This is a genomic window from Moraxella macacae 0408225, from assembly GCF_000320365.1.
Lineage (GTDB): Bacteria > Pseudomonadota > Gammaproteobacteria > Pseudomonadales > Moraxellaceae > Faucicola > Faucicola macacae.
In genome coordinates, this window is the sequence record NZ_ANIN01000002.1 from 403,700 (window position 1) to 461,370 (window position 57,671).

Sequence of the window (57,671 nt, forward strand, 5' to 3'; positions counted from 1 at the left end):
CTGGAATAAATACGGCGAACCGTAAATTGGAGTTGTCCTTGCACCAGTTTTGCTTCATCGGCCGTTGGACAAACCACGGATAAACCGCCAACACGCTCACCATATAATGACAAGTTTTTTGAAAATGAATTACTCACAAAAAACGCCAAATCCAAATCCACTGCCTTGCAAATTGCATAGACATCAGAGTCCATATCCTGTCCAAAACCTTGATATGCAATATCCATAAACGCAATTAAAGCTTTGGATTTAACCACATCTAACACTTTATCCCACTGTTCACAAGTTAAATCCACACCTGTCGGATTATGACAACAAGGGTGAAGAAGCACCACGTCATTTTTGTTTAAGCCGTTCAAAAACGCCAACATTTCGTCAAATTTTATGCCATTGGTCGCCGGATCATAATAAGGATATTCCTCAACTTCAAAACCTGCCCCTGCAAAAATACCAATATGATTGCCCCATGTTGGCTTACTCACATAGCATTTGGCCGTAGGAAACCAAGCGTGAATAAAGTCTGCACCCACTTTTAACGCTCCCGATCCACCAATCGTTGCGATCGTTGCAACACGGTTGTCGGTTAGGATTTTTGCATCTTTACCAAACAACAAATGTTGGCAAGCCGTGCGATAACCAACCAAGCCGTCCATCGGCAAATAAGGACGCGGTTTTGGCGGATTGGCAATTTGACTCTCGGCTTTTTTGACTGATTCAAGCACAGGCAATTTGCCCTCGTCATCATAATATACGCCAACACCAAGGTTAACTTTGTTTGGACGATCGTCTTTGGCAAATTTTTCCATCAAACTCAAAATCGGATCGCCTGCATAGTATTCAACATGATTAAACATAATAATTCCTTGCTTTTTTAGATAACATTTTTAGTTTAGATAACATTTTTAGCTGAATTAGCATAAACCACGACAGTAAAAAATACAATATTTTTTAAAATTATTTTTTTAAAATTTTTGCAAAAACTGCTGTACTTTCTTACTTTGTCTTTTTGCTTTAACCTTCTTAATCTAAATTCGACGCCACATCGTGCCTGCACGGCTATCTTCTAATTCAATGCCTTGGGCGTTTAACTCATCGCGAATTTGATCTGCCAGGGTAAAGTTTTTGTCAATTTTGGCTTGTGTGCGAGCATCAATTTTTGCCAAAATTTCAGTTTCTGACAAACCATCAGCATTTAAACTTTTTTGCAAAAATTCATTAGGCCCAGCTTGAGCAATATTTAGTGGCTCTGCCAAAGTTTTTAAAATTTTTGCCAAATGTTTGGATTTATCAAGTTCATTATTTTTAAACGCTTTATTAATTTCACCCACAAGCTGAAATAAAACGCTTAACGCTTTTGGTGTGTTAAAGTCATCATGCATTGCACGGCTAAATGCTTGTCCATAGTCGCTTTGCCAAACACACTCATCGATGATAATTTCATCATCATGAAACAATTTTAACGCATGATATAAACGGCTTAAACTGGCATGGGCTTCTTTTAAGGCCGTATCAGAAAAGTTAATCGGACTTCTGTAATGACTTGACAACATAAAAAAGCGAATAACCTCGGCATGAAAATCCTTTAACACATCACGAATGGTAAAAAAATTGTTTAAGGATTTACTCATTTTTTCACCATCAACATTGACAAAACCAACATGCAACCAATTATTGGCATAAGGTTTTTGAGTTGCCCCCTCACTTTGGGCAATTTCATTTTCGTGGTGCGGAAATTGTAAATCATGCCCTCCGCCATGAATGTCAAAATTATCCCCTAAGCAACAAGTACTCATAGCCGAACATTCAATATGCCACCCTGGCCTGCCTTGACCAAATGGGCTTTGCCATTTTGTTTCATCAGGTTCGGACTCTTTGGCAGATTTCCACAACACAAAATCAAATGGATTTTGTTTGTCATCAGCCGTATCAACCCGTATCCCAGCTTGCATATCCGCCAAACGGCGTTTGGATAATTTGCCATAATCAGCAAAATTTTCCACTTTATAATACACATCACCGCTATCGCCTTGATAAGCAAGTTGTTTGTTTTGTAACGTTGTTATCATGTTTAGCATTTGAGGAATGTAATCGGTAGCTTTTGGCTCGTGCGTTGGCCTCAAACAGCCCAAATTATCGGCATCTTCGTGCATAGCCTTGGTAAATCGCTCGGTTAAAGTAAAGATACTTTCACCATTTTCGCCAGCACGCTTGATAATTTTGTCGTCAATATCGGTAATGTTACGCACATAATTCACCTGATAAAAACGCGAAAGCCAACGATAAATCACATCAAAACTTACCATCACGCGAGCATGTCCAATATGACAATAATCATACACTGTCATACCACAAACATACAACCCAACTTTACCATCTTCAATCGGAGTAAATGGGCGTTTTTTGGCGGTTAACGTATCATAAAGATGTAAATCACTCATAAGGCAAATAACTCATAAACTTAAAAGAACAAAAATTAAATGCATTATAATAACCAATTTTTAATAAAAATGCCAATTTTTATACACTTTGTTTGATTAATTTTTGATGAATTGTTGTTCATTTGCATAATTTTACTTGCTTTTTTTGGCAAATTTTTAGATCATAGCATCTTTTTGATCATGCTTACTTTTGACAACACGCACAATTTAACAACACGCACAAAAAACCATGCTAAAACTTACGCCACGCATAGATAATGACAAATTTTTGCAACAATTATCGACAACATTATACCAATTAGCCCCACTCGCCAAACAATCCACAACCTTAGCCAGGGTTTTGGCAGGGCGAGGGGTAATTGCACCAACTGAACTGGACATGGATTTGGGTGCGTTATTGCCTGCCAATCAATTGTTGGGTATTGATCGTGCCGTCGCTTTACTGGATTTTGCTATTGACAATCAACAAAAAATTTTAATCATTGGTGATTTTGACTGTGATGGGGCAACCAGTACCGCCTTAATGGTGCGTGTATTACAAGCAATGGAGGCAAAGGTTGATTTTTTAGTGCCTGACCGTTTTAAATATGGCTATGGCTTAACTCCAAAAATCGTGGATTTAGGTGTTGCAAGCTATCAGCCTGATTTGATTGTTACGGTGGATAATGGCATTTCCAGTCATGCCGGCGTAGAACGTGCCAAACAACACGGCTTAACCGTGATTATCACCGATCACCATTTAACCACAAAAGCCATACCAAATGCCGATGCCGTGGTTAACCCCAATCAGCCTGGCTGTGGTTTTGCTAGTAAATCGTTAGTGGGTGTTGGTGTGGCGTTTTATGTGCTAGGAAGTTTGGCAAAAATCCGCCGTCAACAACAAAAAACCAGCGTCCAAGTGAGTAAATATTTGGATTTGGTGGCATTAGGCACGATTGCCGATGTGGGGTTTTTGGATCAAAACAACCGGATTTTGGTACATCATGGACTCATTGCTATCCGAAAAAAGCGGTGTTGCGTGGGTATTTTGGCACTACTAGAACAAGCAAGCAGACAGCCTTGTGAAATGACCGCACAAGATTTTGGTTTTATCCTAGGCCCACGGATTAATGCCGCAGGGCGTATGGACAATATGCGAGTTGGCATTGAATGTTTGTTAAGCGATGATTGGCAACAGGCAAATGAATTGGCTGTTAAGTTAAATAAATTAAACCTTGAGCGCCGTCAAGTAGAACAAAACATACAAGAACAGGCTGGCGTTATTTTGCAAAATCAATCGTTAACCACAGATAACAAAACAACAGACAGCAAAACCGCGGACAGCAAAAATCCAACAACCAAACGCAGCATTATTTTATACCAAGATGACTGGCATCAAGGTGTCATTGGTATCGTCGCAGGGAGACTGAAAGAAAGTCATCATTTGCCTGCAATTGTGTTTGCCCCTGCAAGCCTTGATGCTGTAGGTGAAAATGATTTAATCAAAGGTTCAGCAAGATCCATCGCCGGTATCCATATCCGCGATGCGATCGAAAGTGTTGCAGAAACTTACCCTGAATTAATCACTCATTTTGGTGGCCATGCAATGGCTGCAGGACTTAGCATTGAAAAACGTCATTTTGGTGCGTTTTGTGATGCGTTTGAGGCAGTGTTAAGCGAACTGGATCCTGGTGTTTTTGAAGAAAGTTTGCTAACCGATGGCAATTTATTACCAGAAGATTTTAACACACAATTTGTAGATTTTATTAATAATTTAACGATTTGGGGGCATGGTTTTATGCCACCGATTTTTGATAACGTGTTTATCATACAAGATTTTCGGATCTTAAAAGAAAAACATCTAAAACTTTGGCTAAGTCTTACAGATGTGGTTTTTAACATTGAGGCAATTTGGTTTAATGCCGATTTTGCACAATTTAATCCGCACGACATTAAAGTTGGCATAAGCCAAGTGCATTTATTATTTAGCCTTAACAACAATGAATTTAACAAACAAATCAAATTGCAATTATTGATTAAAAAAGCAGTACTGGTTTAACCCAATATCATTCATTTAGTATCATTCATTTAGTATCATTAATCCAGTACTATTAATTTAGTATCACCAATAAATTACATAACCACTACTTAATTTAATGCCAAAATTTTAACGCCACAGTCATGCCAACAAACACTTTAAATATCAACAAAATCCCACTATCGTTATACATTCACATTCCTTGGTGCATCAAAAAATGCCCATATTGTGATTTTAATTCGCACCAACCTAAAAGCGTGATTGATTTTAACGGCTACGTGCGTTGCTTGCTAAACGATTTAGACGGCCAACTTGCATGGGTACAACAGCGTGAAATTACGTCAATTTTTATCGGCGGTGGCACGCCTTCATTGTTACCGATCAAACAATATCGCCAGTTATTTTATGGCATAAAATCACGCTTAACATTGGCAAATGACTGTGAAATTACCATGGAAGCCAACCCTGCCACAGTAGAACACGCCCCTTTTGTTGACTATTTAGCCACAGGAATTAACCGTTTATCGCTTGGGGTACAAAGTTTTGACAGTGAAAAATTACAGGCACTTGGGCGGATACACAACCGACAACAAGCAATCACTGCAATTAAAAACGCCAAACAAGCAGGGTTTACTCACCTAAATATTGACTTAATGCACGGTTTGCCTAATCAAAATTTAAACCAAGCATTGGACGATTTACACCAAGCGGTGGATTTGGGTATTGCACATTTGTCTTGGTATCAGCTTACCATCGAACCCAATACGATTTTTTATCGCAACACGCCAATTTTACCAGAAGATGATGTTTTAATTGATATTTTTGAGCAAGGATCTAAATTTTTACTTAACAATTATTTTAGTCAATACGAAGTATCTGCTTGGACATCTGAAAATAATCCACAGCCTTGTCGACACAATATGAATTATTGGCAATTTGGAGATTATTTGGCAATTGGAGCAGGCGCACATGGCAAAATCAGCACGCCTGATGGGATTTTTCGCTTTAACAAATCTCGCCTGCCAAAAGATTATGCAAGCAATCAAGCAACAATTGGTTGGCAAAAAATCCACAACGATGACATGGCATTTGAGTTTATGATGAATGGACTGCGCCTAAAAAAAGGCATAGCAAAACATTATTGGCAAGAACGCACAGGACAAGACTGGCAAGCAATTGCACCAACTTTGTCAAAATTACAGCAACAAGGCTTAATGCACATTGATGATGCTATTTATGGCAATATTCAATGCAGTGATAAGGGTTTTTTATTTTTAAATCAAGTCTTAACAGAATTTTTATAAACGATTTTATAACAACCTTGTCAATTCAATATTGAATACAAGTTTTTTTATCGTCATAGTTTTGCTATAATAATGTTTTGCTTGTGATTATACATTGACAAATAATTATACATTGACAAACCAAATACTATTAATACTATTTTTACCGAACCTTATTTTTGAGAAAAAGCCATGTTTTCAGTACCAAAACTCAAAACCGCCCTTAGCAACTTTCGTCGCGAAATTAAAGAAGATGTCCAAGCTGTATTTGAACGCGATCCGGCCGCACGCAATACGGCTGAAGTGCTGTTGACTTATCCTGGGGTGCATGCCATTATTTTGCACCGCATCGCCCATATGGTTTGGCATGCCGATCAAAAAGGTTTGGCACGTTTTATTTCCTTTGGCAATCGCTTTTTAACAGGCATTGAAATTCACCCTGCAGCAAAAATTGGACGCAGATTTTTTATTGATCACGGTATGGGCGTGGTCATTGGTGAAACCGCTGAAATTGGTGATGATGTAACCTTGTATCACGGTGTAACCTTAGGCGGCGTTTCACTCAACGCAGGCAAACGCCACCCAACGTTAGAAGATGGTGTGGTGGTTGGAGCAGGTGCAAAAGTACTGGGCGGTTTTAATGTCGGTAAATATGCCAAAATTGGCTCCAACGCCGTGGTTGTCAAAGAAGTACCCGCTGGAGCTACCATGGTTGGCAATGCCGCCAGACTTATTCAAGAAAAAAATTTGGCAGAAAAAGTCGGACTTGACAGCTTGGTTAGCAACAATCCTGTAAGCCCCAAACATCACGAAAAACCAAACGATAAACCTTGTCAAAACGCTACAAACGCAAACGATGCCAAACAGCCAAGCAATAACCCTGATTTTAGCCAATTTACCAAAGCGTTTCATCAATATGGCATTGATCCAAACACACAAGATCCTGTGGCATTGAGTTTTATCAAAATGCTAGAACACATTCGTCAATCCGAAGCACGGCTTGATGAATTACAAAATGCAATTTGTCGCCTTGATCCAACTTTTTGCAAAAAAGACTACCCAAAACTACAAGCAACAGATTTAGACGCGGTTGATCCACAGCTACTAACAACCACCAAGAACAAATACTAAGCTAGCAACCACGCCTTAGTTTTGTGGCATTTGCTTGTGTCAAAATTCCTGTACATTCGGTGTATTGTGCAACTGATAAAAAGTGGGGCGACTGGTCTGTAACATTTGTTGCAACACTTGGTTTTCCCACATTTTTTCACCATTTTTCAACTCAACATCGGCTTTAACGCCCACGCCGTCAATTTGTCGCCCTTTGCCTGAATAATAATGAGCTACGGTTAATTTTACCGCTTCGTTATCATTGACAGGTATGATGCTTTGAATTGAACCTTTGCCATAACTGGTTTCACCGTAGATTTTGGCACGTTGGTTTTCTTGCAAGGCACTTGCCAATACCTCGGCGGCCGAGGCTGAATAACGGTTTTGAATCACCGCCAACGGTACATTGGCAAGGCGGGCGTTATGATAGGTTTTCATGGTTTCTTGCAAGCCATTGCGATTTTTGATTTGCACCAACATTTTATTGTTCATAAACAAACTTGCCACATCATTGGCAGATGACAACACACCACCTGGATTATTACGCACATCTAAAATCACCGCATTAAACGGCTCTTCTAGCCCTGCAATTGCACGCATAACTTGTTGCAAGGTGTTGTTTTGAAATACAGGAATTTGTACAATAACCACGCCTTGATCCATGCGAGCTTGCACCGATTGTTGTTCTACCAAATTGCGCTGTACATTCACACTGTGCTTACGCCTACCCTTGTCAGAAATTGTCAATTTTAAACTTGTGCCTGCAATGCCCGATAAAACCTGTTCAATGTCTTGTTGGGTTTGTTCATCGTTTAATTTGTTGTCATTGATTTGGTGCAAATAATAACCCGGCTGAATGCCTGCTTGATCGGCGGGTGAATTGGCTAAGACATCATCAAACACCCACATTTTTTCATCTGGGTGATAGCTAACTTGTACGCCAATACTACCGACATCGCCCTCGGTAAACAAGCGTAAATTTTCAAACGCCTTGGCATCTAAATATTCAGAATAAGGATCGAGCCTTGTTAACACACCGTTCATCGCATTAACAAACAATTGTTCATCATCAACCGTTTCCACATAATCTTGGCGCACAACATCAATCATTTTGACAAATTTGGCAATGGTTGATGGTGCAATTGCACCAAGCGGTATGTTGGCCGCCTGTCCGATATCAGGATTTTCTTCGGCAATTTGGGCAAGTTTATCCACATCAACCTCAGACAAATCAGGCACAAAACCTAAATCATCAGCGATCTCCACCTCGCCGCCGTCATCTGCTTCATTTGGTACTTTTGCTTCATTTGGTATTTCGGCAACAATTGGCGTTGTAGTAGCAATTGGCGTTGTAGCAAAAATTGGCATCGTGGTAGCAGATGGATTGGCAAATACAGTTTGACAAAAAACTGGCAATAACAAAATCCAACCCTTTATAAATTTTAAAGATTTAAGTTTTAAGGGCTTCAGGGTTAAGGTTTTTTGGCAAAAAATGCACGGTTTGGTTACAAGTTTTGGCATAAAATTATCCGTTTTTGTCAAATTTTATCAACAATTAAATTATCAACAATTAAACTTAGTTAAAAAATAATTAAACTTAGTTAAAATTTAACAAGGTTTCGCCTGTCATTTCGCTTGGTTTTTCAAGCCCCATTAATGCCAAAATCGTCGGTGCAATATCGGATAATTTACCGCCTTGACGCACGCTTACGGTGCTTGGTGTGGCATTTTCGTGAATATAAATCAGTGGCACAAGTTCTGTGGTGTGCTGCGTGTGAACCTGACCATTGTCATAATCCAACATTTGTTCACAATTACCGTGATCGGCAGTAATCAACAAATGTCCATGATTGGCAAGCACCGTATTGGCTATTTTGCCAATGCAACTGTCCAAAGCCTCAACCGCCTTAACCGTCGCTAAAAACACGCCAGTATGTCCAACCATATCACCATTGGCGTAATTGACAATCAACACATCATAATCACCTGAATCGATCGCATTTTGCAATTGTTCAGTAACCTCAAACGCACTCATTTCTGGCTTTAAGTCATAAGTAGCAACCTTAGGCGAGTCGATCAAAATCCGCGTCTCGCCTTGATATTCTTGCTCACGCCCGCCACTAAAGAAAAAAGTAACGTGGGCGTATTTTTCGGTTTCAGCAATGCGCAGTTGAGTTTTGTTGTGATTTTGTAAAAATTCGCCCAAAGTATTGGTAAGTTTGGCAGGCATAAACGCGGTATTGATTAGTGCATTGTTTTGCAATTCATCGGAATATTTGGTTAGCATGACAAAACGGCTAATTTTTGGTTGTGCAATACGCACAAATCCTGCAAAATCATTTTCTACCAAGGCTTGGCTAATTTGCCTTGCTCTATCAGCCCGAAAATTCATAAAAATCACGCTGTCATTGTCGTTGATTTTGCCAAAATCATTTGGTTTTTCTGCATACTGAATAAAGGTGGGCTTAACAAATTCGTCGGTTTCATCATTTTCATATGCCTGTTGTATCGCATCAGTGCTTGAGTTTGCCACACGATCGGCTTTTGCCAGTGTTAACAAATCATACGCTTGTTGCACCCTATCCCAACGCTTATCCCTGTCCATGGCAAAATACCGCCCAATCACACTTATCACATAGGCATTGCCTGCGTATGTATGATTTAGTTTATCTAAACTTTTTTGAAAAATTGCTAAATAATGATCGGCACTTTTTGGAGGCGTGTCGCGTCCATCTAAAAATGCATGCACAAACACTTTATCCATGCCTTGCTGTAACGCCAATTCACACATTGCAACCAAATGATCTTGGTGTGCATGAACGCCACCGTCAGACAACAAACCCATAACATGCACATTGGCTGATTTTTGTTTGGCTATCTGTACCGCTTCTAGCAGCACCGTATTGTCAAAAAAAGTTTTTTCGCGGATTTCTTTATGGATACGCGTTGAGTCTTGATACAACACACGCCCTGCCCCCAAATTCATATGTCCAACTTCCGAGTTGCCAAACTGCCCATCAGGCAATCCAACATCTTCACCCGAACCTGAGATTAAACCGTGCGGATAGGTTTGGTAAATTTTGTCTAAATTTGGGGTATTGGCATGGGCGATCGCATTGTCTTTTGAATCTTCGCGATGTCCAAAACCGTCTAAAATCATCAATACGTGTGGAATTTTTTTCATGCTTTTACTCATTTTTTGGTTTTACTTTGTTCTTGATAAACAATTATATTATTGATAAACAATTGTTTATTAACAATTGTTGATAAATGATGACAAAATTGTCAATTATAGCAGATTTTGATGGTTAATCAAAAAACACCTGCTCTACTTTACCCACCAATGTTTGGTTAATAAACGGTGTGTTTTTGCCATGCGAGGTTAAATTGTCATGATTGACTGTCCATGCCAAAGCCGGATTTACCAAAATCGCCCCATGCGTGTTGTCAATATTGGCAATTTTGGCCGGATTGATTGAAATTTTTTCAACCAGTTGTTTGGCGGTTAAAATGCCGTCATTGACAAGTTTTACGCCCAAGGCCATAAAAGTGTCAAAACCATTAATCCCTGCCACACTGTCAGCAAAAGGGGCTTTTTTGGCGGTTAAATTCACAGGCTCGTGATGACTGCAAATTGCATCAATTGTGCCATCTTGTAAGCCTTTAAGCAGTGCTTTTTGGTCAGTATTGGATCGCAAAGGAGGAATGACATAAGCAAGCGTGTTATAGCCGTCTATCGCATCATCGGTTAAGTGCAATTGATGCATAGCAACATCGCAGGTAACTGGTAAGCCCTTTGCCTTAGCGTTACGAATCAGTTCAATCGATGATCTACAGCTTAACTGGCTAAAATGTGCCGTTACATCGGTTTCTTCTACAATCAACAACTGCTTGGCAAGTGCGACGGTTTCAGCAATCCACGGAATGCCCATCAGGCCGTGATAGCTTGCGACATAGCCGTCATGGGCAACGCCGTTTTTGGATAGACTTGGTTCATTGGGATAAAAAAACACTTTAATGTCAAAAGTTTTGGCATATTCTAAAGCACGAAGCAACACATCGTCATTTGCAAAACCACAGCGTCCATTAGATACTGCAACGGTTTTGTTTTTTAAACTTGCGATATTGGCAAGTTTTTCACCATTGAGATTTTGGGTTAATGCACCGATAAAGTGCAAATTTATGCCATGCTCGGATGCTTTTTTTGCCAAATCATCAAGCACAGACACATTGTCAAGCGGTCTTTCATAAGTTGGCGGTGTACAAACGTGTAAAAAACCGTTCGCTTTGGCAGATTGACTTTCAGTTTTGATACTGGCGTGTTCGTTATCGGCAATCACCCCACACAAATCCACAAGGGGCGGTAACAACCATTTGCCTTTTGTATTTGGCATAGCTGTGTCTGGCATATTTGACAAGTTGGTTACATCAAAAGTATGGTGATCGCAAAGTAGATTTTGCATGTTTTGTCCTTGTTATTACTGTTTTGTTAATTGGCGGTTTTGTTAAATTAGTGGTTTGGTTAAGTTGGCATTTGGGCTGACCATTGGCTTGTTTTTGCCCCATCATTGCCATTGCCATCACCGCCATACGCACAGCAATGCCATTATTAACCTGCTTTAAAATAACCGATTGCACCCCATCTGCCACATCAGAGGCAATTTCTACTCCGCGGTTCATAGGACCAGGGTGCATGACAATTGCCTGAGGGCTGGCCAGTTTTAACCGCTCATTGGTAATGCCATACATTTTAAAATATTCAGCAGTAGACGGTAATAAAGGCGATCCAATGCGTTCATTTTGAATGCGTAAACCAATGAGTACATCTGCTCCTGCTACACCTTGTTCCATTGCATTAAAAACAGACACGCCATAACGTTCAATGCCTTTTGGCAATAAGGTTTTTGGAGCAACAACGCGGATATCCTTAACTCCAAGTGTCTGCAAGGCATTAATGTTAGAACGTGCCACACGACTGTGTTTTACATCACCAATAATAGCAACCGACAATTGTTCAAAGGGTTTTTTTGCTTCGCGGTAAATGGTTAGCATATCCAACATTGCCTGCGTTGGGTGAGCATGTTGACCATCACCTGCATTAATTACGGCAACTTTTGGACAAACTTGACTTGCCATAAAATGCATTGCCCCGCTAGATGAATGACGCACCACAAACATATCAGCCGTCATCGCTTGCAAATTCCACAACGTATCAGCAAGACTTTCACCCTTAGAAGTAGAAGATTTGGCAATATCAAGACTGATCACATTGGCTCCAAGGCGTTTTTGAGCAACTTCAAAAGTCGTTCGAGTGCGTGTGGAATTTTCAAAAAACAAATTCATCACCGTTATCCCTGCCAGTTCATCGGAATTTTTAATCTTTCCATCGCCCAACAAATAACCGTTCGCTTTTTCAATAATCTGCATTAACAGATCACGACTTAAACCCTCCACACTTAAAAAATGCTTTAATTGTCCATCATGAGTAAGCTGTGGCAACGATTGGGAATGATGAAGATTTGCGGTTAAACGCATGATGATTTTCCTTTTTGTCAAATGAGCATTAAAAAACAAATTGCACCATTTTAACAAAAATTTGGATTTTAAGATACCAAAACCGTCAAGTTTTTGCAAAGTTTGTATGTTTTTAAGAAGTGTTTTTAAATTTGTTAACGTAGATTTATAAAAATATCTTAGGTGTGATATTGGAATGTTTAGACGATTGTCCAAACTTAGCTGTCAAAACTCTAAGCTGTCAAAACTAAGCGGTTATGATTGGTGGTTTTTAAACAGGTTTTTAAAACCAAGTGTGTTAAAATCAAGCTAAAGTTTAGGCTAAAACACTTATGGATAAAACACTTATGGATAAAACACTTATGGATAAAATTTAGCCAAAAAGTAACCCCATTAGCACATCTTCGGCACACTTGAAAACTACTACCGTTGCTACCTTCCGGTCCTGGCGGGGTTCATAGCTACAAGTTGCGAAGCTACCAATGGGGTTACAAGGTGATATTGTATAGCAATATTTGGCAGATTGCAAGCATTATTTAAAATTTTATCGATTTAAAATTTATTGCACAATATGATCGTACAATATGATTGCAAAAATTTGCCAAAAAACCAAACAATTGCTTGGTTTTTTAGTTTTCATAAACCTTGCTTTAAATTAAGCGTTAAGCTAAGGGCAATTAAGCCACCAAACAATTAAGCCAATTGTGCCACGCTAATCTTATCCACATCTACTCTATCGGCTTCTTTGGTGTACTCACCCATACGATCAAAATTCATATATTTATAAATTTCAGCTGACATACTGTTAAGTTTGCCTGCGTATTGCTGATATTCTTCGTTGGTTGGTAATTTACCAAGCACAGATGCCACCGCCGCCAATTCTGCTGATGCCAAATATACATTTGCTCCTTGACCCAAACGGTTCGGGAAATTACGAGTTGACGTTGATACCGCCGTTGATTTTGGAGCAATGCGAGCTTGGTTACCCATACACAAAGAGCAACCGGGCATTTCGGTACGCGCACCTGCTTGAGCAAATACGTTATACAAGCCCTCGTCCATCAATTGACGCTCGTCCATTTTGGTCGGCGGTGCAATCCATAGACGCGTGGTTAAGCTACCCGCTGGCACTTCGGTAAGTAAATTTGCAGCCGCTCGAAAATGTCCAATATTAGTCATACACGAACCAATAAACACCTCATCAATCTTATCGCCTGCAACATCGGCTAAAGTTTTGGCATCGTCCGGATCATTCGGACAACACAAAATTGGCTCTTTAATCGCACTCATGTCAATGGTAAGATCGGCTGCATATTCAGCATTGCTATCAGCGCGCAACAGATTTGGATTTGCCAACCAATCCTCCATGCCTTTGATTCTACGTGCAAGCGTGCGTGCATCACCATACCCTTCAGAAATCATCCATTTAAGCAGGGTAATATTAGAATTTAGATATTCTTTCACCGACTCTTCAGACAAGGTAATGGTACAGCCTGCTGCACTACGCTCTGCTGATGCATCTGACAATTCAAAGGCTTGTTCAACGGTTAAAGTCTCTAAACCCTCAATCTCCAAAATACGGCCGTTAAACACATTTTTTTTGCCTGCTTTTTCAACCGTCAATAAACCCTCTTTGATCGCTTGAAGCGGAATGGCGTGTACCAAATCACGCAAGGTAATACCAGGCTGCATTTCACCAACAAAACGCACACGCACCGACTCGGGCATATCCAGTGGCATAACTCCCGTGGCAGCTGCAAAAGCAACCAAACCAGAACCTGCCGGAAATGAAATACCCATTGGAAAACGTGTATGACTGTCGCCACCAGTGCCTACAGTATCAGGCAACAACATTCGGTTAAGCCATGAATGGATAATGCCATCACCTGGACGCAACGAAACGCCACCACGGTTCATAATAAAATCAGGCAATGTGTGCTGTGTTTCTACATCGATCGGTTTTGGATAGGCCGCTGTATGACAAAATGACTGCATCACCAAATCAGCCGAAAAACCCAAACATGCCAAATCTTTTAATTCATCACGCGTCATAGGGCCTGTGGTATCTTGCGAACCAACGGTTGTCATTTTAGGTTCACAGTAAGCACCCGGACGTATGCCTTGACCTTCTGCTAAGCCACACGCACGCCCAACGATTTTTTGTGCCAATGTAAAACCTTTGCCCGTGTCAACCGGTTGTTCTGGTTTGGCAAATACATCAGATGCTTCCAAGCCCAAATATTCACGTGCTTTATTAGTCAGGCCACGACCAATAATAAGCGGAATTCGACCGCCTGCACGCACTTCATCTAATAAAGTTGGTGATTTTAATTCAAAAGTAGAGATCACCTCGTCGCTGTTGTGTTTGGTAATTTTGCCATCATGCGGATAAATGTCAAACACATCACCCATATTTAATTGAGAAACGTCCACTTCAATTGGCAACGCCCCTGCATCTTCCATCGTATTAAAGAAAATCGGTGCAATTTTACCACCAAGGGTTAAACCGCCTGCACGTTTATTTGGCACGCCCTTGATGTCATCACCCATTAGCCATAATACTGAATTGGTTGCTGATTTACGGCTAGAGCCAGTACCAACTACATCGCCTACATACGCAAGTGGAATGCCCTCTTTTTTCATTTCTTCAATTTGTTTCATTGGCCCTATCACGCCATCTTGATCAGGGTTGATGCCCTCGCGCGTATTTTTTAGCATTGCCAACGCATGTAATGGAATGTCAGGACGACTCCAAGCATCTTGAGCGGGTGATAAATCATCGGTATTGGTTTCACCAGTTACTTTAAAAGTTTTGTATGTGGCTTTTTTTGGCACTTCAGGGCGTTTGATAAACCATTCAGCATCCGCCCACGATTTAATCACATCTTTGGCAACTTCATTGCCTGCATCTGCTTTATCGGTTACATCGTGAAACGCATCAAACATCAACAGCGTATGCTTTAATGCTTGGCCTGCATCTTTGGCAAGGACTTTGTCATCTAAAGCATCAACAAGCGGTGCAACGTTATAACCGCCTTGCATTTCGCCCAATAACTCAATGGCTTTTTTGGCATCAAGCAACGGCGATGACGCTTCTCCACGCACAATTGCCGCTAAAAAACACGCCTTGACATAAGCCGCTTGGTCAACGCCAGGTGGCACGCGATTTTCTAATAAATCAAGCAAATAAGCCTCTTCGCCTTTGGGCGGATTTTTTAATAATTCTACAAGTCCTGCCACTTGTTCTTCATTTAATGGTTGTGGTACAACACCAAGCGCAGCACGCTCTTCAACGTGTTTGCGATACGCTTCTAACATTGACATAACATATCCTCTTCTCTATGTTGGTTAACACTATGTGGGTTAATAAACTGTGTTAGTTAACTAATAAATACCTGCATACTGTTAAGTTTGGCTAAAAAATAATAACGTTAAACCGCCAAAATAGGCAAATTTTTACGGCTATCATACGTTAAAACAGGCAAAAAGTTAATGCAAAATTTGTAACGCCTGATATATAGCCATTATTTTTTTAAAAAATACCCAATCTTAATATCAGGATTGGCAAGTATTGACGATTCAATCATATTTTTGCATGAAAAAGCTAAATTTTAGCTTGATTTTCTGATATAATATGCTAATTTAATTTTGAAAAACCAAATCAACATAACGCAACACAGGACACCAAAATAATGACCCAAGCCGTCCAAACTTTTTCGCCAAGCCCAACTGCTAAGCCCATGCCAAAAGAACGCCCAAAAAAACCTGAAATCGGTGAAAAATTGCGCGGACATGACAAAGTGGCTCGCATTCCGATTAAAATCATTCCAACGGTAGAAGCCCCAAAAAAACCTGACTGGATTCGCGTAAAAATGTCAAGCCCCGCCGAAGTGGGCCGCATCAAAGAAACCTTACGCAAACAAAAACTCTACACCGTCTGCGAAGAGGCCGCCTGCCCAAATTTACCACAATGTTTTGGTGATGGCACAGCAACATTTATGATTATGGGCGATATTTGTACGCGTCGCTGTCCGTTTTGTGATGTGGCACACGGTAGACCCAATCCACTGGACACACAAGAACCGATTCACACCGCCGAAACCATAGCAGGGCTTGGATTAAAATACGCCGTCATCACCTCTGTTGACCGCGATGATTTAAAAGACGGTGGTGCCGGGCATTTTGCTGAAGTGATTACCGAAAGTCGCACCTTAAGTCCAAATTGTTTGATTGAAATTTTAGTGCCTGATTTTCGTGGGCGCGAACAATTGGCATTGGATATTTTAAGCGAAACCGCCCCTGATGTGTTTAACCACAACATCGAAACCGTGCCACGTCTATACAAAGCCTTCCGCCCAGGTTCTGATTACAACCACTCATTAAAACTATTAAAAGACTACAAAGTACGTCGCCCAGATATCGTTACCAAATGCGGTTTTATGGTAGGCTTGGGTGAAACCGAAGACGAAGTTTACGCCTTGCTTGACGATTTAAAAGCCCATGATGTTGATTTAATCACCATTGGACAATACTTGCAACCAAGCAAATCCCACGCACCTGTTGACCGTTTTGTACACCCTGATGAGTTTGATCGCTACACCGCTTACGGAAAAAAACTGGGTTTTGCCAACATTTGGGCCAATCCAATGGTGCGTTCAAGCTATTTTGCCGATCGTCAATATTACGGCGAACCCTGCCCACGTCCAACACGAGGCAACAACCCGCTTAGCGAAGCAGATATGAAAAAAGGCGGCTGTTAACTAATATTTAAAACTTAGTTAACATTTACAACTTAAACGTTAAACCCTTAAAAACAAGGAACAACCATGCCGACAGAGCAATTAAAGACAGAGCAATTAAAAACAGTGCAATTAAACGGTGAAACCCTACAAACATCGCACGACAATCTGCTGCTTTTTTTAGATGACATGGGGCAAACCAATGGGCGTTTTGCCGTTGAGATAAATGGTGAATTAATACCAAAAAGTCAGCTTAATCTCACATCGCTACACGACAATATGGTTATCGAAGTGGTGCAAGCCGTTGGTGGTGGTTAAGTTTTACTACTTGATTGTTTAAGAAAATTTATAAAAGAAAGCAAATTTATGAACCAAACCAAAAACAAAAACCTATCCGCCGCCAAAAAAGCCAAAAACGATGAATTCTACACCCAATATCACGATATTGAAAAAGAAATGAACGCGTATTTGGAATTTGATGAAAATGTATTTCGCGGTAAAACCATTTTATTGCCCTGCGATGACCCAGAATGGAGCAATTTTACGCGGTATTTTGCCCAAAGATTTCACGCTTTAGGGATTAAAAAGTTAATTAGCACCAGTTTCGCCCACGAAAGTAAAAAATTAGATGTGCCGTATCAACTCACGCTTTTTGAAGAACAAAGCCCTAAATTTGACAAAAATAAATCCACCAAAAAGGGTAAAATATTTACTTTAACCAAAGACAATAATAACGATGGCGTTATAGATTTAGACGATTTGGAATGGGAATATTTAAAGGGCGATGGTGATTTTAGAAGCGATGAAATAAAAAACTACGCGATGAAGCGGATATTATTATTACCAATCCGCCGTTTTCTTTATTTAGAGAGTTTTTAGCTTGGATTGTGGAAGCGGATAAACAATTTGCCATTATTGGAAATAAAAACGCCATTACTTATAAAGAAGTATTCCCATTAATTCAACAAAATAGAATATGGTCTGGTGCAATGCCAATGGGTGTTGATATTTTATTTCATATTCCAAAAGCAATAGAAAAAGATTTTATTAATGAAAAACAATCAGGAAGTGCATATCGCATTGTTGATAATAAAGTAATGGCAAGAGCGAGTGGAATGTGGTTTACCAATATAGAACACGGCCGTCGCCATCAGCCTTTGCAATTATTAAGCATGTCAGATAATTTACGCTTTAATAAAAAAATCCAAGGCAAAAATGCCTATCAACAATATGACAATTATAACGCCATAGAAGTGCCCGTAACGAGTGCCATTCCGAGTGATTATGACGGGGTAATGGGCGTGCCGATTAGTTTTTTGGATAAATATTGTCCGGAGCAGTTTGAGATTGTTAAATTTAGACACGGAGACGATGATAAAGATTTAGCAATTAATGGAAAAACACCATATTTTAGAATTTTAATCCGCCATAAACAACAAAATTTATAACAAAATCCGCCATAGCACAAACAACAATGCAATGATATAAAAAAGCGGTGCAAGCAAACTGCTTATTTGCCAAACAGCAAAAGTTGCTATCTGCTTGGCAATAAACAACGAACCCACAAAACCCGCCAAAGCAACCCAGTCTTGCTGGCGACTTTTTAGCATATCGGCACGGATTTGTTGTATTTCGCGTAATTGTGAATCCTGATGTCCGCCCAAATTTGCCAAACTTTGTAAACCGTTGTCTAATAATTTTGGCAAATCATGCAAACTTAGTAAGGTTTCGGGTAATTGCTCACGCAATTGTTGCATTTTTTGTAGCGGATCAAGCTGTTGTTTCACCCACTCGGTTAAAATCGGTTTGGCAAGCGACCAAATATCCAAATCAGGGTATAAATCTCGCCCCAACCCCTCAACATGCACCAAGGTTTTTAGCAGCAGCATTAACTGGGGCGGAATGTCCAAATGATACCGCCTTGCAATATCCAAAATAGACATCAACACGCCTGCAAAATCAATTTCATGAATCGGCTTACTGATCATCGGCGACACCGTGCGACGCATATCACGCATAAGAGCATAGCGATCCGCGTTCGGCGGTATCCACCCTGCTCGCGCAATGACATCGACAAGCCCAACAAAGTTATTATTCATCACCGACAACAACAAGCGTGCCACCAACAATTGATCATCTTGACCAAGCTCACCCACAATAGAACAATCCAAAGCAATGTAGCGCGGATTTTTGTTTGGAGCATCAATTGGCAAGGTTTCAACAAACACATTGCCAGGGTGCATATCGGCATGAAAAAAATTATCACGAAACACTTGAGTAAAAAAAATCGTCAGCCCTTTTTTGGCAAGCTGTGCCCTATCATAACCAAGTTTATCAAAAATATCTGTCTGCGAAATTGGCACGCCCTCAATACGCTCCATAATCATCACATTTTTACTCACCCGATACACTTCTGGCACATACATCAGGCTAGAATGCAAAAAATTATTGCGCATTTGTATGGTATTGTCCGCCTCAAGAGTCAAATCCAACTCATTTAACATCACCTGGCGATAATCCTCCACCACATCGATGATATGAATCGCCCTAGCTGGCTCTAAACGTGCAGACAACCAACTTGCCAAATCACGCAACAACTCAAAATCCGCTAAAATCTGCTCTCGAATGTACGGACGCACCACTTTTATCACCACTTCACGCCCATCGTGCAAGCACGCGGTATGCACTTGAGCAATGGAGGCTGCCGCCAGTGGTATTTCGTCAAATCGCACAAACAATTCATCAAGCGATTGTCCAAAACCGCCGTCTTTAACCGGTTGTTCAATTTGTTGTTTGACAAGTGCAACATCAAATGGCTTAACCCGGTCTTGCAATTGCACCAATTGCTTAATAATTTCAGGTGGCACAAGATCGCGGCGCGTGGATAACAGTTGTCCTAGTTTTAAAAACAACACGCCCATTTCTTCTAACGCCAATTTTACGCCATTGGCATTTTGTTTGGCAAACCAAGCAGCCGGATGCGCGGCAATTAAACGTGCAACCATGGCCAAATCAGGCAATTCATCATGGTTTAAATGGGTGTCAAGGCGGTATTTGGCACAAATTTGCCAAAGATCAAAAAGACGTTTGCGATGCGAAATTAACACGGTTGGCTCTTTATGGTTGGCTCTTTATTGGGTGATTTATTTTCAGTGTGCTTGGTTTTTAGTGGTTTATTGATTGGTTTTAATTAAGGCTCTATTTAAATTTCTTAAATCAACAATCTGTTCATTGAGTCTGGCAATAATCTCATCTTTATATGCCAAACTTAATTTTAGTTTTTCAATTTCGTATTGATACAGTTTTAAGTTATCATCAACTTGAGTGTTTTGGTAAATGTGTTGACTGTCTTTATTGTTTTGGTAAAAAAATTGACTGGTATTGCTTAATAATTGGGCAATATCCACATCAAAAATATCGGCAAATTGTTCCAATCGCTCCAAGGTCAACCGAGTTTCGCCACGTTCTATTTTGGCGTAACCTTGTGGGGTTAAGTCAATTTTTTTGGCAACATCTTCTTGTGTCCAATGATGATTTTCTCGCAATTCACGGATTCTTTCGTAAGTTTTCATCTTAAGCCTGGATATTGAATAAACTAAAGCTATAATTTACCATATTCACCCGATTTATTATAGTTTTTTATGACGGCTTTTATAAAACTTCGCACAATGCTAAATTTTTGGCAAACAATTTGCAAAAAAATTGGGCTAAAGCTATAACCCAATTTTAGCCAAACTTTTATTTTTATCCAAGCATTTTTTATCCAAGCATTTAAGCACCAAGCAAACTTTGTCCACAAACACGCACAATTTGCCCATTCACACCGCCTGATGCAGGACAAGCAAGCCACGCAATGGTTTCGGCAACATCTACAGGCAAACCGCCTTGACTCATAGAATTCATGCGACGCCCTGCCTCACGAATCGCAAACGGAATAACTGCAGTCATTTTTGTTTCGATAAATCCTGGAGCCACGGCGTTAATGGTTATGCCATTTTTTAAACGTGGGGCGGTAGCTTGCACAAGCCCTATCACGCCTGCTTTACTCATCGCGTAATTGGTTTGCCCCAAATTGCCTGCAATGCCACTGATCGAAGACACACAAACAATGCGTGCATTTTGGTTAAACACTTGATTATTCAGCAAAACATCGTCAATTGCCTGCTCTGCTTTTAGATTAACATTTAACACCAAATCCCACATTTTTTCGTCCATTTTGGCAAGGGTTTTGTCACGCGTTACCCCAGCATTGTGAATAATTGCATCTAAACCACCGCGTTTTTTGGCAACTTCAGCAATTTTTTCCCCTGCATCTGGTGCGGTGATATCAAGGGCTAAAGTTGCTCCGCCAATTTCACCTGCTATCTTTTGTAAATCGGCTTGTTGTTGTGCAACATCTAAACAAATCACAAACGCCCCATCACGAGCCAACACGCGTGCAATTGATTCACCAATACCGCGACTTGCTCCTGTTACAAGCATGGTTTTGCCTGCCAACGGTTTTTGCCAATTTACACCGACTGCCGTACCCTTGCCAACACGCACCACTTGCCCTGACACATAAGCCGAACGCGGTGATGTAAAAAATCTTAAACTACTTTCAAGATTGGCTTCACCATCTTTGTCAACGTAAATCAGTTGACTGGTAATGCCTTTTTTAAATTCTTTGCCAACCGATTTGACAAAACCCTCTAACGCACGCTGGGCGGCCGATGCTGCGATCGTTTCGCACCGATCAGGCGGAATGCCTAGTACAATCACGCGTCCTGATTTTTCAATCGCACGAGCAATTGGGTGAAAAAACTCATACACTTGTTTTAAGCCATCGGTATCAGTTATGCCACTGGCATCAAAAATCGCCACTTTATAACGCCCATCTGCAACAGGTATTTGGGTTGTTAATGCATGTTTGGCAAAAGTCTCACTAAGTGATGATGCTGTAAAAATCTCTACATTATTGGCATTTGCACTGGCATCGATATTTGCCAAAATTTTCGCCACACTATCGGTCAATGTTGCACCACTGCTTGCACCAAAAATCACGTTGCCTGTTATCGGTGCTTGGCTGTCTTTGTAGCGCTCCAAACGCGTAGGCATTGGCAAACCAAGGTTTTGGGCAACTTTTTTGCCAATGGGAGATTGAACAAAATTTGAGTAATTGTCTGACATAAAAAATCCTTATTACGGTTTTGATTGTAAAAGTTGTTGGTTACAAATTTTTTATTATATCAAATTTTTTATTATATCAAATATTGGCTAAAAAACTGTCATTAAACTGTAAACAAAACCAAAAATTATTGATTGTATGATTTTGTATAAAATTTTGTTATTATTTGCTTTGATTTAAATTTTTGCCAAAATTTGTGTTAAACTAACAATTTGCTAATTTTAACAAAATTCGCTTTAACAAAAGTTGTTTTAACAAAAAAAATCACAAATTTGATATTTTTGATTAATTAAATATTAAGGATAAATTATGAACAATTTCCGTAAAGTCGCTATTTTGGGTGGCAATCGCATTCCTTTTGCACGTTCAAATGGTGCGTATGCCAATGCCAGCAACTTAGACATGTTAACCGCCAGTCTAAATGGCTTGGTGGAGCGGTTTGATTTACAAGGTGAGCGTTTGGGCGAGGTGGTTGCAGGAGCGGTCATTAAGTTAAGCCGTGATATTAATTTGACGCGTGAGTGCGTGTTAAGTACGGCGTTAGATCCAAAAACCCCAGCGTATGATCTTTCACAAGCGTGTGGCACAGGTTTACAAGCAACGTTTGCTGTAGGCAATAAAATTGCACTCGGTTTGATTGAGTCTGGAATTGCAGGAGGTGTGGATACGATATCTGATGCACCTCTTGGAATCGGTGATGGTCTGCGTAAAGCCTTGTTAAAATTAAATCATGCCAAAACCAACAAACAGCGTTTGCAAGCGTTATTGTCCATTAATCCAAAAGATTTAATCGACGCCCCACAAAACGGTGAACCGCGCACGCATTTGTCTATGGGCGAACATCAAGCCATTACTGCTTTGGAATGGGGCATTAGTCGCGAAGCCCAAGATGAATTGGCATTTAACAGTCATAAGAACTTAGCTCGTGCGTATGATGAGGGTTTTTTTGATGATTTAATCACCCCATTTCGTGGTTTAACACGTGATAACAACTTACGCCCAGATGTTACGCTTGAAAAATTGGCAAGCCTAAAACCTGTATTTGGCAAAAAAAATGCCAATCCAACCATGACTGCAGGCAATTCAACCCCACTAACTGACGGAGCATCTTGCGTACTATTGGCAAGCGATGACTGGGCAGCCTCTCACGGTTTAAAACCTTTGGCATATATCACGCACCAAGAAACAGCAGCGGTAGATTTTATTGGCAAAACAGGCGAAAAAGAAGGTTTGCTTATGGCACCTGCTTACGCCGTACCAAGAATATTGGCTCGTGCAGGCTTAACTTTACAAGACTTTGACTATTATGAAATTCATGAAGCCTTTGCCAGTCAAGTATTGTCTACTTTAAAAGCATGGGAAGATGAAACTTTTTGTAAAGAGCGCTTAGGACTTGACAAAGCATTGGGATCAATTGATCGCAACAAATTAAATGTGAATGGTTCATCATTGGCAGCAGGACACCCATTTGCAGCCACAGGCGGGCGAATTTTGGCAAGCACAGCAAAATTGCTTGATCAAAAAGGCGGTGGGCGTGCGTTAATTTCTATCTGTGCTGCAGGCGGTCAAGGCGTGGTGGCAATTATAGAAAAATAGTTTTTAACACGCTGGTTTTTAACACAATGTTTTTAACAATTAATAAAATGCAACAAAATAATAAAATGCAACAAAACGGATAAATTTTACCTATTTTGTTGCATTGTTAAACAATTGGCTTTTAAAACCAGTTTTTAACAACTAAAGCACCATAGCTGCGATCCACCCAAATATCAGCAGTGGCAAATTATAATGTAAAAAAGTTGGCACAACACTGTCATAGATGTGATTGTGTTGGTCATCGACATTTAATCCCATGGTTGGCCCAAGGGTAGAATCCGATGCAGGCGAACCGGCGTCGCCTAACGCCCCTGCCGTTGCAATGATAGATACTGTAGCAAGCGGTGAAAAACCCATACTGATACAAAGTGGCACATAAATGGTGGCAATAATTGGTACGGTAGAAAATGACGAACCAATACCCATCGTAACCACAAGCCCAATCAACAACATAGCAAACGCGGCCATGCCTTTTGAGCCTGCAAACATTTCACTACTGGCATCTACAAGTGGCTGTATCTGTCCTGTGGCATTCATCACCTCAGCAAATCCTTGGGCGGTAATCATGATAAAGCCAATCATTGCCAAAAGTTTTATCCCATCATTAAATACACTGTCGGCTTCTGACCATTTGACCACGCCTGTTGCCATAAACACGCCAAAACCTGTCAATGCCCCCAAAATCAAAGAATCGGTATAAAGTTTCATCACAAACGATACCACAATTGCAATTAAAGCTATCACGGTACGGTATTTGATGTTATCACTTAAACGCCCCATGTTTGAAAGTTCTGTATCGCTTGCTGTCAAGTCATCGCAATCTGTGTTAGCATTTGCAATGTGAAGATCTCGATACACACGCGGCTTACGATAACTGATAAAAATCGCCACAAGCAATCCAATGATCATACCCAAAGCAGGAATTGCCATCGCGGACATAACCGAAAGCCCTGTTACATTTAACCCTGCTTCACTGATATTTTTTAAAATAATTTGGTTTAAATAAATATCACCAAAACCATACGGCAAAAACATATACGTATTGACAAGCCCAAAAGTCATCACGCATGCCAACAATCGCCTATCGATCTGCAAACGATTAAACACAAGCAACAAAGGTGAAACAACCAGCGGAATAAAAGCAATGTGAATCGGAATTAAATTTTGACTTGCCACACTCATCGCCAAAATACCGCTGATCAACAGCCATTTTAATTTGGCAGATTTGTTGTTTTGGTTGGCATTGATAGACAAAATCACTTTTTGTGCAAGCATTTTTGGCATGCCAGAATGTGAAATTGCCACCGCAAACGCCCCCAAAAGTGCATAAGACAAAGCTATCATAGCCCCTTCTTTTAGGCCATTTTGAAAATGCGTCAAAACTCCAGTGGTGATAACCTTGTCATCTGCCCCAACAACGTCCGTAAGTGGCAAGCCTGCAATTAAACCGCCTGTTACCGCTCCAATAATTAAACTTAGCACCACATGAATCCGCGATAAAGACAGTATGAGCATCACAATCACCGCCCATAGCACCGCATTGGTTAACATAATTTTCCCCAAAATTCATTTATTTTAAAAACCCACAAAATTAAAAATCCACAAAAAAAGAACGCAAAATTTACGTTCTTTTTTTATCAAGCCAAAAATCAAGCATCATAAGGATCGCGCAAAACGATGGTTTGAGTGCGATCTGGCCCTGTTGAGATGATGTCAATTGGACACTCAATGATCTCTTCAATGCGTTTGATGTATTTTTGGGCGTTTTTTGGCAAATTGTCAAATTCAGTTACACCCACTGTGCTTGATTGCCAACCGCTAACCGTTTCATAAATCGGTTTGACATTGTCGTAAAACTGTGCATCGCTTGCCCCCACTACTTCACCATTTGGCAATTCATAACCTGTACAAATATTAATTTGTTCTAAGTCATCAAGCACATCAAGTTTGGTTAAACAGATGCCTGACAATGAATTTAATACCACAGCACGGTGTAAAATTGCTGCATCAAACCACCCACAACGTCTAGGACGCCCTGTTGTTGCACCAAACTCTTGTCCAATTTTGGCTAAATGTTCGCCCATTGCATCAAACAATTCCGTTGGAAACGGCCCTGATCCTACGCGCGTGGTATAAGCCTTGGTAATTCCAAGCACATAATCAAAATATAACGGCCCCAAACCTGTGCCTGTACACACACCGCCCGCCGTGGTATTAGAACTGGTTACAAAAGGATAAGTACCGTGGTCAACATCAAGCAACGTACCTTGAGCACCCTCAAACATCAAATTTTTGCCCGCTTTACGCATGGTATCCAAATCGCCTGTTACATCTGCTACTAAATCTTTCAATGCATCACGCCACTGATTGGCAAGCTGTAACGTATTGGCAAAATCCACCGCCGTAACGCCGTAATATTGAGTTAAAGCAAAGTTATGAAATTCTAAATTGTCTTTTAATTTGTCTGCAAAATCCGCCCGAAGCAAATCTGCAAAACGCAACGCACGACGCGCAACCTTGTCTTCATAAGCCGGGCCAATACCCCGTCCTGTTGTGCCAATTTTATTGCCACCACGCTTCATTTCACGAGCCTGATCCAAAGCTATGTGCTGCGGTAAAATCAGCGGACAATTTGGTGAGATTCTTAAACGATCACGCACAGGCACATTGGCATCTTCTAGGGTTTGCATCTCTTTAAGCAATGCATCGGGTGCAAGCACCACGCCATTGCCAATATAACAAGTTACGCCATCACGCAAAATCCCTGACGGAATAAGATGTAACACGGTTTTTTTACCGTTTACCACAAGGGTATGCCCGGCATTATGTCCGCCTTGATAGCGCGTTACCGCCGCTGCTTTTTCAGTCAATAAATCCACGATTTTGCCTTTGCCTTCATCGCCCCATTGACTGCCTAATACAACCACACTTTTTCCCATAACATTCACCTTTTGTTTGGTTAATTGTTTTTAACAAAGTTTTTAATAAAGTTTTAACAAAATTTTTAATAAAGTTTTAAAAATACCTTGACAAAATGTTTTCACAACACGCTTTGATTTTCACAACACACTTTGAAAAACCAACATGCTTTTTATAAGGCTTTTTGTTGCCACTTGCCATCTGCATACACAAGTGTATGTGTTGCCAATGTTGTGTTGTCTTGCTCGGATAATGCCACAATCACCGCTTGCCCTTGTTGTCGCAAGGCATCAATTGCCTGTTCACGCTGTTTTAGCAGGGCATCCGACAAATCTGTATCCGCCAAAAACGGTACAACCGTCAACATTTTTTTAGGATTGTCAATGTATTGTTGCCAACGCGTTAAATCACAACTAAACCCCGTTGCCTGACGTAAATTCTTAGCAAACGGATTGACATAACGTCCGCCACGCACGATCGGAAGCGGTTCATTCGCCACATACACATTAAATACCATGCCTGTGTGATAATGATAGCCTTTTAACGACGATATATCCACGCTAATACCAATATTGCAATTTTGTAAATGAGCAATTAACACACTTAACTCATCTAATGCTTGGCGGATAACTGGGTGTGATTTGGCGGTTGTTGAGAGTTTTTCTTCAAGTTTCGCCAAATCATTGCTAAATTCACCCAGTACATAAAAATCTTGAGCATACGGCGAGGTTTTGGCAAGTTTTTGGCAAAAATCCTCCAATTCTGGCAAGGCTTTATTGTTATACAAATCAATGAGTTGCTCTTTGGTATAAAGCGGTAAATCGGCCAATTGACTTAAGGTTTGAAAAATAGCCACATGCCCTATGTCCAAATGACAACGCTTGGTTAATTGATTGTGATCCAACAATGCAAGCAATAACTTTAAAATCTCCAAATCTGCACTTAAGCCGTTTGCACCAAAAATCTCCGCTCCTAACTGTAGTGGCATACGCGAACCAAACAGCCCTTTTGGCAAAGTATAAACCACATGCCCTGCATAACAATAACGTGCAACCGTTGATTGGATAGGCAGCTTGCGGTTTTGTAGGTTGGCATCAATGCGTGCAATTTGTGGGGTAATATCTGCACGCACGCCCATAGAACGCCCTGTTAATTGATCAATAATTTTAAAAGTTTGGCGTTTTAGATCTTCTGTGGCATGACCGAGCAAACTTTCGGTAAATTCAATCAAAGGCGGACTGACAAGCTCATAACCATACGCCGTCAAAATCGTTAATAAATCATGACGCAAGTTTTCTTGTTTGAGTGCTTGGTGCGACAACAGATCTTCAACACCATCAGGCATAAGCCATGCGTTGGCGTTTTGATGTTGAAAATCTGGGTTTTGTTGATTAATTAATTGGTTGGTTGCCGTATTCACGGTTTTCCCCTGGCATTGGCTTAAACTGGCTTGGTGATACATTTTGGTGATACATTGGAGAATAATTTTACCACAATGGTTTATTACCATAATTTTATTACAAATAATTTTACTACAAACAACTGTATTACAAACAACTTAACAAATGAAAAATAACACGCGTTTACTTTTTACTGCAACTTTTTATTGTAGCACAGCCAATAAAAATTGGCAAAATCATTCTTATTTTTTGCCAATTTTTTTATTTTTTAGTATTTTTTAAAGAATAAGTTGCTTTTTTTTGTTAGAATATGTATTTTTTATTGTTGTTAAGCGAGTTTGGTTATGACAAAAAATCTAACAAAAAATCACCCAGATTACCAATCTCAAACGATTACCCCTAAGCCAACAACCGATGAAATAAGCGATGAACAAACACCATCACAACCCAAAATAGAAATATACCAAATTCAAGATACAGAACACGATGATGAACTGGATTTAGATTTACATGGTGAAGACAGTTATATTTATGGCGAGGATTACGAAGAAGACGCAGACGGTGATCCGATTGATGAAACCAACAACATACCGCCTGAATACAACCCAGATGCTGAACTGGACGAGAGTCGATTTGTTGGAATCAATGAAGTTTCAAATTGTGTTGCTTATTCACGCAAAACCGGAGAAAAACTTGGCGAAATTGAACTTGATGATGTGCGCCGCGAACTTACCAACAACAATGTTTTTGTATGGGTAGGTCTACACGATCCAAGTGCTGAAACCATTCACGAGGTAAAAGAAGCCTTTGATTTGCATGAGTTGGCAATTGAAGATGCGTTTGCTGAACATCAACGTGCCAAAGTAGAAAGTTATGGCAGTGATAGCGTGTTTGTGGTGGTAAGAACAGCAAAATTAACCGACAACACCATTCGTTATGGCACAACAGCAATTTTTATGGGCAAACAATACATCATCACCATTCGCCAAGGGGCGTCGCACAGTTATGAAAGCGTGCAGGATTATTGTCATCGTCGCCCAGAAAAACTGCGTCTTGGCCCAATTTTTGTGTTGCATGCAATTTTAGACTTTGTGGTGGATAACTATTTGCCAATCACCGAAAAACTGGGGCGGTATTTGCGCGAGCAGGAACGCGAGATTTTTTCGCAAAGTTTTGACATTCAAACTTTACGCAACTTGTATGAATTAAAATCACAACTGGTGCATATGCGAGCGGTAATTTTGCCTGTGCAAGATATTTGTAACTTTTTTATCAATCACAAAAAAAATGATCTAACCCCCACGTTTCCAAGCCAAGCCAAGCCTTACTTTCGTGATGTTAATGACCATTTGTTGCGAGCCCTTGATGCGGTAAACGGCCTAAATGAAATGCTGTCGGTTGCTATGGATACTTACATGGCTGTGGTTACCATGGGACAAAATGAAGTGGTGCGAAAACTTGCTGCGTGGGCGGGTATTTTGGCTGTGCCTACCGCAATGGCAGGGATTTATGGCATGAATTTTGACAATATGCCAGAATTGTCATGGCGGTATGGTTATTTTGTGTTGCTTGGGCTAATTTTTGCAATTTGTGGCACACTGTATTATCGCTTTAGAAAAGCGGATTGGTTATAAATCAGTTGATTATAAATCAGTTGGTTATAAATCAGGCATAACGCGTAATTTTCACACCCACACTATCGGCTTCTTTGATGGCCGTGGGTTTATAAATGGTTACCGTAACTTTATTGGTGGCAAATTCAGTTAAAATCATCTGTGCCACAAGCTCTGCCAAACGTTCTAACAAGGCCACTTTATTCGCCAAACTCACCTCCGCAATGCGTTCGCACACGGTTTTATAATTGAGTGCGTGTTCTATCTTATCTGTTGCTGCCGCTTGTTGTTGGTTGGCATACATTTCAATGTCATAAATTAGCGGTTGCGTGATTTTTTGCTCCCATTCATACACGCCGATCACCGCTTCTACTTTTAAACCTTTGATAAATACCACATCATTGTCAAAATGGTTGTCAATCATTGGATTGTTTAGCATTACTACACTACCTTAAACTATTACCTTATTAAATTAATCTTATAATGGCGAACCAATAAAAAAGTGAATACGCACCGGCTTGTCCTTACCAGTTACACCCGTCGCTACGTCCAAACGCACAGGCCCTATCGGTGATGACCAACGCACGCCCAATCCAAGGCCAACTTCGGTGCGGTTTTTTGTCTCGCCTGTGGTGTCAAAAGCATTGCCAACATCGCCAAACATTGCCAATCGCAAGCCGTCTTTAAAGGCATAATTATACTCAAGCGATCCGATCGCAAGGGCATTGCCACCCACTAAAAAAGACTGATCGCCGTAAGTTGGTGATAAAGTATCCGTGTTAAAACCGCGAATGCTTTGATCGCCCCCTGCAAAAAAACGCAAACGATAAGGCACATCATAAAAATTATCGCTATAAATATAACCCAAATCCAAACGCCCCAAAACTTGGTGTTTTTTGTCATTGCCAAAACTGTGCAGCCACGTCCCCCCTGCTCGCAAAATCGCAAGGTTGGTATCGGTTAATAGCCGATCACTGCCCGCTTCAATAGAATAACGCTGACTGTAGCCTTGAGTTGGATTTACCAAATCATCTGCTGTGGTTTTGTGTAACGCATAGCCTAACAATAAAGCCTCTTGGGTAAAATCTGAGGCATAGTTGTTAAACGGATATGGCAAGCTGTCGGTTTTATAATTACCCGCCTGTAATGCCAATTTATCTCCACGGTAGCGTAGCGAAAGGGTGCGATTCCACCCTGTATCCTTGTGAATATTACGTGCAACATTGGCATACAATGAATCCACTTTAAACGTATTGGCAAGATCATCTGAATTTTTGTGCTGATAACCCAGCGATCCTGTCAATTTGTCATGCAATGGGTGTTTGTAAGGCAAACTGCCTGTAAATTCGATCGCCTGCTCAACCTTAGATAACGCAACACTAATCCCCGCTTGATAACCATGACGATTAACCAAATTGTTGTTAATTTTGCCCACAGCACGCACGCCAGCATCGGTTTCATAACCCAAACCAATTTGGGCTTCGTGTGGTTTTGTTGCGTCCAGTATGATGTACGTTGGTATGGATTTTTGCTGTGCCACTTTGGTGGGTGATAGTTTTTGGATTGAACCACCTGAAAGGGCTTGCCAAATTTTGATTTGATTGGCATCGTTATGGTTGTCGCGGTCAATTTTTTTGACAATGCCACTTACCGCATTTGCCACAATCACAAGCGGATTTTTGCTTTTGTTGGTTTCATCTGGAGCAAGCTCGATATCTTCTGGGGCTTGCAACAAAATATTGGATTTGGTTTGAATGACATCAAGGCGTTTTTGAATGCTATCTTCAATGTTAAAGGTTAAAGGAGCATAATCCTCGGGATTTTGAGTGGTTTTTTTGGCTTGGTTATCTTTGGCTTGGTTATCGGTTTTATCATCTGCTTTGTCTGGTTTGTCTTGACTGTTATTGTTTTGGTTTTGAGTGTCCTGGTTTTGGTTTTGAAAGTTTACGCCTGCATTGTCTTTGCCGGGCAAAATCACATCTACATTTAAACCATTAAAATAACGACTCACCGCCAAATTATTATTCAGTTTGGTTACAAGCGGTTGGTAATACAGATCGCCTTTTTGATAAGGGATAAGTTGTTGCAACAATTTGGGTTTTATTGGCAATTTATCAGGATCATCGCTAAGATTGCCTTGTTTGTCAATACTGTACACCTTGATATCACCAAATTGATAACGCTGTTTGGTGTCATATACCAAATCCACATCTGCAACATTGTCAGGCAAAACCACATCTACCGAACTGTTTAGCCAATGCCCATCAAAAAACCCATTGGTCTGCGAAACCCCCTCCACCATAGCCTTGGTGCCTTCATACACGCCATGATCAAACACATCACCGATGCGTGGCAAGCCCTCTTGTTCAATGGTATGATACACAGGCAACGCTTGTTCACCATCTGCCCCATCACCACGAATATCCAACAAGCGATGTTGCACCGTAACAGGCTTGCCAATTTCTAAACTCACCTCAATGTCATCACCGCCAACGTGTTTAAAACTTGCCTTGACATCATAATAACCCACAGCTTCACTCGCCGCGGTTACAACTTGATGCAAACGCCCAAGACTTGCGTTAAAATCCTCAACCGATTCTACGGTAACTTGCTCAAGGGCTGCTTTGATATTTTTGGCAGGCTGCTGTTTTTCGTCCGCATTGACAATTTTAACATCAATATAATTGATACCATCAACCGTATTTAGCACTTTGTTTTTAAGTTTGCTAAACAAACTTGGTTTGTCAGCAACCAGTTTGCTCTTTGGCGTTTCGGTTGTTAATTGCGCGGTTTTTTGTTGATATTCTGGTAAATAATCATCAGGGTTTAGGATATCGGTTGCGTTTAGTTCATCGGTTTGATTGGCTTGATTTTGTTGTGCTTGATTTTTTTGCTTAGTATCACCGTTCAGATCAAGCTGATTGTTAATGTTAAGCTCGGCGTTACTGACTGGCTTGGGTAAATTGCCAGTATTTAAATTGGCAGTATTGATGATGGTTTGTGGCGGTTTTTCTAAAGTGGGTAAATCGGTTTGAGTGTCGTCATTGTTTAGTCCAGGCTTGTTTAGCCCATGTTTGTTTAACAAAGGCTTGTTTAAAAGCGGTTTGGTTTCAAAAGCGGCGATCGGTTGGTCAAAATTGTCATAATTAATTAGGGTTTGATTTTCAAGGTGCTGATCGATTTTATTGGTAAAATTTTGTTGATTGTCTTTATTGGCATTGTCATTATTGACATCGTTGTCAACTTGATACACATAATTTTCAGCAGCAAAAATTTGTTGATTGTGCATTTGTTGATTGTGCGTTGGTTTTTTATCTTCTTTGATTGCCTTAGGCTTAACCGCTGTCGGATTTTGACTAAGGTTTGAGGTTGTATCTGCCAACACAGGTGAAATCAAGCCACTGACACTCAAAATAGCAAGGCTTAACGATGTGCGATAAAAAGGATTTTTGGGCATTTTTTTCATAAATTTTAGACAACAATCAATGGATTAACAAACAAGGGCTTAGCAAAAAATAGACTTAATTTTAGCACATTGCGTTAATTTGCCAAAACAATTTAGCAAAATATTTCGCACCATTGGCATTTTTTTGTTAATATAAGCAGATACGATGACACAAATAAAGGATAATTATGAATAGCCAGTTTGCATTATTTGGCAGTAAGCGTTTTACGCCTATGTTTTTTACCCAGTTTTTAGGGGCGTTTAATGACAATGTGTTTAAGCAAGGCTTGATTTTGGTACTAACGTTTATGGCATCAGCCAAATTAAACACAAGCGTAAGTTTATTAAACAATTTGGCGGCAATGTTGTTTGTGTTACCGTTTTTTTTGTTTTCAGCACTGGCAGGACAATTGGCAGACAAATATGACAAAGCCAAACTAACGCACATCGTCAAAATCAGTGAAATTATCATCATGCTGTTGGCAATGCTTGGTTTTTTGTTTGAAATTTATCCGATATTGTTTTTGGCATTGTTTTTAATGGGAACGCATTCTAGCTTTTTTGGCCCTGTCAAATACGCTTATTTACCACAAGCTATGCACCAAAACGAACTGGTCGGAGCAAATGGGCTGTTTCAAATGGGGACTTCACTTGCAATTTTAACAGGCATGATAGTGGCAGGCATGCTTACTCAATTAGAATATGCATTGTGGTGGTTATCAGGGTTTGTGGTGATTGTTGCTTGCTTAGGCTATTTTAGCAGCCGTTTTATACCAAACATGCCTGCACCGCAGCCTGATTTACCGATTGATTGGCATATTTTTCGCACCAGTTGGCAGGCAATAAAATACCTGTTTAGCCTACCGATTATGTGGTTTACCATTATGGGCAATAGTTGGTTTTGGTTTTATGGAGCAACCCTTACCGTGCAAGTGCCTGAGTTTGCCAAAACGATTTTGCAAGGCAACCAAAGCGTGGTTATTTTTTTATTAACCTTGTTTTCAATCGGTACGGCCTTGGGTTCGTTGCTGTGCAAAACCTTAACCAAAAACCAAGTTAGCCTAAAATTATTGCCATTTGGCATCGCAGGACTTACAATTTTTGCGATAGGTTTGTTTTTGGCATTAACCAATTTAAATTTACCAATCAATGAACAATCCGCGTTTTTTGGCGTCAATGAATTGTTGGCAATCAACGGTATGTGGCCGATATTTTTGTATTTGTTTTTATTGGGTTTTAGCGGCGGAATTTACATTGTACCCCTGTACGCCTTTATGCAAGCCTACGCACCAAAAACACACCGCGCAAGAATCATCGGAGCGAACAATATTTTTAACGCGTTATTTATGGTAAGCTCGGCGGTTTTTGCAATTGTGTGCTTAAATCTATTAAAAATCAGTTTGCCTATGCTCTTTGCCCTTGTGGGGGTTTTGAATTTATTGTTTGGATCGTGGGTTTTTGTTAATTTGAAAAAACAACAAAATTTACTAAAAATTAATCATTAACTTGCAATGGATTTAGTTAATGGGTTTATTGCAACGGATTTAGTGCAATTTGCCTGATTGCGTTTTTACCATGCCAAAAATCGCCATCAAAAGCGCCAAACCTTGCATTGTCAACAAAAACCAAACCGTGGTCGTCCATTTGCCATAAGTATATGCCAACCCACACAGCCACGCCCCTGCCGTGCCGCCCAAATAATAACACAAATAATACAATCCAGATGCCAAAGAACGCCCTTGTTTTACATTGACTGCAATATAGGTAATGGTTGCCGCTTGCGTAATAAACACCCCACTTGACATAACGGTCAAACCCAAAATCACCGCCCACAACGGTCGCCCTAACGTAATTAACACACCAAGCATAGACAACATCACCGCCATTTGCACCGTACGAGCCGCTCCAAAATAAGCCGTCAAATTACTGGCAATTGGCGTAATCACCACACCCAACAAATACACCGAAAAAATATTTGCAAGTCCGCCACTGTCAAGCAAATACGGCTTATCCGCCAAATGCAAATTGATAAACGTAAAACAACCCACCAACGAAAACAACACACAAAACCCAAGCAAACACGCGGTTATCACATAACGATTGGTTGCATGTTGTTTTAAAATCTGTAAAGACGAACCAAAATTTGGATTTGGAATAAAACGACGAGATTTTGGCAATTGCCATGCCACCCACATTGCCCCAATCAAGGTTAACCCAGCCATGACATAAAAACCTTGTTGCCAACCAATTCTCTGCTCTAAATGTCCGAGCAAAAACCGCCCCAAAAATCCGCCCAAAACCGTCCCTGCCACATAAAAAGCCATAAGTTTTGCCACAGCATTACCCACAAATTCTTCAGCAATATAAGCGATCGTTACCACTGTAATTGCAGGCACAGCCAAACCTTGCAAAAATCGCCAACCAATCACCGCATCCAAACTATCTGCAAAACCTATCAATGCTGTTGGTATAGCCAATGCCAACATCGCGGCCACAATAAACGGCTTGCGTCCATAGGCATCAGACAACATGCCCATAAAAGGCGACATCAGTGCAATTGCCAACACCGTCGCTCCAACCGTTAAACCAACCCAAGTTTCGCTTGCCAAAAAAGTTTGCATCAGCACAGGCAAAATTGCCTGAATGGAATATACCTGCAAAAACGCAAACATTCCCACCACAAAAATGCTTACTTTTAACAACAGGCCAATCGGTTGCACAGTATTGACGGACATAACTATTCCCAAACATATTCCTAAATTAAGCATTGATTTTGACAAAATTAGCCACTATCTTAGCACTTTTTTGCACAGATTTGACAAATTTTTACCATAAAAACTGTGGATTTTGATAAAAAATTAACCTATTTTTGCCAAGATAGATTATAATAAGCAGATTTATTACACAACTGTTTTAACCAAGATTGTTTTTAACCAAGAATATTTTTTAACCAGAATATTGTTTTTTAGCCAAGATCGTTTTTACAAGATTGCCATTGATTGACAGGAAACTTACATGCCAGACCAAAATTTTAGCCAATTACCAAAACCTCATACCACTTATGCCAATATCATCAAAAGTTTACTCCCAATCGGTGAGCATGATAAAGACAACAACGCAAGCCTGCCTGTTGCAACTTATAGCGTAGACAGCCTACAAATTGACCATGACAATTTAACCGATTATCGCAAAATTTGTGGTTTTGCCAACAACAGCTACATTCCGCCAACTTATTTTGCCGTGCTATCACAAAGCCTACAAATGAATATGATGGTCAAAGAGCCGTTTCCGTTTGCCATGCTTGGACTTGTGCATATTCACAACAGCGTAACTCAGCACCGCCCAATTCAAGACACAGGCGTGTTTAAAATGACGGTAAGTTTTGCCAATTTACAAGATCACGACAAAGGCAAACAATTTGACTTTATCACCCACGTCTATGAAAACGATGTGTTGGTTTGGCAAGGCGTTTCTACCTATTTGTCAAGACAAAAAAAAGCCAAAACTGGCAAAAAACCGGTTCAAACAATCACAAAACCTACGCTCAATGAAACCGATTTGCATCAATTTTGGCAAGTTGCCGAAGACATCGGTCGACGTTATGCGTTTATTTCAGGTGATTTTAACCTTATTCATTTGCACCCTTTATCCGCCAAAGCCTTCGGTTTTCCAAAAGCCATTGCCCACGGTATGTGGACAAAAGCAAAATGTTTGGCACAATTAAACGACTTACCCAAGGCGTTTAGTTGCAATGTGGATTTTAAATCACCAATTTTTTTACCATCAGAGGTAGAATTTATTGCTCAATACGATCATGCCAATCCTAATCATGCCAACCGTCATATCCAATTTGGTGTGTACGATGTCAATAGTCCAAAACCACATGTTATTGGCAGCGTAACAGGTTTTGATGCTACACAATAAGGACACGCATGGATTATCAACAGATTAACGCAACACTTAGCGATATTTTGGCAAAATTTGATCTAAATCAACCGCCGGGCGGTGGTAGTTTAACCATTTTTCATCAGGGCAAATTGGTAACGGATTTGGCATTTGGGGTAACGCACCAAATTACACAGCCAAAATGGACAAGTCATACCCTGTCGTTAAACTATTCTACAGGCAAAGGCGTATTGGTCATGCTTATTCATATTTTGGTAAACAAAGGTTTACTGGATTATGACACGCCGATTAGCCAATATTGGCAAGCATTTGCCAGTCAAGGCAAACAAAACATTACCTTACGTCATGTGCTAAGCCACGAGGCAGGCTTAATTGACATTAACAGCGTTACCAAAATCACCGATGATGTGCAAGATTGGCAAGCCATGCTCCACAAAGTTGCCCATATGCCTGTGTATGCCAAAAAACTTGCGAGCCAAAACGAAAAATTCGTCGCATACAGTGCCTTAGTGTCAGGGTGGGTACTTGGCGGTTTGATTGAAATTATCACACACATGCCCTTGCAACAAGCCTTAGATACATTTTTAACAGAACCGCTTGGCATTAAAGATCAAGTATTTTTTGCACTGCCTGCAGATAAAAACAACCAAATCGCCATTCCAAAACGTGTCGCCTTGCAACAACAAAACCTTAATAGCATTGAAAAACTCACACGCACCAAGCCAACTTTAGCCGCTGATGACGATGCAACACTGGATTTTTTGGCAAGTTTGGACTGTTATCCTTGTTGGCAAAAAATTTATCAGCAAAAAAACTCAACCAATGCCGACAATCGCAGCACCGATAATCCCAACACCAATAATCACAGCAAAAAACGCCTAAACAGTCAAGAAATTAACCAACTTTATTTTAATATTCGTGGCATTGATATGGCGGATTATAAAGCATCGCTTGTACCAAAAGACAGCCGACATTTTGACTATTATCAACCACATATTTTACAGTCTAAAGTTCCTGCAGCCAACGTTATCGCAAGCGGTTACGCAATGGCAAAAATTTACAACACTTTGCTACACAGTCAAAAAACAGACACAGGTTTAATCTCACCGCCGATTTTTGCCCAATTAACCAGCATACAAAACCAACAAGTTGACAAAGTCATGCCTGCACAGATGAATTGGCGCTTAGGCTATCACCGGATATTTAGCGTATGTCATGATACCGCTGATGGTTTTGGACACACAGGTTACAATGGTTCAATGGCATGGTGCGATCCTGCTCGCGGATTGGCGGTGGCATTTGTGCATAATTATGATGTAACCATGCTCACCGATGTGCGTCAATTTATCATCAATGAAACCGTGTTAAATTTGTTTCATTAAACAAATTTCATTAAACAAAATTAAGGCAATTTTATAAAAACTTATAAAAACTAAAAACCAAGCCAATTGGATTGTGCCATGTTGGTTTATGCGGTAACATTGACCTTGCTGATCGGTTGATAATTTAAATGTCGGTTAAAATGCTTTTCAGCCATTCTAAATAAGCTAATAAACACCCATGACAATACCAAATAAATCACCCCTGCTGCAAAATACAACTCAAGCGTGGCATAAGTTTTGGCAATCAAGGTTTTCGCCTGCCCTGTCAAATCCATGATTGAAATCGTCGATGCCAAGGCACTGCCCTTTAACATAAAAATTACCTCGTTGCTATAAGCAGGGAGCATAATACCAAAGGCTCGTGGCATGATAATGCGTTTAAATTTTTGTGCGTAACTCATGCCAATGGCATCGGCGGCTTCATTTTCGCCTTTTGGAATTGCTTTTATCGCACCACGTACAATCTCGGCGGTATAAGCTGCAGTATTTAACGTAAACGCCACAATTGCCCAAAAATACGGTTTTGACAACAGTTTTGTCCATAACCAACCGTCTTTTAACCCATCAGGAATAAACTGTCCAAGGCCATAATAAATCAAAAAAATCTGCACCAATAGTGGCGTACCGCGAAAAAAGAAAATAAAACCAAAAGGCAAGGTTTGCACCCACCATTTTTTAGAAACCCTAGCCAGACCAAGCGGTATGGCCAACAACAACCCCAAAATTCCAGAAATTATCACCAAACCAATCGTCGTCAATGATGCCATCATTAAAGTTGGCAAACTGTCCATAATTACTTGCCAATTCCAATTCATGATAACACCTCTTGTGTCGATTTTACTTGTTTTTGTAGGCGTTTGGCATAACGCTCTGCAGGATTATTAAGCCACTCTAGCCACATGATAATGCCCGTTACCACAACCGTCATCAAAAGATACATTAAAGCTGCCACCATATAAAAGGTAAAAGGTTTTTGCGTTGATGTGGTAGCAACCACCGCTTGGCGCATAATATCTTCCAATCCCACCACCGATACCAAAGCAGTGTCTTTTAACAACACCAAAAACAAATTGCCAAGTCCTGGCAATGCCAAACGCCACATTTGAGGCATTTTTATCCGCCAAAAAATCTGACGCCTGTTTAAGCCAATCGCTTGCCCTGCTTCGTCTTGCCCTTTTGGAATTTCTTGAAACGCCATGCGAAAGGTTTCCGTCGCATACGCCCCAAATGCAAAAGACAATGCCATCACCCCTGCCCAAAATTGACTGATTTCAATATATTTGGTATAGCCAAATTTGGATAAAATTGCCCCAAGCAACATCGTTGCACCAAAATAAATAAACAGCACCGACAACAGTTCAGGAATACCCCGAACAAACGTGGTATAAGCAGTCGCAATCACTTGCAAAATTTTAAAACGTGATAATTTGGCAATTGCCCCAAATAAACCCAGTATCAGCCCAATCACCAAGCTCGTTAACGCAAGTTTTAGCGTAACGATTGACCCACTTAACAGCAAATGCCCATAGCCTTGCAAATCTAACACAACGGTTTACCTTTTACCTAATCAACAAAAATGACGAAAAAATTTAAATGCGTAATTTTACGTTATTCAGTGGTTAAAAACTACTAAAATTTTGCAAAAACTTAAAAAAACTGGATAAAATCATCAGATTTACCCAGTGTTTTAAGTTGTTATACCAATTTTTACAAGCAAAGCAACTTATAAGCCAAGCAGCCAAACAAAGCAGCATTGACAATTAAATCGATTGATTATTGCCCAGTTGTGGTTGGACCAACCGTGCTTGCCATGCTGTTTAGACTGGTATCAGCAAAATATTTTTGGCGAATTTTGTCATACGTTCCGTTGGCTTTTAATGTTGCCAATGCACTATTAAACTGTCCAATCAATGGATCGTTTTGACGAAACGCGATCGCAATTTTATCATTGATGTTGATCGGTTCGCCTTTAATTTCATAATTGCCCCCTTTTGGCGTTTTAAGCCATGACAAAGCAGGCGCAGAATCCGAAATCATCAAATCTGCCCGCCCTGCTTCTAAGTCAAGATACGCATTTTCTTGAGTGTCATACGATTTTGCAGTCGCTTTTGGAAAGTTTTTTTCCAAATACTCTAAAGCAACCGTGGCACGTTGCACTGCAACATTTTTGCCAGCCAAATCGTCCGCCCCTTTATCCACGCCTTTTTTGCCAATAATCATCAAATTATTGATAAAGTAAGGATCGCTAAATGCCACAACTTTACGGCGTTCGGCACTGTCTGACATGCCTGCCATAATGGCATGATATTTTTGCGACTGTAACCCTGTGATTAAACCATCCCAATCTTGAGAAATCACCTCGCATTTTACCTTGGCTTCTTGACATAAAGCCTCGGCCAAATCAATCTCAAAACCTATCAATTTACCATCGGCATCTTTAAAACTAAACGGCACAAAACTTGACTCGGTTGCAATGCGAATTTGAGGCAAATCATTGTCAGCAGCTGTGCTTTCGGTGGTGTTTTGAGCATGTTCGGTAGGTTTTTGGGTGCAAGCGGTTAAACCTATCAACGTAGCCAAGGCGGTTAGTGCAAAAGAAAATTTTTTCATCAGTTTGTCCAATTTTTATCTTAAATGTTGTTTAAATATTTAACAAATACTTGTTAAAACAGGTTGTGTTAAAAAGATTGTGTTAAACAGATTAAATGCTTATAAAGCAAGGTTATTAAAATGTGGTTTATTGATTATTAACCAAAATTTATTGACCAAAATGTTGTTTTTGTAAGTTTGCCAACGTGCCATTTTGTTGCAACACAGTTAAAGCCTTGTCAATCTCGCCTTTTAATGGATCGCCTTTACGCACCGCCATAGCAATGTTGTCGTTATTGTCTATTTCATCGCCTACGATACCAAACTTGCCTTCAGCATTTTGTTTTAGCCATTCGGCGGCGGTTACTTTTTCGGATAAAACCGCATTGACACGCCCTGATTTTACTTCCATATAGGCATTGTCATAGGTGTCATAAAGTTTAACTTCATTGTCTTTATCATAAGTATCTTGCAAATATTGAGCAAGCGTGGTTGAACGCTGTCCGCCAAGTTGATAGCCTTTGACTGCTTTTGGATTAAATTTGCCATCTGTTTTTGCCAACCAAACCATGGTATTTTTAAAATACGGCGTACTAAAATCCACTTGCACCGAACGTTCAGGGCTAACCGTCATGCCCGATGCCACCACATCGTATTTTTTGGCAAGCAAACCCGGTAAAATTCCCTCCCAATCTTGAGCTACGATTTCACAATCGGCTTTTAATTCAGCACACACAGCTTTTGCCACATCAACATCATAACCGCCAAGACTGCCATCAGTATTGGTAAAATTAAAAGGACGATACGCCCCCTCGGTTGCAATGCGAATTTTTTGTCCACCTGCACCAGAGGCAACTTTATCCGCTGGAATCGCGTCAGCTTTTTCGGTCGATTGGGCTGGCTGTTGCCCACAAGCAACCAAACCGCTTGCACAAAAACCAACCAAAACCAACGATTTTTTTATCATGTTAAAAGTTTGCATTGCAAATTCCTTTCCTAAAAATAAACTTAAAAATAAAACCCAAATTTTTTATTGGTTAAAGTTAACATAAAATAACACAAATTTAAGCAAAAAACATGGACTTTTATACGATAATACATAAATTTTTTTTAATCGGATTAAAACAATCGTTTTTATACAGCCTTGATCGGACAAATAGGGCAAAATTTTTGTAAAAATTGGCAAAAAATCACCTCTAGGCTTACAAATGTAAACATATTTTTCATTTAGGGCTATTTATTTTTGCAAAATCTTGTTACAATGCGTTTTATTTTTTCACATTTCATCAAATTTTAACAACCGAAATTTTAACAATCATAGGTGATACATGGACATTAACCAAATCAAACAACTGATTGATTTAATGGAAGAACGCTCGCTTGCCGATCTGGAAGTACAAGACGGCGAAAAACGCGTCGCAATTAAACGACACCTTGGCAATACCGCCTCTGTTGCTCCTGTTGCCACAACTTTAGCACCAGCAGCTCCAATCCCTGCAACACCAAAAGGTGCAACCGAGGACTCGCCTATGGTCGGTGTGTTTTACGTCGCACCAAGCCCAAATGATCCGCCTTTTGTCAAAGTAGGCCAACAAGTACAAGCAGGCGACACGCTTGGTATCGTAGAAGCAATGAAAATCATGAATCCATTAGAAGCCACACAAAATGGTATTATCGCTGAAATTTTGGTGAAAAATGGTGATGTGGTACAATTTGGACAACCGATTGTGCGTTACCAAGCCTAAAATTTGTAATATTTATTGCTTGGTTTTATTGCATTGCTTGGTTTTATTACTTAGGTTTTATTACTTAGTTTTATTGCTATTTAAATTTTGTTGCTTAAACACACCAAACCAAAAATACAATCACATAAGATGGAAAACCCCTCTACAAAAATTAATTAAGTTTGGTATAAACTTGGTGTAAAAACAGTCATTAAGGGAAAATGATGATAAAAAAACTCTTGATTGCCAATCGTGGTGAAATTGCCCTTCGTATCGTGCGAGCCTGTAAACAACTTGGTATTCAGACCGTAGGCGTGTATTCAACCGCCGATGACAACCTTATGCATTTACGTTTTGTTGACGAAGCGGTCTGCATTGGCAAGCCCAATGCCAATCAAAGTTATTTAAACATTGATACGATTTTAACCGCCGCTGAGATCACAGGGGCAGATGCCATTCACCCAGGTTATGGATTTTTATCAGAAAATGCTGAATTTTCTGAACGCGTAGAAGAAGCAGGGCTCACTTTTGTTGGTCCGGAAGCGGAACATATTCGCTTAATGGGCAATAAAATTTCAGCGATTCATGCAATGAAAAAAGCAGGCGTGCCAACTGTACCGGGATCGGTAGGCAGTGTTACCCTTGCCAATGCTGAAGCCCAGGCCAAAAACATAGGCTTTCCCTTACTGATAAAAGCAGCTGCAGGTGGTGGCGGACGTGGCATGCGTGTGGTAGAACGCATCGAACATTTATTGCCTCAAGTACAAGCCGCCAAACAAGAAGCGGAACTTTGGTTTGGTGATGACAGCGTGTATATGGAGCGCTATCTAAAAAATCCGCGCCACGTTGAAGTGCAAGTACTGGGTGATGGCAATGGCAATGCCCTGCATTTATTTGATCGTGATTGTTCCCTACAGCGTCGCCACCAAAAAGTACTAGAAGAAGCCCCCGCCCCTGACATCGCTGACGATATCAAAACCCCCATTTTGCAAGCGTGCGTGCGTGCATGCGAACAAATCAAATATCGCGGCGCAGGAACATTTGAGTTTTTGTATGAAGACGAACAATTTTTCTTTATCGAAATGAACACGCGTGTCCAAGTAGAACACCCTGTTACCGAGATGATCACAGGCATTGACATCGTGGTAGAACAACTAAAAATCGCCTCAGGCTATGGTCTGTCATACCACCAAGATGAAATTAACGTGCGTGGCCATGCAATAGAATGTCGTATCAATGCCGAAGATCCCATGACTTTTATGCCCTCTCCTGGTGTGGTTACCAACTTATTTGCCCCAAACGGCTGTGGCGTACGCTTTGACTCGCATTTATACCCCAATTACGCCATTCCAACTTTTTATGACTCGCTGATTGGCAAATTAATTTGTCATGCTCAAACTCGCCAGCAAGTCATCGCAAAACTGCATCAATCCCTTGATGAACTGATTATCACTGGCATCAAAACCAACATACCTCTGCATCGTGATATGATTTTAACCGATCCCAATTTTTGCGAAAAAGCCCAAAATATTCATTATCTGGAAAATCATTTGTTAAAAAAGGCAGATAAAAAGTGATAAACAAGTAAGATTTATCAAGTGATAAGTATAAAGTGAGTTTTGCCCTTGCGTAACTCACTTTTTTGTTTGCCTAACTTTTGTTTGCTTACGTTTTTGTTTGGCTTATTTTAATTTGAGTGCGTGCAAATATTGTGCCGTTAATCGTTCGTTTTGCTCGTCATTGAGTTGTTCGGTCAAACGCGGAAAAATATACGCTTCTTCGTGTTTCATATGACTGTCCAACTGCAATACCAACTCTTGCATAAGTTTATAACATTCAGGACGATTGGGTGGCATCAGTGCAATATTTTCCACAAACTGCTCAAAATAATGATGTTCATCTACTGCATATTGCAATGTTTTATCGGTAAATTGTTGATTTGAAATGTCTTTTTTTACCATTAATTGAAAAGCAATTTGTTCTTCGGCATGTTCGTGCAAAAAAAACTGTTGCCATAATTCAGCAAATAACGCCAATTGTTGTTCTGTATCAGCACAATTTGCCAGTTTTTCACCCAATGAACGAATGTTTTTATGACTTTGGTTTAACGCTTCAATCAAATTCATCGCAAATTCCTTATAGACATAATGGATTTGTGCTTATTTTACCGCATTTTTGTTGATTTGTTTATGGTAAATTGCCCAAGATTGATGAATGGGCTTTTTAAGGTCATAATCAAAACCTATGGTCTGTTCGGTCATTTTTACCACCGAATACCGCTCACTTATCTGTTTATCCAACTCAAATTTGCTAAAATTATTGGAAAAATACAGCACACCATCGCTCGTTAACCGATTCATCGCTCGGTTGATCAAGGCAACATGATCGCGTTGAACATCAAATGTGCCATAAAATTTTTTGGAATTGGAAAAAGTTGGTGGATCAATAAAAATCAGATCGTATTGCTCGCTATTTTGCTTAATCCAATCAAACACATCGTGGGCAATAAACCGATAATTTGGCAACTCTGGTAGGCCATTGAGTGCAAAATTTTTACGCCCCCAATCCAAATAATTTTGTGATAAATCCACGCTCGTTACTGATTTTGCACCGCCAAGTCCTGCATGCACACTGGCCGTGCAAGTATACGCAAACAGATTCAATACATTTTTACCACGAGCATTTTCGGCAATAATTTTTCGCATACAGCGATGATCAAGAAACAAACCCGTGTCCAAATAATCACTAAAATTCGTCAAAAATAACGCTTGTTGGTTTTGACTGCTAGGCTCGCTTACCACATAAAATTTGCCAGTACTGGCTTTTTTTACATATTGTTCGTTGCCTGATTGTTTGGTTCTGGTTTTAATAAACACTTGTTCGCGATTTGCCAAAAGTACAGTTTTAATGCCCTGCAATGCCAAATTAAAGCGTTTTTTGGCGGTTTCTGGTGGAATGGATTTTGGAGCAGAATACTCTTGTACATGAACAAAATTGCCATAAATATCCACTGCAACTTTAAAATCTGGTAAATCTGCATCGTAAATGCGTAAATTAGTAACTTGTTGTTTTTTTGCTATTTTTTTTAAATTTAGCAGATTTTTTTGCAAACGATTGACAAAATCTTGTCCTTGTTCTACATGAATGTTTAGTTTTTCAAAACGCTCAATTAACGGCTTTTCTAAAGTTTTATTTAACAAACCTTGTCTAAAATAAACAGTCATCGCCCCATTGTAACAACGCAAGGTTTTTGGATCAATCAGCGGTAACGTGTCCGCTTGCTCCACCTTAGATGCCAACACACCAAGCATCACGGAGGCTGTACTATCAGCAAACAAATGTTGTAAACGCTTGCCAAAACCTTGATACAAAGGCTTAATTAATTCTTCTTCGCCCAAACGTTCACCATAAGGCGGATTGGTGACAATCAGCGGTTTTTGCCACGCACCGGCTTGTTTTTCTAGAGCCAAATTAAGCGTAGCAAGTGAACGCTGCTGTAAGGTAATTTTGTTAATAATCGGTGTAAGGCCAGCTGCAACCAGATTTTTGTGCGTGGCTCGTATTGCTTTAACGTCCATATCAAAACCAAACACAGCAGGCATGTTGCCTTGTGCCATACCCTCAAGTTTGTCATGAAAACGCTGCCTTGCATCAACAATTAAACTTTGCCAAAGTGTGTCATCATGGTGTTGCCATGCGTAAAAACCAAACTGCTTGTCTGCTTTGTCAAGTCCTACTGCATAATCAGCTTTTAGCAACAACGCCTCGATCAAAAGCGTCCCCGATCCACACATCGGATCAATGAACACATCATAATCTGTACCATGAAAATCCACACAATACAGCAATGCCGCCGCCAAATTTTCCTTTAACGGTGCATCCGTCATCGCAACTCGGTAACCCCGTCGGTGCAACGAAGTGCCTGACAAATCCAAATAAATTTCTGCTTGTTTGTCATTAACCGTTGCAAAAATGTGAAAATCTGGATTTTTGTCTACATTTGGGCGATGGCCAAGTTTTTCGTTAAATTGATCAACAATCGCATCTTTAATCCGAAGCATGCTAAACTGTTGATTGGCCTGCACGCGTTTATCCAAACTTAAGCGAATGGCAAACGTTTGCTCCACATTAAAAACATTTGTCCAAGCAATGCTTTTGGCAAAAGTATACAATTGCTCGGCAATATCATAATCGGTATTGATATTTTTTTTGCCAAGCGGTAACAACACGCGCGATGCAACCCTTGACCACAGACAGATCTGATAAATTTGGATTAAGGTTATTTCTGCAACAAGCCTGCCTGTTTGCTTGATATCCGCATTAATGTTTAGCCTTGTAAGCTCGGTTTGAAGCGGCTGCTCCAAACCATCTGCACAGGTGATAATGATGGGAAATGTTCGCTTAGAAACGTCTGTCATAAAATTTGCCAATTAAAATAAGTTACAATTAAAATAAGTTACAATTAAAATAAGTTACAATTAAAATAAGTTACAATTAAAATAAGTTAAAGTTACAATAAGTTAAAATTAAATAAACCAAACAATCAATCGGTTATTTTAACATAATTTGGTAATTTTTAATCATTAAAATTTGATAATTGATTTGTTGATTGATTTGTTGTTAATTTGCCGAATCAGCAACCATATATCAATAAATCATGCCAAATATGCTTTTACAACCGTGAATAAACATAGGTATAATACACCAAATTTTATACAAATAGTTTTATACAAATAGTTTTATACAAATAATTTTATATAAATAGAGGGTTTTTCGTGTCTATTATATTACCAAACTTTTGTTTAACCTGTGTGGTTGCCACCCCAAAAGGCTGTGAACAACAATCGCTCGTTTTAACCGATTATCTTACTAAAAACAGTGCTACCAAAAACTTAGGGTTAATTTTGTATTTTTATCCCAAAGACAATACCACAGGCTGTAGCACCCAAGCCCAAGATTTTAGTCATTTTGCTGCCAAATTTGCAAGTCTGGGTTATCAAATCATCGGCGTTTCGCGTGATAGCGTTAAAAGCCACGAAAAATTTATCCAAGCCAAAGGCATTAATTTTCCACTCATCAGCGACAGTTGTGAACAGCTGTGCCAACATTTTGGCGTGATCGGTGAAAAACAATTGTACGGTAAAACTTATTTAGGCATTGTCCGCTCTACTTTTGTTTTTGACAAAAATGCCAAACTGGTACATGAATTACGCAACATCAAAGCAAAAGGACACGTTGAAAAATTATTTGCAATGCTAACCCATTAATTTATAACTCACACACATTTTTATGAAAGCCTTTAAAGATTTTTTTGAACAAATTTATAACGATTTGTATTTTGATTTTTATCAAGCAATTGGCGGTTCGATTGAAGATGAAGCCGTCAACTGGTCGTTTCATTTGTCAAAAATTGCCAGCGTTGCGGTCAAAATTTTACTGCTTTTGTTTGTGGTGTGGGTTGTGTATTGGTTTACTGTACTGATTATTCGCAAAAGCCACTTGGGTAAAAACAAAGAGGGCAAGCCCTATAAAATCATGCGTCTATTCGCTCGGCTACTATGGTTATTTTCCAGTACGCTTGCGGTGATGAGCCAGTTAAATTTTGAAGCAGAAACCGTGCGTGCCACTGCAAAGGCAGGTGTTTGGTCGGTGCTGTTTTATCTCATTTGGTATAATTTGGGCTATTTGATGGAAAAAATGCTTAAAAATTATGGCTTAAACGCGTCCATTGAACAATTGTTGCATAATTTATTATCGGTCTTAATCATTACTTTATGGCTTGCAAGTATTTTATCACAATTTGGTTTTGATATTGTGTCCGTGGTGGCAGGTCTTGGAATTGCGGGGATTGCGGTGGGTTTTGCCGCTCAATCTACCTTGGCAAACTTTATCGCAGGCATTACCATTTTGGTGGAACAATCGTTTCAGGTCGGTGATTGGGTCAATATCAATGGCAAAGAAGGCAAAGTTGTGCAGATCGCCTTACGCACCACGCAAATTTTGACACGCGACAACATCACGGTGATTTTTCCAAACTCAACAGTGGCTTCAGCAGAAGTGGTAAATTTAACCTCAAAAAGCCTCATTCGGTTTGATATCGATGTGCGCATTTCGCTAGAAACCGATATCGAACAAGCCCGCGAGGTGATTTTGGTTATTTTAAAAGACGTCAAAGAAATTAACCAACGCCCAGCACCAAGTGCCACAGTGGATAAAATTGGTGATTTTGGCGTGCATTTTATTGTGCGTTTTTGGGTCAATCCACCACACGTTGCCAGAATGCCTGTTATCAAGGAAAATATGCGCGAAGCAATTAAACAAGCCCTTGACAATGAAGGCATTTTAACGCCGTATCCGCACATGCAATTGGTGGCTTTTAGACAACCTTAAGCCAACAACCTTAACATTTCAAATACCAAAATCAGCCAAAAACTGCTATAATGATTTGTTTTTTGAGTGATCTTTTCGTTCAGTTGTCTTTTTAACAGTTGTCTTTTAAGGAATTTTTATGAACACTTTAACCGCCCTTTCGCCCCTTGATGGCCGTTATGCCAATAAATGTAACGCCTTACGCCCTTATCTTTCAGAGTTTGGCTTAATCCACGCTCGCGTAACAGTAGAAATTCGTTGGCTACAAGCCCTTGCCAAACACCCACAGATCAACGAGTTAAAACCCCTTTCACAACAAGCTGATGACAAATTAGATGCAATCATCACAAACTTTTCTCAAACTGATGCCGAGCGTATTAAAGAAATTGAACGCACCACCAATCACGATGTTAAAGCGGTAGAATATTTTTTAAAAGAACAAATTGCCAATATTGATGAGCTTAAAAACGCAGGGGAATTTATTCATTTTGCCTGCACCTCTGAAGACATTAACAACTTATCCCATGCACTGATGTTAAAATCAGGTCGTGATGTGCTGATAAACTCAATGGAACAATTGGTTGACAACATTGCAAGTCTTGCCAATAAATTTGGCGATACCCCCATGTTATCACGCACGCACGGCCAAACTGCAAGCCCTACCACTTTAGGCAAAGAAATGGCAAATACAGCGTATCGTTTGGCACGTCAATTAAAGCAGTTTAAGCAAGTAGCCTTGCTTGGTAAAATCAACGGAGCAGTAGGCAATTACAATGCCCATTTGGCAGCATATCCTGAAATTAACTGGGCAGAACACGCCAAAAACTTTGTAGAAAGCCTTGATCTGACATTCAACCCCTACACCACACAAATCGAACCGCACGATTATATGGCAGAGTTGTTTGATGCCCTACGCCGTTTTAACACGATTTTGCTTGACTTTAACCGTGATATATGGGGCTATATTTCGCTTGGCTATTTTAAACAAAAATTAAAAGAAGGTGAGGTCGGTTCATCAACCATGCCACACAAGGTTAATCCGATTGATTTTGAAAATTCCGAGGGAAATTTAGGCATCGCAAATGCCATGCTTGCACATTTGGGTGAAAAATTGCCAATTTCACGTTGGCAACGCGATTTAACCGATTCAACCGCTCTACGCAACATGGGTGTTGGTTTTGCTCAAAGCTTAATTGCTTTTGAAGCGTGTTTAAAAGGCATTGACAAATTGGAATTAAATGCCAATCGCTTGAGTGAAGATTTGGATAACGCCCAAGAGGTGCTTGCCGAACCCATTCAAACCGTCATGCGTCGCTACAACGTTGAAAAACCATACGAAAAATTAAAAGCCTTAACGCGCGGACAACAAATGACCAAAAAAACCATGCAAGATTTTGTAAATGGCAGCGAATTAACCGCCGTACCAGAAAACGATCGCAAACGCTTAGCAGAGCTAACCCCTGCAAATTATACAGGCAATGCAAGCGAACAAGCACAACAAATTAACGATTTTATTAAAAATATTTAATTTGGTTAGAAATTTGGTTGGAAAAATGGTAAATTTAGGATAGCAACTTTGTTATCCTAAATTTGTTATCCTAAGTTTATGTTATCCTAAGTTTAAATGGTGTTAAGATTGGCTAATAATTAATTAGCAATTAACGTTTGGCAAAGCCTTGTTTGTTTAGGTAAGGCAATACTTCTGGACGAGATGGTTTTGCCAGGTAATTTTTGATTTGTGAAATCCAATCCATATCACTGCCATTGCGTAAGGTTTGGTAGTAGTCTTTTACCGTATCGTTAAAGGCTTCAAGTTGCTCAACCGTGGCAGGCTTATAATGGTTTTCAGATACGATGAGTGAATTTGGTAAACGCGGACGCATTGCAGGATCTTGATCAGGATAACCCAAACACATGCCAAACAAAGGCACAACCCCTTGTGGCAATTTTAACAACTCGCTGATTTTGGCAATATCATTGCGCACACTGCCAATATACACACCGCCAAGACCCAAACTTTCTGCACTAATTAGCATATTTTGAGCAATGATCGTGGCATCAACTGCTCCAACAAGCACCACTTCCGTCCAGTCAATTTGAGCATCAGGCAACAAAGTTTGATGGCGGTTGCTATCCATACAAAACACAAAAAATTCAGGGCTGTGCTCCACATAAGCATGTCCGTATTTTTCACCCTCTTTTGCATCTTGGGCTTCAGCACAAATACGGCGGATTTGGTGGCGCATTGTTTTATCGGTTATCCGAATGATGCTTGCCGATTGCAAATAGCCTGAGGTTGAACCTGCCATGCCTGCCGTATACAAGGTATTTAGCAAATCATCACCGATCGGTTGATCGGTAAATTTACGGATAGAGCGGTGGTTTAACACAGTTTGTAAAGTGGGTTTGCTTGTTGGTGTCATGGTTGATGTCATATCTAAGCCTTATTTTTGTTGGTTAAAAGTTTAAAACAATCTACCATAAAAACCAAAAAAAATCAAAAATTAAGACGGGTTGGCATTATTTTGCTTAGCGTGTTTTTGCTTAGTGTGTTTTTGCTTAGCGTTTTTGGTTAATTTTTTCTAAAACAGCCGATACAATACCGCTTAGTGCATAAATCACCCCGATCGCAAGCAAACCTGCTGGTATGTCATACAGCACGATACCAAGCACAAACACAAGCACAATTAACGCCACAAACGGTACGCGTTGTTTGTCAAATTCCTTAAAACTGTAATATTTGATATTACTCACCATTAACAATCCAACCGCCACCGACCACACCGCCGCCATCACAGCAAAGGTTATACCCATGCGAGGCAACACCGCTTGCCAATCCATATTGACCATAATAAAAGTTGCAATTAAAATCGCCGCCAACGGACTGGCAACACCGATAAAATATTTTTTATCCACCACGCCAATTTGCACATTAAACCGCGCCAAACGCAACACCGCACAAGCTAAATACACAAACGCACAAGCAATGCCAATCCGCCCAAGTGATTGCAATGTATAATGATAAATCAATACCGCAGGCGTAAGACCAAAAGCCACACAATCTGCCAAACTATCCAACTGCTCTCCAAACGCACTTTGTGCCTTTAACATTCTGGCAGCACGCCCGTCCATACCGTCCAAAAATGCCGACACAAAAATCGCTATACACGCCGTCATAAAATGCCCTTGGGCGCTACTAATAATCGCATAAAAACCGGCCAACAGGGATAACAATGTAAATGAATTTGGAATCAGATACACGCCTTTTTTTACCACTTTTTTATCGGCCACTTGTTCGCTTTCGATCACCTCAATGGTTAAGCCATCTGTGTCATAATCAAGCGGTTTTTCGTGTTGAGCATCATATTGGGTTTCATGTTTTGGCATATGCAGTCTATTTGTTGTATTTTTTTAAATGGTTTTATAAGATATTGTACATAGTTATTTATCAACGTTATTTATCAATCAGTTATTTACCAACCAGTTATTTATCAACCAGTCATTCGCCAACCAACCACGTTACGTTCACTTTTTGATCGTCTGGTATCTTAGGGCTATCTGCATGTTGCAAAATCGGCTGTAAATATTGCAAAATTTCATCAGCATGTTTGTCAAATTGATAAGGTGGATTAACAATCAACATGCCCGTCCCGTTTAAGCCCATTGGCAAATCGGTTGGATAAATATTTAATTCACAAATCAGTTGTTTTTTAATACCTGTGCGTTTCATTTTTTTGTAAAACAATGCCACCGCTTCCATATTTTTAATCGGATACCACAAGGCAAAAATCCCCGTTGGCCATTTTTTGTGGGCTTTTTGTAACAAATCCACCAATGCAGAAAAATCCCTATGCTCTTGCTCAAACGGCGGATCGATCAAAATCAACCCACGTTTTTCTAACGGCGGAATGACCGCCAAAATCCCCTCATACGCATTGCGATGGGCAATACCAATTGGCAATTGGTGCAATTGATAATTTAGTGCATCGTACTCATCGGCTTTAAACTCAAAAGCATCGGCACGGTTTTTAATGCCTGTTGCTGCTTGCTGTTTTTGGATATGACGTGCAATAAACCACGGTGAACCTGTGTACACATATTTGTCATAAAATTTGCGAGCATAAGCCAAATCATTCAGATAAGTTTGTACTGCTTGTGGGGCTTTTTGATTGTCAACCGACAACAGTTTATTAACACCGCCCAAGGCCTCGCCGGTTTTTTTGGTTTCAACGCTTGCCAATGAATAAAGTCCGCGACCACCGTATGCGTCCAATGTATAAAAAGGCTTGGGTTTTTGGCTTAGTTGTTGCAATAACTGTAATAATAAAATGTGTTTTACCACATCGGCAAAATTGCCTGCATGATAGGCGTGCTGGTAGTTCATGTATGTCTCAAAATCACTGGTAAATGGTTAACCAAATATGTTAGCATATTACGGCGGTTTTTGGAAAACTTTTACACAATTTTTTAGGCAATTTTTTAGGCAATTTTTTTTAGATAGTTTTTAATTGGAAAAATCATCATGTTTGTTACCGATTGGCACAACAAAATTAACGACAATCATTTATCAAGTTTTGACCAAACGGGCGTATTTGTGCTTGATGCCTGCTTTGCCGCTTCTGATTTATTGGCATTACAAACCGAAAGCGGACTGCTTGAATATCAACAAGCCCACTTAACAAATGGAGAGCAAATCAGAGCCATTCGTGGTGATAGCATTCGTTGGATTGATGAAAGATGCACAATTGGCATGCAATATTTAGCCAGTATTGAGCAATTGGGGGCTTTTTTTAACCAAATATTTTTTGCAGGCATACAACGCAGCGAGGCCCATTATGCCTGTTATCAACCGGGTTTTGGCTACGATTGGCATAGCGACAATCCAAAAGGGCGAGATGAACGCGTGATCTCGGCGGTATTTTATTTAAATGACAACTGGGCGGATACGGACGGCGGACAGATTCATGTGCTGGATAAAAGCAAAACATTGCAAATTTTAACACCAAAAGCCAACCGTTTGGTGATATTTGACAGTGATTTAAGGCATAAAGTCGCCCTTACGCATAAAACCCGTTTTTCCATTGCTACATGGCTGCGTCGCGATATGGGAATTTTTTAAGTTTTGTAAATTTTTAAGTAAAATTTTGGTAAAATTTGCTAAAATAGTCAAATCATTGTCCAAAATCCCAAAAACTACGAACACATAACAACTATGAACACATTAAACCCAGAACAACAAGCAATTTTAGCCAATGTACGCATGCCAAAAGATTGGAAAAATGCCTTAGCCCATACACTAACCTCAACCAACATGGCAAATATTCGCCAATTTTTAAAAAACCAATACGCTGCAAAAAAAGAAATCTATCCGCCTGCAAAATTAATGTTTAACGCCTTTGATTTAACGCCGTTATCACAGGTAAAAGTGGTGATTTTGGGGCAAGATCCGTATCATGGTGCCGGCCAAGCAATGGGGCTGTCATTTAGTGTGCCAAAAACAATTCCAAAACCACCAAGTCTACAAAATATCTTAAAAGAATTGTCAGCTGATTTAAAGATCACGCCTGCTGTCCACGGTGATTTAACGCATTGGGCAAAACAAGGTGTATTGTTGCTTAACAGTATCTTAAGCGTAGAAGCAGGACACGCAGGCAGTCATCAAGGTATTGGTTGGGAACAATTCACCGATGCGGTGATTGATGCCGTCAATGAAAACTGCGAGCATTGTGTGTTTATTTTGTGGGGAGCATATGCTCAAAAAAAAGGGCGTTTTATTAACCCACAAAAACATCTGATTTTAACAGCAACTCACCCATCGCCTTTGGGGGCAAATCGTGGCGGTTTTTTTGGCACACAACCTTTCTCCAAAACCAATGACTATCTGATGTCGCACGGTAAAAGTCCAATTGATTGGCAATTGCCTGTTTAAATCAAGCATAACGCTTGGCTGTTAACTGTCTTTAAACCATAAAGCTATCTTTAAATCATAAAATTATCTTTAAACCATAGCCTAAAACGCCCTAAATCTTAGAGCGTTTTTTGTTAAACAAGTTGTATCAATCATTTAGGTGATTGTATTAATCATTTAGATGATTAACCTTGACGATAATTTGGTGCTTCTTTGGTAATTTGCACATCATGAACATGCGATTCTTTCATGCCTGCCGATGTTACTCGCACAAATTCAGGTTTTGACCACATTTCTTCAATGGTTGCACACCCTGTATAACCCATGCTTGAACGCAAGCCACCAACCATTTGATTGACAATGCCTGCAACAGGGCCTTTGTAAGGCACACGTCCTTCGATACCCTCTGGCACAAGTTTTTCCACACCGTCTTTGGCATCTTGAAAATAACGATCCGATGATCCATTAGAACCACTCATCGCCCCAAGCGATCCCATACCACGATAGGCCTTATAATAGCGCCCCTGAAACAGCTCCACATCACCCGGCGCTTCTTCTGTACCGGCCAACAAACTGCCAACCATAATACAACTTGCCCCTGCTGCTATTGCCTTTGCCATATCACCACTAAAGCGAATACCGCCATCAGCAATCAGTGGAATACTGCCCTTTAAAGCATTTGCCACATTGTCAATTGCTGAAATTTGTGGCACACCAACCCCTGCAACAATACGCGTGGTACAAATTGAACCAGGCCCAATGCCAACTTTGACCGCATCTGCCCCTGCATCATAAAGTGCAAGCGCAGCATTGCCTGTTGCAATATTACCACCGATAACTTGCACTTGTGGGAAATTTTTTTTAACCCAACTGACACGATCAATCACGCCCTTTGAATGTCCATGTGCAGTATCTACAATAATCACATCTACACCAGCACCCACAAGAGCTTCCACGCGTGCTTCGGTATCCGCCCCCGTGCCAACTGCCGCTCCAACACGCAAGCGACCTTTGTCATCTTTACAGGCATTGGGATTATTTTCAGCCTTTGAAAAATCATTGACGGTAATTAGCCCTTTTAAACGCCCATCATCGTCCGTTACAATCACTTTTTCAATGCGATGTTCGTGCAATAAACGCTTGATATTTTCAGTAGATTCACCCTCACGTACGGTTACAAGTTTTTCTTTTGGCGTCATGACGTTTTTGACAGGCTGACTAAGATTTTCCTCAAAACGCAAATCACGATGCGTAACAATACCCACCACCTTTTTATTGTCATCAATGACTGGCACGCCGCTAATTTTATGGGCTTTTGTTAAAGCAATCAACTCGCCTACAGTTGCATCAGGTTTAACAGTGATCGGATCGGCCACCGTACCTGCCTCAAATTTTTTGACATGACGCACTTGACGGGCTTGGCGTTCAATATCCATATTTTTGTGAATAATACCCATACCGCCAAGTTGTGCCATGGAAATTGACATTTTGGCTTCGGTTACTGTGTCCATTGCCGCCGAAATAAGCGGTAAATTCAGCGTAATATTTTTGGTTAAATGCGTTTGCAAATTCACCGATTTTGGCAAAACCTCCGAATACGCAGGAAGAAGCAACACATCATCAAAAGTCAGTGCTTCATTAATAATTTTTAACATAAAAACCTCTTGTTTATTTGTGCAGTTTTAAAAAGCTGCAGTTTTAAAAAGCTAAAGCCAGGTAAAATTGAATAATTGAATAATTGGATAATTGAATAAATGATTGGCGGATAAACAGCAAAAAAGGCTAAGCACAATTTGCCCAGCCTTTCATAAAATGTAAGTTTTTGTCTGTTAAGTTGTTGGATACACGACACCAATTTTTTATCCTAATTTTTTACGATGTTTGTACAAACAGTACAAGTATTTTAAAATAAAAAATATTTTAAAATAAAAATTAGCGACTTATTTTAGCCATTTAATTATCTTTTGTCAATAATTTTACAAATTCTTTTGCCAAAGCACTTCTGATCCGCTATCGGCTCGCACCAACACGCGGGCAAGCACAAACAAAAAATCCGACAAACGGTTCATATATTGACAAGTTTCACAGTTTATATTGCCATCGCGCTCATTTAAGCGGATTAAAACCCGTTCAGCATCGCGACATAGCGTGCGTGCAATGTGTGCATTGGCTGTAGCAACAGATCCAGCCGGCAGTATAAATTCTTTTAAATAAGGCAACTTATCGTTGTACACATCAATCCAATTTTCAAGCACACCAATGTCATCAGAATTAATCGCAAGATAGCCAATTTCGCGGTGGTTTGGCAAGGCAATCTCACCGCCAATATTAAACAGTTTGTGTTGAATGATACTTAATTGATTGATTAGGTTATCTTTATCATTCAGCGTGTTTTTTTCGTCAATCAATGCATGCAGTAAGCCAATTTGGGCGTTTAGGCGATCAATTGCACCCATAGCCTCAAAACGCAAATCCGATTTTGACAAGCGCAAACCATCTGCTATGCCTGTTGTGCCATCATCACCTGTACGCGTGTAAATTTTTGATAAACG

44 protein-coding genes, 1 other RNA gene and 1 pseudogene (2 of these 46 running past the window's edge) are annotated in these 57,671 nt (G+C 40.1%); 18 read left to right on the forward strand and 28 right to left on the reverse strand.

Going from position 1 to position 57,671, the window contains the following annotated elements:
• Both MOMA_RS07360 and cysS read right to left on the reverse strand, forming a co-directional pair.
• On the reverse strand, positions 1-854 hold the 5' portion of the coding sequence (locus tag MOMA_RS07360; RefSeq protein WP_009501893.1) for an amino acid aminotransferase. 340 nt of this gene lie to the left of the window's left edge; 854 of the gene's 1,194 nt are visible here — the first part of the coding sequence; it begins with the start codon at positions 852-854; the stop codon falls past the left edge of the window.
• 171 nt (positions 855-1,025) lie between these two features.
• Entirely contained in the window at positions 1,026-2,438 is a 1,413-nt protein-coding gene (gene cysS, locus MOMA_RS07365) for a cysteine--tRNA ligase (RefSeq protein ID WP_009501894.1), read from the reverse strand.
• Between the two features lie 229 nt (positions 2,439-2,667).
• Here cysS and recJ point away from each other — a divergent pair, with 229 nt between their 5' ends.
• The 3 genes from recJ (at position 2,668) to cysE (ending at position 6,869) form a co-directional block, all read left to right on the forward strand.
• The gene (recJ, locus tag MOMA_RS07370) at positions 2,668-4,476 is read left to right on the forward strand and encodes a single-stranded-DNA-specific exonuclease RecJ (RefSeq protein WP_009501895.1); all 1,809 of its coding nucleotides are present in this window, start codon (positions 2,668-2,670) and stop codon (positions 4,474-4,476) included.
• Between the two features lie 122 nt (positions 4,477-4,598).
• The gene (gene hemW / locus MOMA_RS07375) at positions 4,599-5,759 is read left to right on the forward strand and encodes a radical SAM family heme chaperone HemW (protein WP_009501896.1); all 1,161 of its coding nucleotides are present in this window, start codon (positions 4,599-4,601) and stop codon (positions 5,757-5,759) included.
• Positions 5,760-5,930: 171 nt separating this feature from the next.
• Positions 5,931-6,869, forward strand: a complete 939-nt coding sequence (gene cysE, locus MOMA_RS07380; RefSeq protein ID WP_009501897.1) for a serine O-acetyltransferase — start codon at positions 5,931-5,933, stop codon at positions 6,867-6,869.
• 39 nt (positions 6,870-6,908) lie between these two features.
• Here cysE and MOMA_RS07385 read toward each other — a convergent pair whose 3' ends face one another.
• The 6 genes from MOMA_RS07385 to acnB form a co-directional block, all read right to left on the reverse strand.
• Positions 6,909-8,369 (reverse strand): S41 family peptidase, encoded by a 1,461-nt coding sequence (locus MOMA_RS07385; protein ID WP_009501898.1) that lies wholly within the window; start codon positions 8,367-8,369, stop codon positions 6,909-6,911.
• A gap of 76 nt (positions 8,370-8,445) precedes the next feature.
• A complete protein-coding gene (gene gpmI, locus MOMA_RS07390) occupies positions 8,446-10,032 on the reverse strand; it encodes a 2,3-bisphosphoglycerate-independent phosphoglycerate mutase (RefSeq protein WP_009501899.1) in 1,587 nt (528 codons plus the stop codon).
• A gap of 124 nt (positions 10,033-10,156) precedes the next feature.
• The gene (locus MOMA_RS07395) at positions 10,157-11,311 is read right to left on the reverse strand and encodes a dihydroorotase (RefSeq protein WP_009501900.1); all 1,155 of its coding nucleotides are present in this window, start codon (positions 11,309-11,311) and stop codon (positions 10,157-10,159) included.
• Entirely contained in the window at positions 11,277-12,383 is a 1,107-nt protein-coding gene (locus tag MOMA_RS07400; RefSeq protein WP_009501901.1) for an aspartate carbamoyltransferase catalytic subunit, read from the reverse strand. Before MOMA_RS07400 ends, MOMA_RS07395 begins: the two co-directional genes overlap by 35 nt.
• Before the next feature lie 367 nt (positions 12,384-12,750).
• An RNA gene (gene ffs / locus MOMA_RS09725) (signal recognition particle sRNA small type) lies at positions 12,751-12,847 on the reverse strand.
• Between the two features lie 208 nt (positions 12,848-13,055).
• Positions 13,056-15,680: a bifunctional aconitate hydratase 2/2-methylisocitrate dehydratase gene (acnB, locus tag MOMA_RS07405; protein ID WP_009501902.1), complete on the reverse strand. Its 2,625-nt coding sequence runs from the start codon at positions 15,678-15,680 to the stop codon at positions 13,056-13,058.
• Positions 15,681-16,054: 374 nt separating this feature from the next.
• Between acnB and lipA the strand changes: the two genes are divergently transcribed.
• The 3 genes and pseudogenes from lipA (at position 16,055) to MOMA_RS09730 (ending at position 18,549) form a co-directional block, all read left to right on the forward strand.
• Positions 16,055-17,122 (forward strand): lipoyl synthase, encoded by a 1,068-nt coding sequence (lipA, locus tag MOMA_RS07410; protein WP_009501903.1) that lies wholly within the window; start codon positions 16,055-16,057, stop codon positions 17,120-17,122.
• Positions 17,123-17,188: 66 nt separating this feature from the next.
• Positions 17,189-17,419, forward strand: coding sequence for a sulfur carrier protein ThiS (gene thiS, locus MOMA_RS07415; RefSeq protein ID WP_009501904.1), 231 nt, complete (start codon positions 17,189-17,191; stop codon positions 17,417-17,419).
• Positions 17,420-17,467: 48 nt separating this feature from the next.
• Positions 17,468-18,549, forward strand: a pseudogene (locus MOMA_RS09730) (adenine-specific methyltransferase EcoRI family protein).
• Here MOMA_RS09730 and MOMA_RS07425 read toward each other — a convergent pair.
• The 3 genes from MOMA_RS07425 to MOMA_RS07435 all read right to left on the reverse strand — a co-directional run bounded on the left by MOMA_RS07425 (position 18,544) and on the right by MOMA_RS07435 (position 22,270).
• Positions 18,544-20,208: an ABC1 kinase family protein gene (locus tag MOMA_RS07425; RefSeq protein WP_009501905.1), complete on the reverse strand. Its 1,665-nt coding sequence runs from the start codon at positions 20,206-20,208 to the stop codon at positions 18,544-18,546. The pseudogene MOMA_RS09730 and the gene MOMA_RS07425 sit on opposite strands and share 6 nt — an antisense overlap.
• Positions 20,209-20,274: 66 nt before the next feature.
• A complete protein-coding gene (locus tag MOMA_RS07430) occupies positions 20,275-20,673 on the reverse strand; it encodes a helix-turn-helix domain-containing protein (RefSeq protein ID WP_009501906.1) in 399 nt (132 codons plus the stop codon).
• Between the two features lie 199 nt (positions 20,674-20,872).
• A complete protein-coding gene (locus tag MOMA_RS07435) occupies positions 20,873-22,270 on the reverse strand; it encodes a 3-oxoacyl-ACP reductase (protein WP_009501907.1) in 1,398 nt (465 codons plus the stop codon).
• 307 nt (positions 22,271-22,577) lie between these two features.
• Between MOMA_RS07435 and MOMA_RS07440 the strand changes: the two genes are divergently transcribed.
• Positions 22,578-23,864, forward strand: coding sequence for an acetyl-CoA C-acetyltransferase (locus tag MOMA_RS07440; RefSeq protein WP_009501908.1), 1,287 nt, complete (start codon positions 22,578-22,580; stop codon positions 23,862-23,864).
• A 141-nt stretch (positions 23,865-24,005) separates the two neighbouring features.
• Here MOMA_RS07440 and MOMA_RS07445 read toward each other — a convergent pair whose 3' ends face one another.
• The 3 genes from MOMA_RS07445 to MOMA_RS07455 all read right to left on the reverse strand — a co-directional run bounded on the left by MOMA_RS07445 (position 24,006) and on the right by MOMA_RS07455 (position 28,203).
• Positions 24,006-25,415 carry a Na+/H+ antiporter family protein gene (locus MOMA_RS07445; protein ID WP_009501909.1) on the reverse strand — a complete coding sequence of 470 codons (1,410 nt, stop codon included), beginning with the start codon at positions 25,413-25,415 and terminating at the stop codon, positions 24,006-24,008.
• 98 nt (positions 25,416-25,513) lie between these two features.
• A complete protein-coding gene (locus tag MOMA_RS07450) occupies positions 25,514-26,803 on the reverse strand; it encodes an adenylosuccinate synthase (RefSeq protein WP_009501910.1) in 1,290 nt (429 codons plus the stop codon).
• A gap of 152 nt (positions 26,804-26,955) precedes the next feature.
• Positions 26,956-28,203 carry an ATP phosphoribosyltransferase regulatory subunit gene (locus MOMA_RS07455; protein ID WP_227498100.1) on the reverse strand — a complete coding sequence of 416 codons (1,248 nt, stop codon included), beginning with the start codon at positions 28,201-28,203 and terminating at the stop codon, positions 26,956-26,958.
• Positions 28,204-28,527: 324 nt separating this feature from the next.
• Between MOMA_RS07455 and corA the strand changes: the two genes are divergently transcribed.
• Positions 28,528-29,817, forward strand: coding sequence for a magnesium/cobalt transporter CorA (corA, locus tag MOMA_RS07460; protein ID WP_009501912.1), 1,290 nt, complete (start codon positions 28,528-28,530; stop codon positions 29,815-29,817).
• 31 nt (positions 29,818-29,848) lie between these two features.
• Here corA and folB read toward each other — a convergent pair whose 3' ends face one another.
• Together folB and MOMA_RS07470 are read right to left on the reverse strand one after the other, a co-directional pair.
• Complete coding sequence (gene folB, locus MOMA_RS07465) at positions 29,849-30,235, reverse strand: dihydroneopterin aldolase (RefSeq protein ID WP_009501913.1); 387 nt, start codon at positions 30,233-30,235, stop codon at positions 29,849-29,851.
• Between the two features lie 39 nt (positions 30,236-30,274).
• Complete coding sequence (locus tag MOMA_RS07470) at positions 30,275-33,253, reverse strand: autotransporter assembly complex protein TamA (RefSeq protein WP_227498101.1); 2,979 nt, start codon at positions 33,251-33,253, stop codon at positions 30,275-30,277.
• 176 nt (positions 33,254-33,429) lie between these two features.
• Here MOMA_RS07470 and MOMA_RS07475 point away from each other — a divergent pair, with 176 nt between their 5' ends.
• Positions 33,430-34,746, forward strand: a complete 1,317-nt coding sequence (locus MOMA_RS07475) for an MFS transporter (RefSeq protein WP_009501915.1) — start codon at positions 33,430-33,432, stop codon at positions 34,744-34,746.
• A 39-nt stretch (positions 34,747-34,785) separates the two neighbouring features.
• On the opposite strand, the gene MOMA_RS07480 is transcribed toward MOMA_RS07475, so the two are convergent.
• Complete coding sequence (locus MOMA_RS07480; RefSeq protein WP_009501916.1) at positions 34,786-35,976, reverse strand: MFS transporter; 1,191 nt, start codon at positions 35,974-35,976, stop codon at positions 34,786-34,788.
• 280 nt (positions 35,977-36,256) lie between these two features.
• Between MOMA_RS07480 and MOMA_RS07485 the strand changes: the two genes are divergently transcribed.
• Positions 36,257-37,165, forward strand: a complete 909-nt coding sequence (locus tag MOMA_RS07485) for a MaoC family dehydratase (protein WP_009501917.1) — start codon at positions 36,257-36,259, stop codon at positions 37,163-37,165.
• 8 nt (positions 37,166-37,173) lie between these two features.
• The gene (locus tag MOMA_RS07490; protein WP_009501918.1) at positions 37,174-38,529 is read left to right on the forward strand and encodes a serine hydrolase domain-containing protein; all 1,356 of its coding nucleotides are present in this window, start codon (positions 37,174-37,176) and stop codon (positions 38,527-38,529) included.
• Positions 38,530-38,615: 86 nt separating this feature from the next.
• On the opposite strand, the gene MOMA_RS07495 is transcribed toward MOMA_RS07490, so the two are convergent.
• The 4 genes from MOMA_RS07495 to MOMA_RS07510 form a co-directional block, all read right to left on the reverse strand.
• Positions 38,616-39,344 (reverse strand): ABC transporter permease, encoded by a 729-nt coding sequence (locus MOMA_RS07495; protein ID WP_009501919.1) that lies wholly within the window; start codon positions 39,342-39,344, stop codon positions 38,616-38,618.
• Positions 39,341-40,075 (reverse strand): ABC transporter permease, encoded by a 735-nt coding sequence (locus MOMA_RS07500; RefSeq protein ID WP_009501920.1) that lies wholly within the window; start codon positions 40,073-40,075, stop codon positions 39,341-39,343. Before MOMA_RS07500 ends, MOMA_RS07495 begins: the two co-directional genes overlap by 4 nt.
• A gap of 227 nt (positions 40,076-40,302) precedes the next feature.
• Positions 40,303-41,139 (reverse strand): transporter substrate-binding domain-containing protein, encoded by an 837-nt coding sequence (locus MOMA_RS07505; RefSeq protein WP_009501921.1) that lies wholly within the window; start codon positions 41,137-41,139, stop codon positions 40,303-40,305.
• A 148-nt stretch (positions 41,140-41,287) separates the two neighbouring features.
• Positions 41,288-42,100, reverse strand: a complete 813-nt coding sequence (locus MOMA_RS07510; protein WP_009501922.1) for a transporter substrate-binding domain-containing protein — start codon at positions 42,098-42,100, stop codon at positions 41,288-41,290.
• 346 nt (positions 42,101-42,446) lie between these two features.
• Here MOMA_RS07510 and accB point away from each other — a divergent pair, with 346 nt between their 5' ends.
• Positions 42,447-42,863, forward strand: coding sequence for an acetyl-CoA carboxylase biotin carboxyl carrier protein (accB, locus tag MOMA_RS07515; RefSeq protein ID WP_009501923.1), 417 nt, complete (start codon positions 42,447-42,449; stop codon positions 42,861-42,863).
• Positions 42,864-43,066: 203 nt separating this feature from the next.
• Positions 43,067-44,419 carry an acetyl-CoA carboxylase biotin carboxylase subunit gene (gene accC / locus MOMA_RS07520; RefSeq protein ID WP_009501924.1) on the forward strand — a complete coding sequence of 451 codons (1,353 nt, stop codon included), beginning with the start codon at positions 43,067-43,069 and terminating at the stop codon, positions 44,417-44,419.
• A 105-nt stretch (positions 44,420-44,524) separates the two neighbouring features.
• Here the strand turns inward: accC and MOMA_RS07525 are convergent, their stop codons facing one another.
• Together MOMA_RS07525 and rlmKL are read right to left on the reverse strand one after the other, a co-directional pair.
• Positions 44,525-44,968, reverse strand: coding sequence for a hemerythrin domain-containing protein (locus MOMA_RS07525; protein ID WP_009501925.1), 444 nt, complete (start codon positions 44,966-44,968; stop codon positions 44,525-44,527).
• A gap of 33 nt (positions 44,969-45,001) precedes the next feature.
• Positions 45,002-47,260: a bifunctional 23S rRNA (guanine(2069)-N(7))-methyltransferase RlmK/23S rRNA (guanine(2445)-N(2))-methyltransferase RlmL gene (gene rlmKL / locus MOMA_RS07530; RefSeq protein ID WP_009501926.1), complete on the reverse strand. Its 2,259-nt coding sequence runs from the start codon at positions 47,258-47,260 to the stop codon at positions 45,002-45,004.
• Between the two features lie 357 nt (positions 47,261-47,617).
• Here rlmKL and MOMA_RS07535 point away from each other — a divergent pair, with 357 nt between their 5' ends.
• The 3 genes from MOMA_RS07535 (at position 47,618) to purB (ending at position 50,739) form a co-directional block, all read left to right on the forward strand.
• Positions 47,618-48,109, forward strand: coding sequence for a peroxiredoxin (locus tag MOMA_RS07535; protein WP_009501927.1), 492 nt, complete (start codon positions 47,618-47,620; stop codon positions 48,107-48,109).
• Positions 48,110-48,131: 22 nt separating this feature from the next.
• Positions 48,132-49,232 (forward strand): mechanosensitive ion channel family protein, encoded by a 1,101-nt coding sequence (locus tag MOMA_RS07540; protein ID WP_009501928.1) that lies wholly within the window; start codon positions 48,132-48,134, stop codon positions 49,230-49,232.
• A gap of 118 nt (positions 49,233-49,350) precedes the next feature.
• Positions 49,351-50,739: an adenylosuccinate lyase gene (gene purB / locus MOMA_RS07545; protein ID WP_009501929.1), complete on the forward strand. Its 1,389-nt coding sequence runs from the start codon at positions 49,351-49,353 to the stop codon at positions 50,737-50,739.
• 130 nt (positions 50,740-50,869) lie between these two features.
• Here the strand turns inward: purB and nfsA are convergent, their stop codons facing one another.
• The 3 genes from nfsA to MOMA_RS07560 all read right to left on the reverse strand — a co-directional run bounded on the left by nfsA (position 50,870) and on the right by MOMA_RS07560 (position 53,595).
• Positions 50,870-51,646 (reverse strand): oxygen-insensitive NADPH nitroreductase, encoded by a 777-nt coding sequence (gene nfsA / locus MOMA_RS07550; RefSeq protein ID WP_009501930.1) that lies wholly within the window; start codon positions 51,644-51,646, stop codon positions 50,870-50,872.
• 124 nt (positions 51,647-51,770) lie between these two features.
• Positions 51,771-52,598: a CDP-diacylglycerol--serine O-phosphatidyltransferase gene (gene pssA / locus MOMA_RS07555; protein ID WP_009501931.1), complete on the reverse strand. Its 828-nt coding sequence runs from the start codon at positions 52,596-52,598 to the stop codon at positions 51,771-51,773.
• Positions 52,599-52,710: 112 nt separating this feature from the next.
• Entirely contained in the window at positions 52,711-53,595 is an 885-nt protein-coding gene (locus MOMA_RS07560) for a 23S rRNA (adenine(2030)-N(6))-methyltransferase RlmJ (protein ID WP_009501932.1), read from the reverse strand.
• Positions 53,596-53,733: 138 nt separating this feature from the next.
• Between MOMA_RS07560 and MOMA_RS07565 the strand changes: the two genes are divergently transcribed.
• Both MOMA_RS07565 and ung read left to right on the forward strand, forming a co-directional pair.
• On the forward strand, positions 53,734-54,330 hold the full coding sequence (locus tag MOMA_RS07565) for a 2OG-Fe(II) oxygenase (protein WP_009501933.1): 597 nt from the start codon (positions 53,734-53,736) through the stop codon (positions 54,328-54,330).
• 93 nt (positions 54,331-54,423) lie between these two features.
• The gene (gene ung, locus MOMA_RS07570; RefSeq protein WP_009501934.1) at positions 54,424-55,140 is read left to right on the forward strand and encodes a uracil-DNA glycosylase; all 717 of its coding nucleotides are present in this window, start codon (positions 54,424-54,426) and stop codon (positions 55,138-55,140) included.
• Positions 55,141-55,304: 164 nt separating this feature from the next.
• On the opposite strand, the gene guaB is transcribed toward ung, so the two are convergent.
• Together guaB and MOMA_RS07585 are read right to left on the reverse strand one after the other, a co-directional pair.
• Entirely contained in the window at positions 55,305-56,774 is a 1,470-nt protein-coding gene (gene guaB / locus MOMA_RS07575) for an IMP dehydrogenase (protein ID WP_009501935.1), read from the reverse strand.
• Between the two features lie 321 nt (positions 56,775-57,095).
• Positions 57,096-57,671, reverse strand: partial view of a cob(I)yrinic acid a,c-diamide adenosyltransferase gene (locus tag MOMA_RS07585; protein WP_009501937.1) — the 3' portion only. It continues 9 nt past the right edge of the window; only the last 576 of its 585 coding nucleotides appear in the window; its start codon lies beyond the right edge, outside the window; the stop codon is at positions 57,096-57,098.

What these genes read in the sequence shown, in the direction of transcription:
- cysS (WP_009501894.1), bottom strand. Translation starts at nt 2,438, where the DNA reads ATGAGTGATTTACATCTTTATGATACGTTAACCGCCAAAAAACGCCCA.
- recJ (WP_009501895.1), top strand. Translation starts at nt 2,668, where the DNA reads ATGCTAAAACTTACGCCACGCATAGATAATGACAAATTTTTGCAACAA.
- hemW (WP_009501896.1), top strand. Translation starts at nt 4,599, where the DNA reads ATGCCAACAAACACTTTAAATATCAACAAAATCCCACTATCGTTATAC.
- cysE (WP_009501897.1), top strand. Translation starts at nt 5,931, where the DNA reads ATGTTTTCAGTACCAAAACTCAAAACCGCCCTTAGCAACTTTCGTCGC.
- MOMA_RS07385 (WP_009501898.1), bottom strand. Translation starts at nt 8,369, where the DNA reads ATGCCAAAACTTGTAACCAAACCGTGCATTTTTTGCCAAAAAACCTTA.
- gpmI (WP_009501899.1), bottom strand. Translation starts at nt 10,032, where the DNA reads ATGAAAAAAATTCCACACGTATTGATGATTTTAGACGGTTTTGGACAT.
- MOMA_RS07395 (WP_009501900.1), bottom strand. Translation starts at nt 11,311, where the DNA reads ATGCAAAATCTACTTTGCGATCACCATACTTTTGATGTAACCAACTTG.
- MOMA_RS07400 (WP_009501901.1), bottom strand. Translation starts at nt 12,383, where the DNA reads ATGCGTTTAACCGCAAATCTTCATCATTCCCAATCGTTGCCACAGCTT.
- acnB (WP_009501902.1), bottom strand. Translation starts at nt 15,680, where the DNA reads ATGTTAGAAGCGTATCGCAAACACGTTGAAGAGCGTGCTGCGCTTGGT.
- lipA (WP_009501903.1), top strand. Translation starts at nt 16,055, where the DNA reads ATGACCCAAGCCGTCCAAACTTTTTCGCCAAGCCCAACTGCTAAGCCC.
- thiS (WP_009501904.1), top strand. Translation starts at nt 17,189, where the DNA reads ATGCCGACAGAGCAATTAAAGACAGAGCAATTAAAAACAGTGCAATTA.
- MOMA_RS07430 (WP_009501906.1), bottom strand. Translation starts at nt 20,673, where the DNA reads ATGAAAACTTACGAAAGAATCCGTGAATTGCGAGAAAATCATCATTGG.
- MOMA_RS07435 (WP_009501907.1), bottom strand. Translation starts at nt 22,270, where the DNA reads ATGTCAGACAATTACTCAAATTTTGTTCAATCTCCCATTGGCAAAAAA.
- MOMA_RS07440 (WP_009501908.1), top strand. Translation starts at nt 22,578, where the DNA reads ATGAACAATTTCCGTAAAGTCGCTATTTTGGGTGGCAATCGCATTCCT.
- MOMA_RS07445 (WP_009501909.1), bottom strand. Translation starts at nt 25,415, where the DNA reads ATGTTAACCAATGCGGTGCTATGGGCGGTGATTGTGATGCTCATACTG.
- MOMA_RS07450 (WP_009501910.1), bottom strand. Translation starts at nt 26,803, where the DNA reads ATGGGAAAAAGTGTGGTTGTATTAGGCAGTCAATGGGGCGATGAAGGC.
- corA (WP_009501912.1), top strand. Translation starts at nt 28,528, where the DNA reads ATGACAAAAAATCTAACAAAAAATCACCCAGATTACCAATCTCAAACG.
- folB (WP_009501913.1), bottom strand. Translation starts at nt 30,235, where the DNA reads ATGCTAAACAATCCAATGATTGACAACCATTTTGACAATGATGTGGTA.
- MOMA_RS07470 (WP_227498101.1), bottom strand. Translation starts at nt 33,253, where the DNA reads ATGCCCAAAAATCCTTTTTATCGCACATCGTTAAGCCTTGCTATTTTG.
- MOMA_RS07475 (WP_009501915.1), top strand. Translation starts at nt 33,430, where the DNA reads ATGAATAGCCAGTTTGCATTATTTGGCAGTAAGCGTTTTACGCCTATG.
- MOMA_RS07480 (WP_009501916.1), bottom strand. Translation starts at nt 35,976, where the DNA reads ATGTCCGTCAATACTGTGCAACCGATTGGCCTGTTGTTAAAAGTAAGC.
- MOMA_RS07485 (WP_009501917.1), top strand. Translation starts at nt 36,257, where the DNA reads ATGCCAGACCAAAATTTTAGCCAATTACCAAAACCTCATACCACTTAT.
- MOMA_RS07490 (WP_009501918.1), top strand. Translation starts at nt 37,174, where the DNA reads ATGGATTATCAACAGATTAACGCAACACTTAGCGATATTTTGGCAAAA.
- MOMA_RS07495 (WP_009501919.1), bottom strand. Translation starts at nt 39,344, where the DNA reads ATGAATTGGAATTGGCAAGTAATTATGGACAGTTTGCCAACTTTAATG.
- MOMA_RS07505 (WP_009501921.1), bottom strand. Translation starts at nt 41,139, where the DNA reads ATGAAAAAATTTTCTTTTGCACTAACCGCCTTGGCTACGTTGATAGGT.
- MOMA_RS07510 (WP_009501922.1), bottom strand. Translation starts at nt 42,100, where the DNA reads ATGCAAACTTTTAACATGATAAAAAAATCGTTGGTTTTGGTTGGTTTT.
- accB (WP_009501923.1), top strand. Translation starts at nt 42,447, where the DNA reads ATGGACATTAACCAAATCAAACAACTGATTGATTTAATGGAAGAACGC.
- accC (WP_009501924.1), top strand. Translation starts at nt 43,067, where the DNA reads ATGATAAAAAAACTCTTGATTGCCAATCGTGGTGAAATTGCCCTTCGT.
- MOMA_RS07525 (WP_009501925.1), bottom strand. Translation starts at nt 44,968, where the DNA reads ATGAATTTGATTGAAGCGTTAAACCAAAGTCATAAAAACATTCGTTCA.
- rlmKL (WP_009501926.1), bottom strand. Translation starts at nt 47,260, where the DNA reads ATGACAGACGTTTCTAAGCGAACATTTCCCATCATTATCACCTGTGCA.
- MOMA_RS07540 (WP_009501928.1), top strand. Translation starts at nt 48,132, where the DNA reads ATGAAAGCCTTTAAAGATTTTTTTGAACAAATTTATAACGATTTGTAT.
- purB (WP_009501929.1), top strand. Translation starts at nt 49,351, where the DNA reads ATGAACACTTTAACCGCCCTTTCGCCCCTTGATGGCCGTTATGCCAAT.
- nfsA (WP_009501930.1), bottom strand. Translation starts at nt 51,646, where the DNA reads ATGACATCAACCATGACACCAACAAGCAAACCCACTTTACAAACTGTG.
- pssA (WP_009501931.1), bottom strand. Translation starts at nt 52,598, where the DNA reads ATGCCAAAACATGAAACCCAATATGATGCTCAACACGAAAAACCGCTT.
- MOMA_RS07560 (WP_009501932.1), bottom strand. Translation starts at nt 53,595, where the DNA reads ATGAACTACCAGCACGCCTATCATGCAGGCAATTTTGCCGATGTGGTA.
- MOMA_RS07565 (WP_009501933.1), top strand. Translation starts at nt 53,734, where the DNA reads ATGTTTGTTACCGATTGGCACAACAAAATTAACGACAATCATTTATCA.
- ung (WP_009501934.1), top strand. Translation starts at nt 54,424, where the DNA reads ATGAACACATTAAACCCAGAACAACAAGCAATTTTAGCCAATGTACGC.
- guaB (WP_009501935.1), bottom strand. Translation starts at nt 56,774, where the DNA reads ATGTTAAAAATTATTAATGAAGCACTGACTTTTGATGATGTGTTGCTT.